This is a genomic window from Streptomyces sp. Tue6028 (assembly GCF_002300165.1).
Classification (GTDB): domain Bacteria; phylum Actinomycetota; class Actinomycetes; order Streptomycetales; family Streptomycetaceae; genus Streptomyces; species Streptomyces siamensis.
The window spans coordinates 229,522-285,469 of record NZ_MLCE01000006.1; the positions used below are offsets into that span (position 1 = coordinate 229,522).

At 72.0% G+C, this 55,948-nt stretch carries 53 protein-coding genes (2 of these 53 running past the window's edge); 18 read left to right on the top strand and 35 right to left on the bottom strand.

What is annotated here, in order from left to right; translation table 11 throughout:
• The 3 genes from BKI49_RS05710 to BKI49_RS05720 form a co-directional block, all read right to left on the bottom strand.
• Positions 1-651: the 5' portion of a phosphotransferase enzyme family protein gene (locus BKI49_RS05710; RefSeq protein WP_373557520.1), read on the bottom strand. 291 nt of this gene lie to the left of the window's left edge; 651 of the gene's 942 nt are visible here — the first part of the coding sequence; its start codon is at positions 649-651; its stop codon lies off the left edge, out of view.
• A 420-nt stretch (positions 652-1,071) separates the two neighbouring features.
• Positions 1,072-1,281 carry a hypothetical protein gene (locus BKI49_RS05715; RefSeq protein WP_095933084.1) on the bottom strand — a complete coding sequence of 70 codons (210 nt, stop codon included), beginning with the start codon at positions 1,279-1,281 and terminating at the stop codon, positions 1,072-1,074.
• 199 nt (positions 1,282-1,480) lie between these two features.
• Positions 1,481-1,756 (bottom strand): hypothetical protein, encoded by a 276-nt coding sequence (locus BKI49_RS05720; protein WP_028801520.1) that lies wholly within the window; start codon positions 1,754-1,756, stop codon positions 1,481-1,483.
• Positions 1,757-1,952: 196 nt separating this feature from the next.
• Here BKI49_RS05720 and BKI49_RS05725 point away from each other — a divergent pair, with 196 nt between their 5' ends.
• Positions 1,953-3,257: a serine/threonine-protein kinase gene (locus tag BKI49_RS05725; RefSeq protein ID WP_179332343.1), complete on the top strand. Its 1,305-nt coding sequence runs from the start codon at positions 1,953-1,955 to the stop codon at positions 3,255-3,257.
• Positions 3,258-3,334: 77 nt separating this feature from the next.
• Here the strand turns inward: BKI49_RS05725 and BKI49_RS05730 are convergent, their stop codons facing one another.
• The 9 genes from BKI49_RS05730 to BKI49_RS05770 all read right to left on the bottom strand — a co-directional run bounded on the left by BKI49_RS05730 (position 3,335) and on the right by BKI49_RS05770 (position 15,730).
• Entirely contained in the window at positions 3,335-4,153 is an 819-nt protein-coding gene (locus BKI49_RS05730; protein WP_095933086.1) for a TrmH family RNA methyltransferase, read from the bottom strand.
• A gap of 64 nt (positions 4,154-4,217) precedes the next feature.
• Positions 4,218-5,462, bottom strand: a complete 1,245-nt coding sequence (gene cobA, locus BKI49_RS05735; RefSeq protein WP_095933087.1) for a uroporphyrinogen-III C-methyltransferase — start codon at positions 5,460-5,462, stop codon at positions 4,218-4,220.
• 241 nt (positions 5,463-5,703) lie between these two features.
• Positions 5,704-9,456, bottom strand: a complete 3,753-nt coding sequence (cobT, locus tag BKI49_RS05740) for a nicotinate-nucleotide--dimethylbenzimidazole phosphoribosyltransferase (RefSeq protein WP_095933088.1) — start codon at positions 9,454-9,456, stop codon at positions 5,704-5,706.
• 345 nt (positions 9,457-9,801) lie between these two features.
• Entirely contained in the window at positions 9,802-11,013 is a 1,212-nt protein-coding gene (cbiE, locus tag BKI49_RS05745; RefSeq protein ID WP_095933089.1) for a precorrin-6y C5,15-methyltransferase (decarboxylating) subunit CbiE, read from the bottom strand.
• A 136-nt stretch (positions 11,014-11,149) separates the two neighbouring features.
• Positions 11,150-11,785: a GNAT family N-acetyltransferase gene (locus BKI49_RS05750; RefSeq protein WP_095933090.1), complete on the bottom strand. Its 636-nt coding sequence runs from the start codon at positions 11,783-11,785 to the stop codon at positions 11,150-11,152.
• Positions 11,786-11,986: 201 nt separating this feature from the next.
• Entirely contained in the window at positions 11,987-12,817 is an 831-nt protein-coding gene (locus BKI49_RS05755) for a MetQ/NlpA family ABC transporter substrate-binding protein (protein WP_095933091.1), read from the bottom strand.
• 119 nt (positions 12,818-12,936) lie between these two features.
• Complete coding sequence (locus BKI49_RS05760) at positions 12,937-13,683, bottom strand: methionine ABC transporter permease (RefSeq protein ID WP_095933092.1); 747 nt, start codon at positions 13,681-13,683, stop codon at positions 12,937-12,939.
• Complete coding sequence (locus tag BKI49_RS05765; protein ID WP_179332344.1) at positions 13,680-14,714, bottom strand: methionine ABC transporter ATP-binding protein; 1,035 nt, start codon at positions 14,712-14,714, stop codon at positions 13,680-13,682. The genes BKI49_RS05760 and BKI49_RS05765 overlap by 4 nt, the downstream gene beginning before the upstream one ends.
• Positions 14,715-15,088: 374 nt before the next feature.
• Entirely contained in the window at positions 15,089-15,730 is a 642-nt protein-coding gene (locus BKI49_RS05770; protein ID WP_095933094.1) for an HAD family hydrolase, read from the bottom strand.
• 69 nt (positions 15,731-15,799) lie between these two features.
• Between BKI49_RS05770 and BKI49_RS05775 the strand changes: the two genes are divergently transcribed.
• Together BKI49_RS05775 and BKI49_RS05780 are read left to right on the top strand one after the other, a co-directional pair.
• Positions 15,800-16,159 (top strand): hypothetical protein, encoded by a 360-nt coding sequence (locus BKI49_RS05775; RefSeq protein WP_095933095.1) that lies wholly within the window; start codon positions 15,800-15,802, stop codon positions 16,157-16,159.
• 97 nt (positions 16,160-16,256) lie between these two features.
• Positions 16,257-16,631 carry a hypothetical protein gene (locus BKI49_RS05780; RefSeq protein ID WP_095933153.1) on the top strand — a complete coding sequence of 125 codons (375 nt, stop codon included), beginning with the start codon at positions 16,257-16,259 and terminating at the stop codon, positions 16,629-16,631.
• Between the two features lie 191 nt (positions 16,632-16,822).
• On the opposite strand, the gene BKI49_RS05785 is transcribed toward BKI49_RS05780, so the two are convergent.
• The 3 genes from BKI49_RS05785 to BKI49_RS05795 all read right to left on the bottom strand — a co-directional run bounded on the left by BKI49_RS05785 (position 16,823) and on the right by BKI49_RS05795 (position 19,117).
• Positions 16,823-17,326, bottom strand: coding sequence for a GNAT family N-acetyltransferase (locus BKI49_RS05785; protein ID WP_095933096.1), 504 nt, complete (start codon positions 17,324-17,326; stop codon positions 16,823-16,825).
• A 58-nt stretch (positions 17,327-17,384) separates the two neighbouring features.
• Entirely contained in the window at positions 17,385-17,879 is a 495-nt protein-coding gene (locus BKI49_RS05790) for an RNA polymerase sigma factor (protein ID WP_095933097.1), read from the bottom strand.
• Positions 17,880-17,953: 74 nt separating this feature from the next.
• Positions 17,954-19,117 carry a glycerophosphodiester phosphodiesterase gene (locus tag BKI49_RS05795; protein WP_095933098.1) on the bottom strand — a complete coding sequence of 388 codons (1,164 nt, stop codon included), beginning with the start codon at positions 19,115-19,117 and terminating at the stop codon, positions 17,954-17,956.
• A gap of 409 nt (positions 19,118-19,526) precedes the next feature.
• Here BKI49_RS05795 and BKI49_RS05800 point away from each other — a divergent pair, with 409 nt between their 5' ends.
• Positions 19,527-20,198, top strand: a complete 672-nt coding sequence (locus BKI49_RS05800; RefSeq protein ID WP_095933099.1) for a lysophospholipid acyltransferase family protein — start codon at positions 19,527-19,529, stop codon at positions 20,196-20,198.
• A gap of 80 nt (positions 20,199-20,278) precedes the next feature.
• Here BKI49_RS05800 and BKI49_RS05805 read toward each other — a convergent pair whose 3' ends face one another.
• The 5 genes from BKI49_RS05805 to BKI49_RS05825 all read right to left on the bottom strand — a co-directional run bounded on the left by BKI49_RS05805 (position 20,279) and on the right by BKI49_RS05825 (position 26,534).
• Positions 20,279-21,796: an MFS transporter gene (locus tag BKI49_RS05805; protein ID WP_095933100.1), complete on the bottom strand. Its 1,518-nt coding sequence runs from the start codon at positions 21,794-21,796 to the stop codon at positions 20,279-20,281.
• Positions 21,793-22,344, bottom strand: coding sequence for a TetR/AcrR family transcriptional regulator (locus tag BKI49_RS05810; protein WP_028801537.1), 552 nt, complete (start codon positions 22,342-22,344; stop codon positions 21,793-21,795). The genes BKI49_RS05805 and BKI49_RS05810 overlap by 4 nt, the downstream gene beginning before the upstream one ends.
• 86 nt (positions 22,345-22,430) lie before the next feature.
• A complete protein-coding gene (locus BKI49_RS05815) occupies positions 22,431-23,402 on the bottom strand; it encodes an aldo/keto reductase (protein ID WP_095933102.1) in 972 nt (323 codons plus the stop codon).
• A gap of 389 nt (positions 23,403-23,791) precedes the next feature.
• The gene (argH, locus tag BKI49_RS05820) at positions 23,792-25,231 is read right to left on the bottom strand and encodes an argininosuccinate lyase (RefSeq protein ID WP_095933103.1); all 1,440 of its coding nucleotides are present in this window, start codon (positions 25,229-25,231) and stop codon (positions 23,792-23,794) included.
• 109 nt (positions 25,232-25,340) lie between these two features.
• Positions 25,341-26,534 carry an argininosuccinate synthase gene (locus BKI49_RS05825; protein WP_095933104.1) on the bottom strand — a complete coding sequence of 398 codons (1,194 nt, stop codon included), beginning with the start codon at positions 26,532-26,534 and terminating at the stop codon, positions 25,341-25,343.
• 442 nt (positions 26,535-26,976) lie between these two features.
• Between BKI49_RS05825 and BKI49_RS05830 the strand changes: the two genes are divergently transcribed.
• The 6 genes from BKI49_RS05830 (at position 26,977) to BKI49_RS05855 (ending at position 32,347) form a co-directional block, all read left to right on the top strand.
• A complete protein-coding gene (locus tag BKI49_RS05830) occupies positions 26,977-27,822 on the top strand; it encodes a hypothetical protein (protein ID WP_095933105.1) in 846 nt (281 codons plus the stop codon).
• Between the two features lie 111 nt (positions 27,823-27,933).
• Complete coding sequence (locus BKI49_RS05835) at positions 27,934-28,521, top strand: pyridoxamine 5'-phosphate oxidase family protein (protein WP_095933106.1); 588 nt, start codon at positions 27,934-27,936, stop codon at positions 28,519-28,521.
• A 3-nt stretch (positions 28,522-28,524) separates the two neighbouring features.
• Positions 28,525-29,214, top strand: a complete 690-nt coding sequence (locus BKI49_RS05840; RefSeq protein ID WP_095933107.1) for a L,D-transpeptidase family protein — start codon at positions 28,525-28,527, stop codon at positions 29,212-29,214.
• A gap of 206 nt (positions 29,215-29,420) precedes the next feature.
• On the top strand, positions 29,421-30,758 hold the full coding sequence (locus BKI49_RS05845; RefSeq protein ID WP_095933154.1) for a ferredoxin reductase family protein: 1,338 nt from the start codon (positions 29,421-29,423) through the stop codon (positions 30,756-30,758).
• 19 nt (positions 30,759-30,777) lie between these two features.
• On the top strand, positions 30,778-31,566 hold the full coding sequence (locus BKI49_RS05850) for an FMN-binding protein (RefSeq protein WP_179332346.1): 789 nt from the start codon (positions 30,778-30,780) through the stop codon (positions 31,564-31,566).
• Entirely contained in the window at positions 31,559-32,347 is a 789-nt protein-coding gene (locus BKI49_RS05855) for an FAD:protein FMN transferase (protein ID WP_095933108.1), read from the top strand. The genes BKI49_RS05850 and BKI49_RS05855 overlap by 8 nt, the downstream gene beginning before the upstream one ends.
• Positions 32,348-32,472: 125 nt before the next feature.
• Here BKI49_RS05855 and BKI49_RS05860 read toward each other — a convergent pair whose 3' ends face one another.
• The 6 genes from BKI49_RS05860 to BKI49_RS05885 form a co-directional block, all read right to left on the bottom strand.
• Positions 32,473-33,015 (bottom strand): arginine repressor, encoded by a 543-nt coding sequence (locus tag BKI49_RS05860; protein ID WP_095933109.1) that lies wholly within the window; start codon positions 33,013-33,015, stop codon positions 32,473-32,475.
• 17 nt (positions 33,016-33,032) lie between these two features.
• The gene (locus BKI49_RS05865) at positions 33,033-34,232 is read right to left on the bottom strand and encodes an acetylornithine transaminase (RefSeq protein ID WP_095933110.1); all 1,200 of its coding nucleotides are present in this window, start codon (positions 34,230-34,232) and stop codon (positions 33,033-33,035) included.
• Positions 34,229-35,137: an acetylglutamate kinase gene (gene argB / locus BKI49_RS05870; protein WP_095933111.1), complete on the bottom strand. Its 909-nt coding sequence runs from the start codon at positions 35,135-35,137 to the stop codon at positions 34,229-34,231. Before argB ends, BKI49_RS05865 begins: the two co-directional genes overlap by 4 nt.
• Positions 35,134-36,303, bottom strand: coding sequence for a bifunctional glutamate N-acetyltransferase/amino-acid acetyltransferase ArgJ (argJ, locus tag BKI49_RS05875; protein ID WP_095933112.1), 1,170 nt, complete (start codon positions 36,301-36,303; stop codon positions 35,134-35,136). Before argJ ends, argB begins: the two co-directional genes overlap by 4 nt.
• Positions 36,300-37,328, bottom strand: a complete 1,029-nt coding sequence (gene argC, locus BKI49_RS05880; protein WP_095933113.1) for an N-acetyl-gamma-glutamyl-phosphate reductase — start codon at positions 37,326-37,328, stop codon at positions 36,300-36,302. Before argC ends, argJ begins: the two co-directional genes overlap by 4 nt.
• A gap of 199 nt (positions 37,329-37,527) precedes the next feature.
• Positions 37,528-37,941, bottom strand: coding sequence for a DUF5997 family protein (locus BKI49_RS05885; protein ID WP_095933114.1), 414 nt, complete (start codon positions 37,939-37,941; stop codon positions 37,528-37,530).
• 85 nt (positions 37,942-38,026) lie between these two features.
• Here BKI49_RS05885 and BKI49_RS05890 point away from each other — a divergent pair, with 85 nt between their 5' ends.
• The 3 genes from BKI49_RS05890 (at position 38,027) to BKI49_RS05900 (ending at position 39,853) form a co-directional block, all read left to right on the top strand.
• The gene (locus tag BKI49_RS05890) at positions 38,027-38,833 is read left to right on the top strand and encodes a LysR family transcriptional regulator substrate-binding protein (protein ID WP_095933115.1); all 807 of its coding nucleotides are present in this window, start codon (positions 38,027-38,029) and stop codon (positions 38,831-38,833) included.
• A gap of 166 nt (positions 38,834-38,999) precedes the next feature.
• Positions 39,000-39,419 (top strand): MerR family transcriptional regulator, encoded by a 420-nt coding sequence (locus BKI49_RS05895; protein WP_095933116.1) that lies wholly within the window; start codon positions 39,000-39,002, stop codon positions 39,417-39,419.
• On the top strand, positions 39,416-39,853 hold the full coding sequence (locus tag BKI49_RS05900) for a carboxymuconolactone decarboxylase family protein (protein ID WP_095933117.1): 438 nt from the start codon (positions 39,416-39,418) through the stop codon (positions 39,851-39,853). Before BKI49_RS05895 ends, BKI49_RS05900 begins: the two co-directional genes overlap by 4 nt.
• Here the strand turns inward: BKI49_RS05900 and BKI49_RS05905 are convergent.
• The gene (locus tag BKI49_RS05905; protein ID WP_095933118.1) at positions 39,840-42,320 is read right to left on the bottom strand and encodes an alpha-L-arabinofuranosidase C-terminal domain-containing protein; all 2,481 of its coding nucleotides are present in this window, start codon (positions 42,318-42,320) and stop codon (positions 39,840-39,842) included. The two genes, BKI49_RS05900 and BKI49_RS05905, sit on opposite strands and share 14 nt — an antisense overlap.
• Positions 42,321-42,457: 137 nt before the next feature.
• On the opposite strand from BKI49_RS05905, the gene BKI49_RS05910 reads away from it, so the two are divergent.
• On the top strand, positions 42,458-42,910 hold the full coding sequence (locus BKI49_RS05910) for a DUF6314 family protein (protein WP_095933119.1): 453 nt from the start codon (positions 42,458-42,460) through the stop codon (positions 42,908-42,910).
• Positions 42,911-43,016: 106 nt separating this feature from the next.
• Here BKI49_RS05910 and BKI49_RS05915 read toward each other — a convergent pair whose 3' ends face one another.
• The 3 genes from BKI49_RS05915 to BKI49_RS05925 all read right to left on the bottom strand — a co-directional run bounded on the left by BKI49_RS05915 (position 43,017) and on the right by BKI49_RS05925 (position 45,644).
• Positions 43,017-43,589 carry a histidine phosphatase family protein gene (locus BKI49_RS05915; protein ID WP_095933120.1) on the bottom strand — a complete coding sequence of 191 codons (573 nt, stop codon included), beginning with the start codon at positions 43,587-43,589 and terminating at the stop codon, positions 43,017-43,019.
• 62 nt (positions 43,590-43,651) lie between these two features.
• Positions 43,652-44,089 (bottom strand): GNAT family N-acetyltransferase, encoded by a 438-nt coding sequence (locus tag BKI49_RS05920; protein WP_095933121.1) that lies wholly within the window; start codon positions 44,087-44,089, stop codon positions 43,652-43,654.
• 118 nt (positions 44,090-44,207) lie between these two features.
• The gene (locus BKI49_RS05925) at positions 44,208-45,644 is read right to left on the bottom strand and encodes an aminotransferase-like domain-containing protein (protein WP_095933122.1); all 1,437 of its coding nucleotides are present in this window, start codon (positions 45,642-45,644) and stop codon (positions 44,208-44,210) included.
• Between BKI49_RS05925 and BKI49_RS05930 the strand changes: the two genes are divergently transcribed.
• Entirely contained in the window at positions 45,643-46,809 is a 1,167-nt protein-coding gene (locus BKI49_RS05930; RefSeq protein WP_373557521.1) for a DMT family transporter, read from the top strand. The two genes, BKI49_RS05925 and BKI49_RS05930, sit on opposite strands and share 2 nt — an antisense overlap.
• A gap of 93 nt (positions 46,810-46,902) precedes the next feature.
• Positions 46,903-47,106 (top strand): DUF1918 domain-containing protein, encoded by a 204-nt coding sequence (locus BKI49_RS05935; RefSeq protein ID WP_095933123.1) that lies wholly within the window; start codon positions 46,903-46,905, stop codon positions 47,104-47,106.
• Positions 47,107-47,127: 21 nt separating this feature from the next.
• Here the strand turns inward: BKI49_RS05935 and BKI49_RS05940 are convergent, their stop codons facing one another.
• Positions 47,128-48,408 carry a glycoside hydrolase family 10-like protein gene (locus tag BKI49_RS05940; RefSeq protein WP_095933124.1) on the bottom strand — a complete coding sequence of 427 codons (1,281 nt, stop codon included), beginning with the start codon at positions 48,406-48,408 and terminating at the stop codon, positions 47,128-47,130.
• Between the two features lie 169 nt (positions 48,409-48,577).
• Here BKI49_RS05940 and BKI49_RS05945 point away from each other — a divergent pair, with 169 nt between their 5' ends.
• Positions 48,578-49,438, top strand: a complete 861-nt coding sequence (locus BKI49_RS05945; protein WP_179332347.1) for a 3-hydroxybutyryl-CoA dehydrogenase — start codon at positions 48,578-48,580, stop codon at positions 49,436-49,438.
• Between the two features lie 239 nt (positions 49,439-49,677).
• Positions 49,678-49,935 (top strand): hypothetical protein, encoded by a 258-nt coding sequence (locus BKI49_RS05950; RefSeq protein ID WP_095933126.1) that lies wholly within the window; start codon positions 49,678-49,680, stop codon positions 49,933-49,935.
• A 28-nt stretch (positions 49,936-49,963) separates the two neighbouring features.
• Here BKI49_RS05950 and BKI49_RS05955 read toward each other — a convergent pair whose 3' ends face one another.
• The 4 genes from BKI49_RS05955 to pheT form a co-directional block, all read right to left on the bottom strand.
• Positions 49,964-50,509, bottom strand: a complete 546-nt coding sequence (locus BKI49_RS05955) for an NUDIX hydrolase (RefSeq protein WP_095933127.1) — start codon at positions 50,507-50,509, stop codon at positions 49,964-49,966.
• 117 nt (positions 50,510-50,626) lie between these two features.
• The gene (locus tag BKI49_RS05960; protein WP_095933128.1) at positions 50,627-51,967 is read right to left on the bottom strand and encodes an NsdA family TPR-like regulatory protein; all 1,341 of its coding nucleotides are present in this window, start codon (positions 51,965-51,967) and stop codon (positions 50,627-50,629) included.
• Between the two features lie 252 nt (positions 51,968-52,219).
• Positions 52,220-53,215 carry a PP2C family protein-serine/threonine phosphatase gene (locus BKI49_RS05965; RefSeq protein ID WP_257004630.1) on the bottom strand — a complete coding sequence of 332 codons (996 nt, stop codon included), beginning with the start codon at positions 53,213-53,215 and terminating at the stop codon, positions 52,220-52,222.
• A 434-nt stretch (positions 53,216-53,649) separates the two neighbouring features.
• Positions 53,650-55,948: the 3' portion of a phenylalanine--tRNA ligase subunit beta gene (gene pheT / locus BKI49_RS05970; RefSeq protein ID WP_095933130.1), read on the bottom strand. The gene runs 206 nt beyond the window's last position; 2,299 of the gene's 2,505 nt are visible here — the last part of the coding sequence; its start codon lies off the right edge, out of view — the gene reads right to left on this strand; its stop codon occupies positions 53,650-53,652.

Below are 55,948 nucleotides of genomic sequence, written 5' to 3' on the forward strand. Positions count from 1 at the left end.
GTCCCAGGCCGGGACGCCGACGCCCAGGTCGTCGACGTCGATGAGCAGCCAGGGTCCGGCGGGCTCGGGCCGGCGCACGAGCTGGCCCAGGTGCAGGTCTCCGTGGCACAGGGTCGTCGTGTCGGGCATGGGTGCCTCGGCGCGGGCCCAGCCGGGCAGCGCGGCCCAGGCGCGCAGGACCGGTGCGGCGGCCGGGTGCGGGCCGGCCGCTCCGAGCCGCGCGACCGCGCGGGCCGCCTTCGCGGGTCCCCGCATCGGCGGCAGCCCCGCGGGGGCCGCGGCCCGGTGCAGGCGTGCCAGGAGGGCACCCACCGCCTCCCAGGGGGCGGCTTCGGGTGTCTCGGGGTCCACCGGCGTGCCGTACGGCCAGAGGGTCACCGTGCGGTCGTGCACGCGGGCCGACGCCGACGACAGCGGGGGGAGGAGGACGTCCGGGAGTGCGGCGGCCACGGAGACGCGGACGGCGAGCTCTTCGGGGTCGGTACCCGGGGCGTGGGCCTTGGCCACGGTGTCGCCGTGCCGGACGACGGTGCCGTCGTCCCGGTCCGCGAGAACAGTGTCCGTGACCCCGCAGGAGCAGTCCTGGGCACCTGGATGCGCCGCACGGCGCACGAGTGCGGCGAGCCCGGTGGGCAGAGCGTCTGTGGTCACGGATCCCCCTGGCTGGTGCGACTCCGTCGCCGAGCGTACGCAGCCGTCGTGCGGGCGGTCGCACCGCACCGCACCGCACCGGTCGCACGCCCTGTCCGGTGGGCCGTCGCGAGCACCACACGGTACGCGCAGGCCGGGCTCCCCCCGACGGAGGAGAGTCCGTCGGTGAGCGGGGCGGCGGACCGGGCGAGGGTCAGGGAGCGCCGTTCGGATCAGGCCGCGGCGTCCGGTGCGGGAGGGGCTCGTCGCGCGCCGCCCGGGCGCGGGGCAAGAACGCGCCACCCGGGCACAGGGAAAGAAAATGCCCGCGCAGCTCCCCAGCTGCGCGGGCATTTGTGCCGTCCGCCGCACCCCCGTCCCCACGGGGTTTCATGGCCGGATGTCCCCGCCCGGACCGCTCTTCCGGGCCTGGGGCGCCGCTCAGCGCCCCAGCATCACGCCCACGGACGACGCTTGTGTGACCACTGCATCCCAGCCGCCGAAGACGACCACGAGCAGGGCCGCCAGAGGAAGGACCATCGCTGTCGCCACCAGCGGGTGGCGGCGGCCCTGGCGGCTGTCGCCGAACGCCGCGGCGTACGCCTTGCGTCCCTGCGTGCGGATCGCTGTCCGCGGTGCCGTCTGGGCCATGGTCCCTCTCCTGACCGAATTTCAGTTGTGGTTGGCAGCGGCGGGCGTCTGACCTCGGGGGACGAGTGCTGCACCCGCCGCTTGACCTCAAATCTAGGGGCACGGCACCCGGGGGTCGTCATGCCTTCGTACCGATTGCCGGGCCTCCCGGAGGATGAGCGATGACCTGCGGTGTACTCCCCAGGGTGGAGATGAGGACCTAGGACTCAGGGTCTTCCCCGAGGGGACGTCCGGTCTGCCCCGACTGTTCCGAGCTGTCCTCCCTGGGGACCGGCTGCTCCACCAGAGCCAGCACCCGGGTCGCCATGAAGCGGGCGGTACGCACCACCGATCCGCTTCGGGTGACTTCGCTCACTTCCACCACACCTCGGCGTACCGCCGTCTCCACCCGGCGGCCTGCCCTGCTCGCCACCACCTCGTACGTACGCGTCGTGTCTCCGGCGTCCACGACTATCTCCACACGGTCACCCTTCACGGGCCCAATCCCCCTTCTGCGACGGACGGTTGGGATCACAGGCAGCCCAAAGCGGTGCTGCCCGCAAGCTCCCTGACCACCCTTCAAGTTTCCCACCCGGCACTGACAATCGATCGGGCCGAGAGGGCGCGGCCTCTGCGCGCACCCGGCCGCGAAAACGTAAGCTGTGGCTCGTCAAACGGACAGGGCAGCGGGGATGGACATGGCGATGATGCGCCTGAGGCGCGAGGACCCGCGTGTCGTCGGCTCGTTCAGGCTTCACAGGCGGCTCGGCGCGGGCGGGATGGGCGTTGTCTACCTGGGCTCCGACCGGCGTGGCCAGCGGGTCGCACTGAAGGTGATCCGGCCGGATCTGGCGGAGGACCAGGAGTTCCGGTCGCGTTTCGCCCGCGAGGTCTCGGCGGCCCGGCGCATCAGGGGCGGCTGTACGGCACGGCTCGTCGCCGCCGACCTGGAGGCGGACCGCCCCTGGTTCGCCACCCAGTACGTGCCCGGCCCCTCGCTGCACGACAAGGTCGCCGAGGAAGGACCGATGGCGGCCGCGGACGTCGCCGCCGTGGGCGCCGCGCTGTCCGAGGGTCTCGTCGCCGTGCACGAGGCCGGCGTCGTGCACCGCGACCTCAAGCCCTCCAACATCCTGCTGTCCCCGAAGGGACCGCGGATCATCGACTTCGGCATCGCCTGGGCGACGGGCGCCAGCACGCTCACGCACGTCGGCACGGCGGTCGGGTCCCCCGGCTTCCTCGCCCCCGAACAGGTGCGCGGCGCCGCGGTCACCCCGGCCACCGACGTCTTCGCGCTGGGCGCCACCCTGGCCTACGCCGCGACCTCCGACTCACCCTTCGGTCACGGCAGTTCCGAAGTGATGCTGTACCGGGTGGTGCACGAGGAGCCCCATCTCCAGGGTGTCCCGGACGCCTTGGCCCCGCTGGTCAGGGCCTGTCTGGCGAAGGACCCCGAGGAGCGGCCCAGCACGCTCCAACTGTCCCTGCGGCTCAAGGAGATCGCGGCCCGCGAGGCCCAGGGGATGCCGGACGCACGGCCGCCCGCGCCCCGCACGGACCCCGACCGGCCGACCGGCCGTCTGGCGGAGCAGTACGCCGAGCAGCGCACCCAGCGCCGTACGCAGGGCACTCCCCCGCCGCGCACGGGCGGCACGAACGGCGGCTCCCGGTCGGGCTCGCGGCCGACGCCGGTGCGGAACACCGGCCGCTCCGGGGCCAGGCCCGCCCCGCGCAGCGGTGCCGGGCGCCCCGCGCCCCGGACCACCGGCACCGGCAGGCGGCCCGCCAACCCGCGGCTGCTGCGCCAGCGGCTGTTCGTGTTCGTCGTCGTGACCCTGCTCGTGGCGCTGGGCATCGCGGCGGCGCAGGGCTGCCAGGGGCCCGCCCGGGGCCTGGACGGCGACGGCGGGCGCCAGGACGTACGGCAGGAGCAGGCGTCACCCCCGGCGTTGTCCGCCGGAGGGACGACGGCCGAGCGGTACCACGAGGACGCCTGACCGGCGCGGCGCGCTGTCGTGGAGTGACAGCCGGCCGCACCACGGTCGGGGGCGAACGTCCGGTGGGTCCGAGGGCGTCAGGCCTGGGGGCGGCCCGTGGCCACCGCGTAGAAGGCGACGGCCGCCGCGGCGCCCACGTTGAGGGAGTCGACGCCGTGGGCCATCGGGATGCGGACCCACTCGTCGGCGGCCATCAGGGCCTTGGTGGACAGGCCGTCGCCCTCCGCGCCGAGCATCAGGGCGACCCGGTCCATGCGGTGGGGGGCGGCCTCGTCGAGGGACCTGGCCTTCTCGTCCGGGGTGAGGGCGAGCAGCGTGAAGCCCGCGTCGCGCACCGTCTCCAGACCCTTGGGCCAGGAGTCGAGGCGGGCGTACGGGACGGAGAAGACGGCACCCATCGAGACCTTCACGGACCGCCGGTACAGCGGGTCCGCGCAGTCCGGCGAGAGCAGGACCGCGTCCATGCCGAGGGCGGCGGCGGAGCGGAAGATCGCGCCGATGTTGGTGTGGTCGTTGACCGACTCCATGACGACGACGCGGCGCGCCGACCGCAGCAGTTCCTCGGCCGTCGGCAGCGGCTTGCGCTGCATGGAGGCGAGCGCGCCGCGGTGCACGTGGTAGCCGGTGACCTGCTCGGCGAGCTCCGGGCTGACCGCGTACACGGGTGCCGGGAGCTCGTCGATGACGTCGCGCATGACGTCGACCCACTTCGCGGACAGGAGCATCGAGCGCATCTCGTACCCGGCGTCCTTGGCCCGTCTGATGACCTTCTCGCCCTCGGCGATGAACAGGCCTTCGGCGGGTTCGCGCTTGCGGCGCAGCTCCACGTCCGTGAGGCCCGTGTAGTCGCTCAGACGCGGGTCGTCGGGGTTCTCGACGGTGATGAGATCGGCCACAGGGTGATACTGCCTTGTCCTGGGTTCGGTGCCAACGGCTGGGAACGGGTTGGGTTACCCGTGGTTACTCGGATGTCTTCGGGGAGCTCTGCACGCCCACGTTCACGACCTGCCCGACGACGATCACCGCCGGGGGCTTCACGTCCTGCTCGCGGACGGTCTCGGCGACGGTGGCCAGGGTCGCGTCGACGCGGCGCTGCGCGGCGGTCGTGCCCTCCTGGACCAGGGCGACGGGGGTGTCGGCCGGCTTGCCGTGCGCGACGAGGGTCTCGGCGATCCGGCCGATCTTGTCGACGCCCATGAGGATCACGAGGGTGCCGGTCAGCTTGGCCAGGGACGGCCAGTCGACCAGGGAGCGCTCGTCGTCGGGGGCCACGTGCCCGCTGACCACGGTGAACTCATGAGCGACACCGCGATGCGTGACGGGGATGCCGGCCGCACCCGGCACCGAGATCGAGCTGGAGATGCCGGGGACGACCGTGCAGGCGATGCCCTCCTCGGCCAGCGCCTGCGCCTCCTCCATGCCGCGGCCGAAGACGAACGGGTCGCCGCCCTTGAGCCGGACCACGGACTTGCCCTGCTTGGCGTGCTCGATCAGCGCGTTGTTGATGGCCTCCTGGGCCATGTAGCGGCCGTAGGGGATCTTCGCCGCGTCGATCACCTCGACGTGCGGCGGGAGTTCGGCGAGCAGGTCGCGGGGACCGAGCCGGTCCGCGATGACCACATCGGCCTCGGCCAGCAGCCGACGGCCGCGGACGGTGATCAGGTCCGGGTCGCCGGGGCCGCCGCCGACCAGGGCCACGCCCGGTGTGCGGGTCCGGTGGTGCGGCGCGACCAGGGTTCCGTCGCGCAGGCCCTCGACCACGGCGTCCCGGATCGCGGCGGTGTGGCGGGGGTCGCGGCCCCGGGCGTCCGTCGTGAGGACGGCGACCGTGACGCCTTCGCTGTGGCCCGTCGCCGGGGTCCAGGCGGTCGCCGCGTCCGCGTCGTCCGAGCGGACGCACCACACACGGTGCCGCTCGGCCTCGGCCGAGGCGGCCGTGTTCGCCCCGTGGTCGCTCGTGGCGATCAACGCGTACCAGGCGTCGGCGAGGTCGCCGTCCTCGTACGGTCGCCGCGTCCACGCGATCTCGCCCGCGTCGGCCATCGCCTCGACGGACGGGGTCGCCTGCGGGGACACGAGGTGGATGTCCGCGCCTGCCGCGATGAGCGCCGGGAGACGGCGTTGGGCCACCTGACCGCCGCCGAGGACGACTACGCGGCGGCCGGCGAGGCGGAGGCCTACGGGGTAGGCGGGGTGTTCGGCCATGGGAGGTGCGGCTCCTCGTGCAGGGCGGTGCGGGGTGAGGCCGCTGCGGCGTTGGAGTGGCCCCTGACGTGCGGATTTTATGGTGCGAGCCGGTGAGCGGCGGGGGCGGGTGGGATTTTTCACCCGCCGGACCGTCCCTTCCCGGACCGCGGGATCGCGCCCGGGGCTCCGCAGGTACGGACGGGCGCGTGGTGCTGTCCGGGTGCTTCGCGTGAAGCGCCCGGACAGCACCGCCGATCGCCTACTTCTCAGTTACTCCCGCGGAGTCGAACGTCGCCACTTCGTGCATCGCGCGCGCCGCGCTCTGCACGACCGGCAGGGCGAGCAGGGCGCCGGTGCCCTCGCCGAGGCGCAGGTCCAGGTCGACCAGCGGGCGCAGGCCCAGCTTGTTCAGGGCGGCCACGTGGCCCGGTTCGGCGCTGCGGTGACCCGCGATGCAGGCGGCGAGGACCTCGGGGGCGATGGCGCGGGCCACCAGGGCGGCGGCGCCGGCGCTGACGCCGTCCAGGATGACCGGCGTACGCAGGGACGCGCCGCCGAGGAGCAGCCCGACCATCGCGGCGTGTTCGAGGCCGCCGAGGGCCGCGAGCACACCGATGGGGTCGGCCGGGTCCGGCTGGTGGAGCTCGATGGCGCGGCGCACGACCTCGGTCTTGCGGGCCAGGGTCTCGTCGTTGATGCCGGTGCCGCGGCCGGTCACCTCGGAGGGGTCGGTGTCCGTGAACACCGAGATGAGGGCGGCGGACGCGGTGGTGTTGGCGATGCCCATCTCGCCGGTGAGCAGTGCCTTGTTGCCTGCCGCCACCAGGTCGCGGGCCGTCTCGATACCCACCTCGATGGCGGCGACGACCTCCTCGCGGGTCATCGCGGGGCCCGTCGTCATGTCGGCGGTGCCCGCGCGGACCTTGCGGGGCAGCAGGCCCGGCGTGGCCGGCAGGTCGGAGGCGACGCCCACGTCGATGACGCAGACCTCGGCGCCCACCTGGTTGGCGAACGCGTTGCAGACGGCTCCGCCGCCCAGGAAGTTGGCCACCATCTGCCCCGTGACCTCCTGCGGCCAGGGGGTGACGCCCTGGGCGTGCACGCCGTGGTCACCCGCGAAGATGGCGACGGCGGCCGGCTCCGGGATGGGCGGCGGGCACATCCGGGACAGGCCCGACAGCTGCGCGGAGATGATCTCCAGCATGCCGAGGGCGCCCGCGGGCTTGGTCATCCGCTTCTGGCGCTCCCATGCCTCACCGAGCGCCTTGGCGTCCAGGGGGCGGATGTTGGAGACGGTCTCGGCGAGCAGGTCGTGCGGCTCCTCGCCGGGCAGCGCGCGACGGCCGTAGGTCTCCTCGTGCACGACCCAGGACAGCGGGCGGCGCTTGGACCAGCCGGCCTGCATCAGCTCGGGCTCGTCCGGGAACTCGTCGACGTAGCCGACGCACAGGTAGGCGACGACTTCGAGGTGCTCGGGCAGGCCGAGGGCGCGGACCATCTCGCGCTCGTCGAAGAAGCTGACCCAGCCGACGCCGAGGCCCTCGGCGCGGGCGGCGAGCCAGAGGTTCTCGACCGCGAGCGCGGAGGAGTACGGGGCCATCTGCGGCTGCGTGTGGCGGCCCAGCGTGTGGCGGCCGCCGCGGGTCGGGTCGGCGGTGACGACGATGTTCACCGGGGTGTCGAGGATGGCCTCGATCTTCAGTTCCTTGAACTGCTTGGCGCGCCCCTTGGGCAGCGACTTCGCGTACGCCTCGCGCTGACGGGCCGCGAGTTCGTGCATCGCGCGCCGGGTGTCGGCGGAGCGGATGACGACGAAGTCCCACGGCTGGGAGTGGCCGACGGAGGGTGCGGTGTGCGCGGCCTCCAGGACGCGCAGCAGCACGTCGTGCGGGATGGGGTCGTTGCGGAAGCCGTTGCGGATGTCGCGGCGTTCGCGCATCACGCGGAGTACCGCCTCGCGCTCGGCGTCGTCGTAGCCGGGGGCCGCCGGGCCGGTGGACTCTCGTACGTCTTCCACTGCGGCCGTGCTCTCTTCCTGGTCGGCGACCTGGGTGTCCAGGTCGTCCGCTTGCTGTGCGACTACGGGCTCCGGGTCCGCGGTGAGCGGCTCGGGTTCGGCGGTGGGTGCCTCGGCCGGGGCGTCGGCCCCGGTCTCGGGCTCGCCCTCGCGGGGCGCCGGCACGACGACCGGAGCGATGGTCTCCGGCTCGGCGGCGGGGGCCTCGGCGAGGTCTCCGGCGGCTTCCTCCACCGGCACGGGCGCGGGTGCGACCACGATCATCTCGTCGGCCGGCTCCTCGGCCGTCGGCTGCTCCTCCTCGGGGAGCGGCGGCACGGTCATGGCGTGCGGCGGGGTCGGGGCCAGGTGCGGGGTCGTCGGCACGGTGCCCTCCACGGGCACGAACTGGCCGAGCGTGTGGTCCTCCTGGACCTCCGGCGGGGTGGCGAGCGGGAGACCGGCGCCACCGGAGCTCTCGCCGGAGACGTACGGCTCCCCGTGCGGCCGGCCGGCCGACGCCTGGTGGGTCTGTCCGTGGGCGGCCACACCCACCGGAACGCCGTGCAGCGACTCGGCGGGCTCGCCCTGCGCGAACACGGCGGGGTCCTCGAACTGCTGGGCCGCGACGGCTTCGAGGCCGGGGACCGGCTGCCCGTGCGAGGGGTCGGTGGAGAGCGCGTGCTGCACGGCCTCGGGGGCGTGCGCGACAGCCGCCGGGAACGTCTGTGCGGCCTCGGCGTGGGCGGCGACGTCCGGGTACTGGACGGCCTGTTCCGGGTCGTGGACGGCAGGAGCCCCGAGCTGATCGGCCTGGGCCACCGGCTCGGCCACCGGTGCCTGGTCCTGCGGCGGGGCCTGGTGCACCGCGTCGGCGGGTGCGAAGTCCTGGACGGGGGCGCCCTGGGCGGGCGTGAAGTGCTCGCCCTCGGGCGGAAGCAGACCGGGCACGGCGATGTGGACGCCGTCGGTGTGCCCCGTCTCCTGCGGTACCGGCGGGAGGAGCGGAGCGTCCGTGGCCGGGAAGGCCATCGGCTCGAAAGTCTGCGCGACACGCGGGTCCTGGACGAGGCGCGGGTCCTGCGGGGCCGAGGTGTCCGCGGCGTGGTACGTCTCCGCGGCCGGCGGCGCCGTGTGCGGGTCCTGCGGCCCGTCGGCGACGGGTGCCTGCGCGTCCGGCACGTCCTGGGCGACCGGCGCACCGTCCGCGGCCTGGACGGAGTCGGGGGCCTGGATCCGGACGGGAACCTCGACGGCGCCCGGCACGGGAGCCTCGGCGGCCTCCGGGACCTGGCCCTGAACCGGGATCTGGACCTCGGGGGTCTGCTCGAACCCGGGCGCCGGGGTGCCTTCGGCGGCCTGCGGGGCCTGCGGGGCCTGCGGCGTCTCGGTGCCCGGCACGGACTCCGGGACCGGCATCCGTTCCGGCATCTGGGCCGCCTCCGGGACGACCGTTTCCGCGGCACCCGCCTGCGGGGCCACCGGCGGAGCGCCCCACGGAACCGCGCCCTGCGGCGGGGTCTCGCCCAGCTGCGGAACGTCGAGGTACTCGGGCCCGACCGTCGGCGGACCGGCGTGCCGGACGGGCGGCGCGGGAGTGGCGGGAGCCATGGCGTTCACCGAACCCGCGGGCCCGCGGTCGGCTAGCGAGCGCACCGGGCTCGCGGAGACGTCCGGGGTGGGCGGTCCGAGGTGCAGCGGGCGGCGCGGGGTCACCGGCTGCGGGGCGGGCCCCGGCTCCTGCGCGCGGACGGCCCCGAGGTCGACCGCGCCGCTGTCCCGGCCGGAGGCCTCGTGCGGGCCGGGTTCGTGGACGGGGGGCATCGGCGCCGGGGGCGCCACTTCGTTGCCCCACGCGCCCTGCGCTCCGGGCATCAGGAGCAGGTCGTCGTCCTCGGCGGGGGTCTCGGAGGGGTCGAGGTAGGTGTACGCGCCCGGCGCGGAGACGCCCGGCTGCTCCACCATGCCTGCGCTCTCCGGCAGCCCGTCGCCCGGGACCTGGCCGGTGTCGGTCATGCGTACCCCTCGCCCATCGGTTAGTGCTTCCAAGTCCAGCTCGCCCGGAACGGCGCACCGACCGCCCCACAGTGAAGAACGAGCGTGCGTGCCCAGCGGCACGAACGACCGGCCAACAAAGACGACAAAGCCATTAACTGGCATTGTCCCGGTCGTTCCGCCCTCGCGACAGCGTGATCCGCGAGTGCCCGCTGTGGACTGCGCCACGTTGCGCGCCCTCCGGCTCTGCCGTACCACACACACCTCAAAACGGGCGCGTTTTCCGGACATTGGCCTACGAAAGGCTGATCACCCGGGAGCGGTACAACGATCGGCCAGCCTACCGCGCGCAGTAGGACAACAGGATCACGGGGCGCGATCCGGCAGACGGCCGCTGAGCAGGAACGCGACGCTCCGTTCCTTCTCCGTCCAGGCCCTCGTGTCGAGTTCGACGGACTGGATGAGCGCGCACTCGACCTCGTAACCGTGTTCGGTCAGGTTCCGGCCGACGAGTTCGGCGTCGTCGCGGGTCGCGGCGTGCGTCACGATGCGCTGGGGACGCCGGTCGGCGACGGCCGAGACGACCGCCGCTCCCCCGCCACCGACGCGTACTACGTCGGGTTCGGGAAGGTTCTCCAGGACGTGCGGGGCGGTCCCGTGCACGATCTGCATCTGGACGCCGAAGCGGCGGGCGGAACCCTCGGTGCGCGCGCAGGCGCCCGGACTGCGGTCGACCGCGATGACGGCGGCGCCGGTGCGTGCGGCCTCGGTGGCGAAGGCTCCGCTGCCGGAACCGATGTCCCAGACGAGGTCGCCGACGCGCGGTCCCAGACGGGCGAGTTGGGCGGCACGGAGCAGATCCGTTTCGCCTTCGCCGAGCGCGCCGCCGTACGCCGCGGCGGGCAGTCCCCAGCCGCGCAGTCCCTGGGCGGGATCGCGTCCGGCGATCCAGCCGCCGTCCTCCGCCGCGGCCACGAAGCCGCCGATGACGATGACGACGTTGGGGTCGCGCCAGGTGTGGTCGGCGGCCTTGTCCGAGGTCAGGATCGTGACCTGTTCGCGGGCGGTGCCGAGTTCCTCGCAGATGACGAAGGTGCGGTGCACCCCTTCGAGGAGCAGGCCGAGTTCGGCGGGCCCGGCGCCCGGCGAGGTGAGTACGGCGACCTTGGTGTGGGCTCGGCACACATTCACCGCGCGTCGCAGGGTGCGGGGGTGTGCGACGACCACCTGAGCGTCGTCCCAGGGCATGCCGGCCCGCGCGAATGCGGCGGCCACCGAGGAGACGGCGGGCACCACTTCGACCTCCAGGCCGAACTCGGGGGCCCGCAGGGTCCGTACGACGCCGAAGAAGCCCGGGTCGCCGTCGGCGAGGACCACGGCGGTGCCCCGGTGGTTCGCGATCCGGCGGGCGGCCAGGGCGACGCTGCCGAGGCGGATGCGCTCGGCGGCCCCGGGGACTTCGGGCAGCGCCAGATGGTGGGCCGCGCCGGCCACCAGCGTCGCGGCACCGAGGGCGGAGCGCGCCGCGGCGGTCAGCGGCGAGCCGTCCCAGCCGATCACCGTGACCCGGTCGGCCATCGTCGTCAGTCTCCAGAGGGTCTTCGCAGGTAGTCGGGCAGCCCGAGGGCGGGCTCCGTGAGGGTACCTGGTGCGCCTGGGCGGGCGCCGCGAGGGTCCGGGCCGGTGGGAGCGGTCCCGTGGTCCGGGACCGGTGTCAGTTCCAGTCGGAGAACGACGTGAATCCGCCGGCGTCGGTGAGCTGATCGGCCACGCCTTCGAGGTCCTCCGGGAGCAGGCTCCACACGATGAAGTCGGTACGGACGTCGGCCCAGCCGTCGTCCGTCCGCACGTGCACTATGCAGGCGTTGCGCAGGACGCCCTCGCTGATGCAGCCGATCTTCTGAGCGACCTGCTGGGACGCGGTGTTGTCGGCCGCGGTGCGGACCTCGATCCGCTCGAACTTCTGGTCGCCGAACAGCCATTGGGCGGTGGCGAGCGCCGCCTCGGAGGCGTAGCCCTCGCCGCGGGCCCAGGGGGCGATGATGTACGACAGCTCGGTGGAGCGGATGTGCCAGTTCGTCTTGCCGAGCTGGACGATGCCCACGAGGCGCTGGGTGAGGAACTCGGTGACGGCGAGGTCGAGGCCACGGCCCGCGGCGCGTTCGGCGGGCGCGTACTCGGTGACCCAGTTGCGGGCCCCGTCCTCGCTGAAGGGCTGCGGCACGTCGGTCCAGGCCGCGACCTGCTCGTCGTTCATCATCTCGGCCAGTGCGGGGACGTCGTCCTCGTCGAGGGGACGCAGCACCAACCGCTCCGTGCTGATGGAGATGTTGGGGAAGGTGCTCGTCATGCGCCGCTCCGTAACCGTCGGGAACTTCGGGCCTTCAAAACCGTCGGGCCTGCTGAACTGCCCAGCATGCAGCATGAAAGCACTGAACCGCACCACGGGGTCCACCCCGGGCAGGGAGTGGACCCCGTGCGGTGACGGAGGGGCCGGACGACGGGGACGGCTCAGGGGCCGTCCCCGTGGCGCGGCGGCCGTGCGGGACGACTAGAACGACGGCAGGACGGAACCGGCGTACTTGTCCTCGATGAACTTCTTGACCTCGGGCGAGGTGAGGAGCTTGGCGAGCTTCTCGACGCGCGGGTCCTTCTCGTTGCCCTGCTTCACGGCGAGGACGTTGTTGTACGCGTTGTTCTTCGTGGACTCCAGCGCGAGGGCGTCCTTGGCGGGCGAGAGACCGGCACCGATGGCGTAGTTGCCGTTGATCACCGCGGCGTCGACGTCCTTCAGGGAGCGCGGGGTCTGGGCCGCCTCGATCTCCTTGAACTGAAGGTCCTTCGGGTTCTTCGCGATGTCCTGCGGGGTCGCGGTGCCCTCCGAGCCGCTCTTGAGCGTGATGATGCCGCTGGCCGCGAGGAAGCGGAGGGCTCGCGCCTCGTTGTCGGCGTCGTTCGGGAGGGCGACGGTGCCGCCCTTCTTCAGGTCGTCGGCCTTCTTGACCTTCTCGGAGTAGAGGCCGAGGGGCTCCAGGTGAACCGTCGCGACCGAGGCGAGGTGCGAGCCGTTCTTCTTGTTGAAGTCTTCCAGGTACGGCTGGGTCTGGAAGTAGTTGGCGTCCACGGACCCGTCCTCGGTCGCCGTGTTCGGCGTGACGTAGTCGGTGAACTCCTTGACCTCCAGCTTGAGGCCGGCCTTCTTCGCCAGGTGGTCCTTGACGAACTCGAGGATCTCGGCGTGCGGCACGGGGGTGGCCGCGACGACGAGGGGGTCGGACGCCTTGGCCTTGGTGTCGGCCTTGTCGGAGCCGCAGGCGGTCAGGCCCAGGGTGAGGGCGCCGGTGGCGAGGACAGCTGCGGTGATCTTGGTGGTGTTACGCACGAAAAGTGCCTTTCTCCATGGGTGGTGCAACCCGCCGGGTGGGACGGGGAGTCGGGGTTGCGGCGGCTCCTGGCCGGCGTGCGCCGGCCGGGCCACCGGGTGGGGCGGGACGTCGGGGGTCAGCGGGTCTTGGTGGGCGTGGCGCCGACCGGGCCGCCGGGCAGGAATCCGGCGAGGACACGGAAGCGGAGCGGCTCGCCGCCCTTGCCCGCGCGGCGGTGCAGGACGCGGGCACCGGAGTCGCCCGCGAACTGGATGACGGCGATGACGACGGCGAGGACGGCCACGATGAGCCACATCAGTTCGGACTCGAAGCGCTGGTAGCCGTAGCGGATCGCGAGGTCGCCGAGGCCGCCCGCGCCGACGGTGCCGGCCATCGCGGAGTAGCCGATGATGGCGACGACCGTGGTCGTGGTGGCCGAGATCAGCGACGGCAGGGACTCGGGCACGAGCACCTTGCGGACGACGGTCCAGGTGTTGCCGCCCATCGACTGCACGGCTTCGACCAGACCGCCGTCGACCTCACGCACGGACGTCTCGACGAGCCGCGCGAAGAACGGGATGGCGCCGACGGCGAGCGGCACGATGGCGGCCTCGCGGCCGATGGTCGTACCGACGATCCAGCGGGTGAAGGACATCAGAGCGACCATCAGGATGATGAAGGGCATCGAGCGGACGATGTTCACGACCTGCCCGATGACCTTGTTCACCACGGTGTTCTGCACCAGGCCGCCGCGGTCCGTGAGAACCAGCAGGACACCCAGCGGAAGGCCGGCGAGGACGGCGATGAGCGTGGACCAGCCGACCATGTAGAGCGTGTCCCAACACGCCTGGGACAGCAGCGGCTGCATCTCGGACCAGGTCACTTGGCACCTTCCCCGACCAGTACGGGCTCCTGGCCCAGGACGTCGATCTGCAGGCCCTGCTCGCGGAGGAAGCCGATCGGTACGACGTTGTCCTCGTAGCGGCCGGGCAGTTCGATGCGCATGCGGCCGACCTGCTTGCCGCCGACGGTGTCCATCGCGGCGCCGAGGATCGAGATGTCGATGTTGTACGTGCGGGCGAGCTGCGAGACGACGGGCTGGGTGGCCGCCTCGCCGTGGAAGGTGACGTCGATGACGGTGCGGTCCTCGCCGGAGGCGTCGCCGCTGACCGGGAAGAGCGCGGAGGCCAGCTCGGAGCCGGGCGTGGCGAGCAGTTCGCTGACGGTCCCGGACTCGACGATCCTGCCCTTCTCCATGAGCGCGGCCGAGTCGCAGATGCTCTTGACGACGTCCATCTCGTGGGTGATGAGCAGGACGGTCAGGCCCAGCTGCCGGTTCAGGTCGCGCAGCAGCTGGAGGATGGAGCGGGTGGTCTCCGGGTCGAGGGCGCTGGTCGCCTCGTCGGACAGGAGCACCTTGGGGTCGCCGGCGAGGGCGCGGGCGATGCCGACGCGCTGCTTCTGGCCGCCGGAGAGCTGCGCCGGGTAGGCCTTGGCCTTGTCGGAGAGGCCGACCAGGTCGAGGAGTTCGAGGGCCTTGCGGCTGCGTTCCCTGCCGGAGACGCCGAGGATCTCGAGCGGCAGCTCGATGTTGTCCTGGACGGTGCGCGAGGACAGCAGGTTGAAGTGCTGGAAGACCATGCCGATGCCACTGCGCGCCTGGCGCAGTTCCTTGCCGGCGCGGGGGCCGCGGCCGGCGAGTGCGGTGAGGTCCTGTCCCGCGACGGTGACCGTGCCGGAGGTGGGGCGCTCCAGGAGGTTGACGCAGCGGATGAGCGAGGACTTGCCGGCGCCGGACTGGCCGATGACGCCGTACACCTCGCCTTCGCGGACGTGCAGATCGACGCCGTCGAGGGCGATGACCTCCCGGCCGCGCGAACGGTAGACCTTGGTGAGGCCCGTTGTCGTGATCACTGGGGTTTCCGTCACTGTCGAGTGCAGGGCGTGGGTGTGCGCCGGGCACGGGTGCATGCGGTCGGGAACGCGGCACGGTTCTCGCGATGGCGAAGGAACCGGAAGGAGAAACGTGTGCGCGGGGCAGCCGGAGTCACGTACGCGGTACGGGACAGGGCGCGGCGGTCTCGCTTCGGGGCGCGAGATCAGGCGGTGGTGCGGGGGCCCTCTAGAAGGCGCACATTCGACACATACAACGAGCACCGGGCGTCATGGTCGCCTCGGTCGCAAGGATGCGGCTGCTCGTCGTGGTCATGGGTGCAAGTAAAGCAGACCCACAGGCGGGGCCTGCCACCGCTGTCCGAATAGCGGACAGCGGTGGACACACCGTCCCGTCAGGCGGAGATCTCCACGCCGTGGTCGGTGACCAGGACGGACAAGGCGGAGAGGTCCTCGACCACCAGGTCGGCGTCCAGCTCGTGGGCGCGGTGCGTTGTGGTCAATGCCACTGTCGTCATTCCGGCCGCGCGGCCCGCCTGGAGACCGGCCGGGGCGTCCTCGAAGACGACGCAGCGCGCCGGGTCGACGCCCAGCTCACGGGCCGCGAGGAGGTAGGGCTCGGGGTCGGGTTTGCCGCGGGTGATGTCGTCCGCGGCGATCATCGTCTTGGGGCGGATGCCGACCTCTTCGAGCCGGGCCTCGGCCAGCCGGCGGGTGGCCGAGGTGACCACGGCCCAGCGCTCGGCGGGCAGCGCGTCGAGCAGCGCGAGGGTGCCGGGCAGCGCCACGACCCCGCCGGGCACGTCCTCGACCTCCAGCTGTTCGATGCGCGCGAGGGCCTCGGGCACGACGTCGGCGGGCAGCAGGTCGGCGGCTATCTCGACGGCGGGGCGGCCGTGCAGCTCGATCCGGGCGAAGTCGTCAGCCGTGATGCCGTACTCCGTCGCCCATCGCCTCCAGCAGCGGTTCACCGACTCGAGGGATGAGACGAGCGTTCCGTCGTTGTCGAACAGGAGGGCATCTGCATGGATCTTCATGCCGCCGACCCTACGGGGCACCCCGGGGGCGAGCGCATCGGGCCTTTTGGCCCGTAATAGGGTCACGGCATGCTTGATGCCCTGACGGTCGCCACCGCCGTCGCCGCGCTCGCGCTCGCCGCCTGGTGCGGCTGGGCCGCCTACCGTGATCAGCCCACGAAGGACTGGCACTTCATCGGCATGGCCGTGGTGTCGCTGCTCGCCCTGGTCCAGCTGGTGATCGGCATCGTCCAGCTGGCACGCGGCGAGAAGCCGGAGCAGGGCACGACGATCTTCGTGGCGTACCTGCTCGGCGCCTTCGCGTGCATTCCCGCCGCGGGCTTCATGTCGCTCGCGGAGCGCACCCGCTGGGGTTCGGTCACGGTGGCGGCCGGCGGTGTGGTCCTCGCCGTCCTCGAGGTGCGGCTCTATGACATCTGGGGAGGCTGAGATGACGGCCACGGACGAGAACGGCGTCGTGCCCGGCGGGACGGGCGTGCCGGACGGGACGCCGAAGCAGCGGACACGGCTCATCAGCGGCCCCGGGATGCTGCTGCTGTGGCTGTACGGCGTGATGGTCGTGGGCGCCGTCTCGCGGTCCGCCGTGCAGATCTCCACGGAGTTCGACAAGGCACCGCTGGCCTACTCGCTGTCCGCGGTGGCGGGTGTCGTCTACGGCTTCATCACGTACTCGCTGGTGCGCGGCGGCGAGACGGCCCGCAGGGCGGCGCTGGTGTGCTGTGCCGCCGAACTCGCGGGCGTGCTGATCGTGGGCACCTGGACGCTGGTGGAGCCCTCCGCCTTCCCCGACGCCACGGTGTGGTCGGACTACGGGATGGGCTATCTGTTCATTCCGGTGCTGCTGCCGCTGTCGGCGATGTACTGGCTGCGCAAGGCCCGCACGACGGCCCGGCCGGCCTGAAGCTGAACAGGCCTGACCCTGAACCGGCCTGACCGCTGAACCCGGCAGGCCACCGAGTCCGACAGGCCGCCCGGCGGCGGGAGTCGGGCGCACCGGAGAGCCGCCCCTCGCCGGCCCGAGTCGCGCTGCCACCCGGCCGTTCGCGGGTGGTGCCGCGGTGGCCCCGGTCGGTGACCGGGGCCCGGGGCCGGTCAGGCGCTGGTCGCGTACGCGCTCGCGTCGGCGCCCTTCGCCAGCGTCACCAGCGTGAGCCGCTCGTCGACGCGCTCGGTGGAGACGGGCGCGTAACCGTGCTTGCGGTACAGGCGCAGATTGCGGTCGCTGCGGTGCCCGGTGAAGAGCTGGAAGGACTTGGCCGTGCCGTCCGCGCCGAGCTGTGCCTCGATCGCGGCGAGCAGCCGTCCGCCGAGCCCGTGCCGCTGCATGCGCGGGTGGACGATGAGCTTGTTGATGCGGGCCGTGCCGTCGTCGTCCACCGCGCCGCGGACCGAGGCCACCACCTCCGCCCCGAGCCGCGCCACGAGGACGGTGCCGCTGGCGAGTTCCGCCCTGAGGGAGTCGAGCGGCTGGGTGAGCGGCTCGATTCCGTAGTCGCCGTAGAGCTCGGCCTCGCTCTGGTAGCAGAGGTACTGCAGCTTGAGGATCTGTTCGGCGTCCTCTTCGGTCGCCGCCGAGATGGTCACGCTCATGCCCATGTGTGCATGCCTCCCGCTCACCTGTTCCGCCGGTAGTCCCTCACTCCTATCCCCGCCGTCAGCGAGCCGCAACCTCCACCGTCAGCAATCGCCGCAGACATCCCAGGCATCTGGAACGTTCCGGGCCCAGACTGCCCTGTGAGATACCCAACTCCCCCGCGATCTCCCGGTATGTGAGGTCTTTCGGCGAGAGCAGCGCCGCCATGAGGCTCGGGCAGCGGCCCGGCAGTCGGCGCACGGCGTCGTGCAGCACGCGCCGCCGTTCGGACGTCATCGCCTGCTGTTCGGGCCCGGGCCCGCCGAGGTCCGCGGGCTCGGCGGCGAAGGGCTGCTCGACACGGGCGGTGCGACGGCTGCGACGGGCCTCGGAGCGCACGGCGCGGCGCAGCCAGCCCTGCGGGTCCTCGGGCGGACCGCCCGCGTCGAGGCGCTCCAGCAGGCGGAGCCAGACGGCCTGTTCGAGGTCTCCCTGCTCGGCGCCGGAGGCGTACGCCTCGGCCGAGGCCTCGGCGACGAGGAGCGGGCGCAGGGTGGAAACCATCTCGTGGGTCATGTGCGGCACGACGCGGCCGCCCCGGCGTCAGGTTGCCGGGGCGGCCGTCTGTCACCCCATCCGGGGTCGCCGGGTCATCCGTTGACGAAGTCGGCGCGGGCCAGCAGCGCGGTGTCCGCGTTGTCGGAGAAGACGCCGTCGATGCCCGTCGCGAAGTACGTCTTGAAGGCACCGAACGCGTCGCCGTAGGCGGTCGGGTCGGTGCCCTTCCGGAAGTTCGCGGGGAGGAAGGGGTTCTCGTTGCGCATGGTGTAGGGGTGCAGGATCAGGCCCGCCTTGTGCGCGTCGGCGACGAGCGTGGTCGGCGTGGTGAGGTTGCCGCTCGCGTCCTTGGGGATGACCAGGTCGAGCGTGGGGCCGATGCCCTGCGCGTACGAGGCGATCCACGTCAGGCCCTCGGGCTTGACCAGGTCGGCGACCGTGCGCGGGTCGCCCGCCTCGACGAAGTCCCAGGGGCGGCTGCTCGCGCCGGACAGCAGCACGACGAGCGGGTTGTCGACCAGCTTGTTCAGCCGCTGCATGCTGCTCGGCTCGAAGGACTGGAGGATGACCGGCGCGTTCTTCCCGTCCTTGCCGTACTTGCGCAGCAGCTTGGCGACCCGCTCCTCCAGCCCGAGGCCGAGCTTGCGGAAGTAGGTGGGGTGCTTGGTCTCGGGGTAGATCCAGACCTGCTTGCCGCGCTTACGGGTCTGCTCGTCCTGCCAGCGGAGCACCTCCTCGAAGGTCGGTATCTCCCAGCGGCCGTCGTAGAGCGTGTTGTGCGGACGGTTGGCGGGGATGCGCTCGACGGCCCGCAGCGTCTTCAGCTCGGCGAGGGTGAAGTCCTCGGTGAACCAGCCGGTGGTGGCGACGCCGTCGAGCGTCTTCGTGGTCTTGCGGTCGGCGAACTCGGGGTGTGCCGCGACGTCCGTGGTCCCGCCGATCTCCGGTTCGTGCCGGCACACGAGGTGGCCGTCCTTGGTGGGCACCAGGTCGCCCGCCTCGACGACGTCGGCGCCCATGTCGAGGGCCAGCTGGTACGAGCCGAAGGTGTGCTCCGGTCGATAACCACTCGCCCCGCGATGTCCGATGACGGTCGGTTTGGGCAGGCTCCGGTAGCCGCCCGAGCCCTGCCGCCCGTCCGCTCTCGCCGTACCCGTCGCGCCGAGGACGGCTCCGCCCGCCCCGAGCACCGCCGCACCGAGCAGCGCGCGCCGCGCCGTACCCCGTCCCTGTCCGTCCGACTCCTGCGCCACCATGAGCGCTCCTCCCGCTGTAGGGCCCCGCCTGTCGAAAACGGGACGATCGTAGGTGCCACGGTGTGACCGGAGGGAGGCCTGCGGTCGAACACGTGGGTGACCCTGGATGTCGTACGGGATGCGGAAGATGACGGTCCGTCGGCTTCACGGCGGCAGCGGTGGGTAGGCGGGAAGGGAGTGGCGGACGACGGCCGACCGCGACACGTTCACTCGTTCGCCGCCGCGACGCGCGATGTCCGTCACATCGTGTCGACGGCGTGACAGCCGCCCGCTGAGGCGGCACCGCAGGTAAACAGGCGTCAACAGTGCGTATCCACTCGGTGAACCCGATGTGCAATCACCGGGGGGCCGCGAGTATCGTCCTCACCTGCACAGACTTCATACCGATCCCTTGACACCGGAGGGCCCGTTGTCCCGCTTCGCGCTCATCAAGGCAGTGCTCGGACCGATCATGCGCCTGATGTTCCGCCCACGGGTGGAAGGCGTGGAGAACATCCCGGGCGACGGCCCGGTGATCCTGGCCGGCAACCACCTCACGTTCATCGACTCGATGATCATGCCGCTGTTCTGCGACCGTCAGGTCTTCTTCATCGGCAAGGACGAGTACGTCACCGGCAAGGGCGTCAAGGGCAAGGTGATGGCCTGGTTCTTCACCGGCGTCGGCATGATCCCGGTCGACCGGGACGGCGGCCGCGGCGGTGTCGCGGCGCTGATGACCGGCCGCCGGGTGCTGGAGGAGGGCAAGGTCTTCAGCATCTACCCGGAGGGCACCCGCTCCCCCGACGGCCGCCTCTACCGGGGGCGCACGGGCATCGCCCGTCTGACCCTGATGACCGGTGCCCCCGTCGTTCCCTTCGCCATCATCGGCACCGACAAGATCCAGCCGGGCGGCGCCGGCATCCCGCGCCCGGGACGGGTCACGGTCCGCTTCGGCGAGGCCATGGAGTTCTCCCGGTACGAGGGCATGGACCGCGACCGCTACGTCCTGCGGGCGGTGACCGACTCCGTGATGGCCGAGGTCATGCGACTGTCCGGCCAGGAGTACGTGGACATGTACGCCACGAAGGCGAAGGCCGCCTGACGCCTCGCACGAGGCACCGCGATTCTCACGGGTGAGCCCCGGCCGGCAGTCGCCGGCCGGGGCTCACCCGTTCCGTACCGTCACGCCTCCAGCTTCTGCCCGCGCAGCAGGAACCACGCGGCCACCGCCGTGGCGAGCAGCACCAGCGCTCCGGCGCCCGCCGCGATCGCGAGGCCGTCGACGAACGCGGTACGGGCCGAGTCCATCAGTGCCGCCGCGGTGTCGGCGGGCAGCTCCGCGGCCGACTCGACGGCGCCGCCGAGCGATTCGTGAGCCGCGGCCGGTGTGCCCGCGGGGCCCGCGAAGCCGGCGTAGACGCCCGTCACGATGGAGCCGAGCAGGGCGATGCCCAGTGCGGCGCCGAGCTCGTACGCCGTCTCGGAGACCGCGGAGGCGGCACCCGCCTCCTCCTTCGGGACGCTGGAGAGGATCACGTCGGCGGTGACGGTGAAGGAGAAGCCCGCACCGACGCCGACCACCAGCAGGGCGGCGCCCAGCAGCGGATAGCCGGTCGACTGGCTCAGCAGGGTCAGCGAGCCCAGCGCCAGGCCCACCGCGGCGAGACCGCCGGAGACCACCGCGCGCACCGAGAAGCGCCGGGCGACGCTGCCCGCGACCAGACCGGCCGCGACCGCGCCCACGGCGGCCGGGATCTCGGCGAGCCCGGCCTCGAACGGCCCCCTGCCCTGCACGAGTTGCAGGTACTGGGAGAGGAAGAAGACGAGCCCGGACATGCCGAGGACGGTCAGCAGGTCGGCGAGCACGGCTCCCGAGAAGCCGCGGTTGCGGAACAGCCTGACGTCCAGCAGCGGTGCGGGCAGCGTGAGCTGGCGGCGCACGAACCAGTAGAGGGCGGCGGCGCCCAGCAGGCCCGCGCCGGCCGACTCCGGGGAGAGCCCGTGCGCGGCGGCCTCCTTGACGGCGTAGACGACGCCGATCACGCCGACCAGCGAGAGGACGACGCTGGACAGGTCCCAGGGCCCGTGGTCCGCGTTCCTCGACTCGGGCAGCAGCTTGCTGCCGACCAGGACGAGGACGACCATCACCGGCAGGTTGATGAGGAAGACGGAGCCCCACCAGAAGTGTTCGAGCAGGAACCCGCCGACGACGGGGCCGACCGCCGTACCGGCGGAGGCCGTCGCGCCCCAGATGCCGACGGCGAGGCTGCGCTCGCGCGGGTCGTGGAACAGGTTGCGGATCAGGGCCAGCGTGGCGGGCATCAGAGTCGCGCCCGCGACACCGAGGAGCGCCCGCGCCAGGATCATCATCTCCGGTGTCGTGGCGTAGGCGTTGAGCACCGATATCAGGCCGAACACCGTGGCACCGACGAGCAGCAGCCTCTTGCGGCCGATGCGGTCGCCGAGGCTGCCCATGGAGACGAGCAGTCCGGCGATGACGAAGGAGTAGACGTCGCCGATCCACAGGAGCTGGGTGCCCGAGGGCCTCAGGTCCTCGCTGATGTACGGGGTGGCCAGGCCGAGGACGGTCGCGTCGACGGCCACCAGCAGCACGGCCAGGACGAGGACGCAGAGCGCGAGCCAGCGGCCCGGACGCTTCTCCGCCTCCGCCGTGAACGCCGGCTGCAGGGTGCTGGTCATGGTTCCTCTCTCCGTAGTGCGCCGCCGAGCAGCAGCTCGGCGATCATGTGGTGGAAGTCCTTGGCGGCGACTCGGCCCTCGGCCACGGCCCAGGCCGCCGAGGCCATGAGTCCGTAGAGCGCCTCGGTGAGCCAGGCCGGGGTGAGGTCGATGCGGAACTCGCCGCTGTCCTGGCCGCGCCGGAACAGCGCGGCGATACGGGCGTCGAGCCGGGCCCAGCCCTCGTTCTGTCCGTCGCCCTCGAAGAGCTGGTTCTCGGTGTAGAGGAAGGCGAGCAGGCCTGCCGCCGTCTCGAGCTCCTTGACCAGGCGGCTCACGGCCTCCTGAGCGGTGCCCTCGTCGAGGCGCGCGGCGTCCAGGGCCGCCTCGCACTCGGCGATGCCGAGCGACTCCAGCGCGCGCACGAGCGCGTCCCGGCCCGCGAACTGGCGGTGCAGGGTGGCCCGGCTGATCCCGGCCGCCTTGGCGACCTCGTCCATGGTGGCGGTGGATTTGCGGGTGAGCAGGGCGGCTGCGCTGCGCAGCACGTGTTCACGGTCGACGGCCATGAGACAAAGATAGCGCACATGAGACATGAATGTCTCATTGAATATACGAGCGTCTCACCGATACGTGCGGGTGGGACGCCTGTCGCTCAGTGCCAGGGCAGCCGGCCGCGCCGCTCCCAGTAGGCCTGCGGGCCCTCGACGAGGCCGTCGAGGCGGGCGAGCTGGTCGTCGTCGAGGTCGACGACCGCGGCGTGCAGGTTCGACGCGAGCTGGTTCGCGGTGACCGCGCCGGAGAGGACGACCCCGGCCCAGGGCTGCCGCAGGACCCAGGCGAGGGCGACGGCGTCCGTGCCCAGGGAGGCCTCGGCGGCGACGGCCTTCAGCTCCTCCGGCGCGTTCGGGTCGGCCAGCCGGCCGTTCCCCAGGCCCTCCTTGACGATCACCGTCAGCCCCGCGTCGTGGGCCTCGGCGAGCGCGGGGGCGGCGGAGGTCTCCAGCATGTTGTACGTCGACTGGACGGTACGGAAGAGGGGCTCGCCTTCGACCGTCACGGCGAGCGCGGCGCGGACGGCGTCCGCCTGGGCGGGCCCGCTGGTGGAGAAACCGACGGTGATGCCCGCCGCGGCGGCCTCGGCCAGCCTGGCGTGCAGTTCCTTGTCGGTGAGGGCCGGACTGTCCGGGGTCACCGAATGGATCTGGTAGAGGTCGAGCCGGTCGCCGAGCAGCTCGGCGGTCTCCGCGCGCTGGCGCTCGTACGTCGCCGCGCTGTGGTCCTTCACCTCGTGGTGCTCGGCCTCGATGGTCCAGCCCGCCGTGTAGGTGTAGCCCCATTTGCTGCCGACCACCACGTCGTCGATGTCCGGCCGTTCGTTCAGCCACTCGGCGAGGAACTCCTCCGAACGGCCGTAGGAGCGGGCGACGTCGAAATAGCGCACGCCCTGCGCGTAGGCGGCGTCGAGGAGCTCGTGGGTGCGGGCGCGCAGGACGTTGACGCTGCGCACGGAGGGCAGGTCGGCCTCGCGGCCGAGGTTGATGTAGCCGGGGCGGCCCACGGCGGCGAGCCCCAGACCGATATGGCAGGTGGGAGTCGTCGCAATGGCGAGACGGGCGAAGGGCATCGCTGGCTCCGTTTCGGTCGGCTCCGGTACGGCTCATGACCAACGTAACCGCGATGACGGTGCTTCACGCGTGGGTCGGGCCCGCGAATGCCGTGCGGCCGCCCCGCGACGGCGCGCGGTGGGCGCCCGCTCCGCGGTGGGCACGCGCGCGGTCCGCGGTGGGCACGCGCGCGGTCCGCGGTGGGTACGCGCGCGGTCCGCGACCGGCGCACGCGCACGGGGTCACCAAACGGGGGTCGCCGAAGGGAACATCTCGTGCGGCCCGCGAACACCCGTACGGGGTCCGGCGAACGGCATCCGCGCGTGGTGTCCACGAACACCCGTACGAGGCAATGCGAACGGCACGCGCGCGTGGGCCCCGTGAACCCCACGCGCGCGTGCCGACCGTCTCAGCCCTGCTTCGCGTCCTTCGCCGTGGCCCACGCGTGCTGGGCCGCCACGTCCGCCTTGACCTCGGCGAGCTGGACGGCGACCGCCTCGGGTGCCGTACCGCCGCGGCCGTTGCGGGAGGCGAGGGCGCCCGGCACGTTCAGGACGGAGCGCACCTCGGGGGTGAGGTGGGCGGAGATCTTCGCGAACTGCTCGTCGGTCAGGCCGTCCAGCTCCTTGCCCTCGGCCTCGGCGACCTTCACGCACTCGCCGGCGACCTCGTGCGCGACCCGGAAGGGCACGCCCTGCTTGACCAGCCACTCGGCGATGTCGGTGGCGAGCGAGAAGCCGGCCGGGGCCAGCTCCTCCATGCGCTCGCGGTGGACGGTGAGCGTGGCCATCATGCCGGTGAAGGCGGGGAGCAGGACCTCCAGCTGGTCGCAGGAGTCGAAGACCGGCTCCTTGTCCTCCTGGAGGTCGCGGTTGTACGCGAGCGGAAGGGCCTTGAGGGTCGCCATCAGGCCGGTCAGATTGCCGATCAGACGGCCCGACTTGCCGCGCGCCAGCTCGGCGATGTCCGGGTTCTTCTTCTGCGGCATGATCGACGAGCCGGTCGAGAACGCGTCGTGGAGGGTGACGAAGGAGAACTCCTTCGTGTTCCAGATGATGACCTCCTCGGCGATCCGGGAGAGGTTCACGCCGATCATCGCGGTGATGAACGCGAACTCCGCCACGAAGTCGCGGGAGGCCGTGCCGTCGATGGAGTTGGCGGCGCTGCCGTGCTCGAAGCCGAGATCCTTCGCCACCGCCTCCGGGTCCAGGCCGAGGGAGGAACCGGCCAGGGCGCCCGAGCCGTAGGGCGACACGGCCGTCCGCTCGTCCCACTGGCGCAGCCGCTCCGCGTCCCGGGAGAGGGACTGGACGTGGGCGAGGACGTGGTGCGCGAAGAGGACCGGCTGGGCGTGCTGGAGGTGGGTGCGGCCGGGCATGGCCACGTCCGGGTGGGCCTCCGCCAGGCCGACCAGCGCGTCCTGGAGCTCGGCGACGAGTCCGCCGATGATCCGGGCGTGGTCGCGCAGATACATGCGGAAGAGGGTCGCGACCTGGTCGTTGCGGGAGCGGCCGGCGCGCAGCTTGCCGCCGAGGTCGGGGCCGAGGCGCTCCAGCAGACCGCGCTCCAGGGCGGTGTGCACGTCCTCGTCGGCGACGGTGCCGACGAAGGAGCCGTCGGCGACGTCGGCCTCCAGCCGGTCGAGCCCCGCGATCATGCGTGTGAGCTCGTCCTCGGTGAGCAGGCCGGCCTGGTTCAGCACGCGCGCGTGGGCACGCGAACCGGCGATGTCGTACGGCGCGAGACGCCAGTCGAAGTGGACCGACGCGGACAGCTTGGCCAGGGCCTCGGCGGGACCGTCGGCGAAACGGCCGCCCCAGAGCCGTACGTCACCGCTGTTGCTGCTCACTTGCGTTGCTCCTAGGAAGGTCTGGATGTGCCGCCGCCTCCCCACCCAGGAGTGAGGAGGCGGTTGTCAGGCTAGTGCGTGTGAGGTGTCTCGCAGGCCGTGCCGGGCCCTAGCCGAGGTCCCGCTTCGCAGCGATCTTCGACGACAGGCTGTAGATGTCGATGAAGCCCTTGGCCGCGGCCTGGTCGAAGGTGTCGCCCGTGTCGTACGTCGCGAGGTTGAAGTCGTAGAGCGACGACTCGGAACGCCGGCCGGTGACGACGGCGCGACCGCCGTGCAGGGTCATCCGGACGTCGCCGTTGACGTGCTGGTTGGCCTCGTCGATGAAGCCGTCCAGGGCGCGCTTGAGCGGGGAGAACCACTGGCCGTCGTAGACCAGTTCGCCCCAGCGCTGCTCGACCTGCCGCTTGTAGCGGGCCAGTTCGCGCTCGACGGTGACGTTCTCCAGCTCCTGGTGGGCGGTGATCAGGGCGATCGCGCCCGGAGCCTCGTACACCTCACGGGACTTGATGCCCACGAGCCGGTCCTCGACCATGTCGATCCGGCCGATGCCCTGGGCGCCGGCGCGCTCGTTGAGCTGCTGGATGGCCTGCAGGACGCTGACGGCCTTGCCATCGATGGCGACCGGGACGCCGTGCTTGAAGGTGATGATCACCTCGTCGGCCTCGCGGACCTCGGCCGGGTTCGAGGTGTACTCGTAGATGTCCTCGATCGGCGCGTTCCAGATGTCCTCCAGGAAGCCCGTCTCGACGGCACGCCCGAAGACGTTCTGGTCGATGGAGTACGGGGACTTCTTGGTGGTGGCGATCGGGAGCTGCTTCTCCTCGCAGAAGGCGATCGCCTTGTCCCGGGTCATCGCGTAGTCACGGACCGGGGCGATGCACTTGAGGTCGGGGGCGAGGGCGACGATGCCGGCCTCGAAGCGGACCTGGTCGTTGCCCTTGCCGGTGCAGCCGTGGGCGACCGTGCTGGCGCCGTGCTTCTGGGCGGCGGCGACCAGGTGCTTGACGATGGTCGGCCGCGACAGGGCGGAGACCAGCGGGTAGCGGTCCATGTAGAGGGCGTTGGCCTTGATCGCCGGGAGGCAGTACTCGTCGGCGAACTCGTCCTTGGCGTCGGCGACCTCGGCCTCGACGGCACCGCAGGCGAGCGCGCGCTTGCGGATGACGTCCAGGTCCTCGCCGCCCTGGCCGACGTCCACGGCAACGGCGATGACCTCGGCGCCCGTCTCCTCGGCGATCCAGCCGATGGCGACGGAGGTGTCCAGGCCGCCCGAGTAGGCGAGTACGACGCGCTCGGTCACGGGTTTCTCCTCACAGTGCATTCGCTGACATGCATGAGTATGCAGGAGTCTGCATGGTTCGTCAATTCGGGTGGGCCGGGTCCGCCGGACCGGACGACAGGAGCGACCCGCCAGGGATGACGGAAGGCCAGGTCAGGCGGTCATGTGCGGGCCGACGGCCCCACGGCGAGGGCACGGCGGGATGCGCCGCACGAGTGACGGCTCGGACGCGTCGGACCCGCCGCCCGGGCACCGGCTCGACGGCCGGGCGGGTGTCCGCGGACCCATCGGATCGAGATTTCGACCGGCGTCTGAACGGTGGAACGCGCTTTCCCGTACCTCCCCCCGGACGCAGGCGCCGCGTCCGTGCACCCCGGAACGACCAGGACCGACCGAGGACCGAACAGACCGACCGGACGACCGCCGGACGGTCCCCCACCCCCGACCAGAGTGAGGCTTCCGCATGTCCAGGGCTCTTCCGAAGTACCACAGGCGCCGCGTGGCGCTGATCGGCGGCGCGTCCGCCGTGGTGTTGTCCGGAGCGGTGATCGCCGGCTCCGCGCTCGCCGGGGAGACACCCGGCAGCGGCGCGCGGAACGCCACGACGAAGGCGGCGGCCGCGGGCACGGTGAACTGCCCGGCGGTCGCGCCGAGCCTGCCCGCCGTTCCCGCCTCCGCGAAGACAGAGGTCGATCGCAACCTGACCCTGCTCGACACCCAGATCTCCGAAGCGAACAAACGACTCGTCGACACCGCGGGCCAAGGCGGACCCAACTTCGTCCAGAACGCGATCCTCGGCCCCCTCAAGGACAAACGCGTCGCCACCATCAACCGCATCGCCACAGCCATCGGACGCACCACCGCCAAGCCGCAAGGTCTGGACTCCCTCGCGCCCTGCACGCTCGACGCGAGCGGCGGCGCGGCCGGCACGGCGCCGGCCGGGGGTGCGACCGCCACGGCGCCCGCACAGTCGGCCGGCGCCACCGGCAACGCGGGCGACGCGGGTGGCTCCGCCGCCGGGACCATCGACTGCCCGGCGGTCGCGCCGAGCCTGCCCGCCGTTCCCGCCTCCGCGAAGGCCGAGGTCGACCGCAACCTGACCCTGCTCGACACCCAGATCTCCGAAGCGAACAAACGACTCGTCGACACCGCGGGCCAAGGCGGACCCAACTTCGTCCAGAACGCGATCCTCGGCCCCCTCAAGGACAAACGCGTCGCCACCATCAACCGCATCGCCACAGCCATCGGACGCACCACCGCCAAGCCGCAAGGTCTGGACTCCCTCGCGCCCTGCACGCTCACGAAGTGACGTGACAGGCACCGTGGCCGCCCCGCGGAGCGCCGGCCGAGGCGGCCACGGACCATCGGAACGCACAATTCCCTTAGACAGACGAAAGACTTTCCCCGATAATCGTTAGACATGGGAAAGACCTATGAGCGCATAGACGGCCGCCTGCGCAGCTTCATCGAGGCGCAGCCCCTCTTCTTCACCGCGACCGCGCCCCTGTCCGGGGACGGCACGATCAATCTCTCCCCCAAGGGACTCAGCGGGTCGTTCACCGTCCTCGACGAGCTCACCGTGGCCTATCTGGACTTCGCGGGCAGCAACGCCGAGACCATCGCGCACCTGCGCGAGAACGGCCGTATCACCCTCATGTGGTGTGCCTTCCAGGGGCCGCCGAACATCGTCCGGGTGCACGGCCACGGCGAACCGGTCTTCCGCGACGACCCGCGCTTCGGCGAACTGCTCGGGCACTTCCCGGACATCGACCCGGCCTCGCACGGCCTGCGCGCGATCATCGTGGTGAGCGCCGAGCTCGTCCGGGACACCTGCGGCTACGCGGTGCCCTTCATGGCGTACGAGTCGGACCGCGATCTGCACGGGAAGCGCTTCGCCCGCGAGGACGACGCCTCGCTGAGCGCGTACTTCACCAAGAAGGAGCACATCGCGAACAGCATGGACGGCCTTCCCGGACTGCCGTTGCCGCTGCCGCCCAGTACGTTCTGAATCATGCGCCTCGGAGCCGTCGCCCTCGCGTCCGTGTCCCTCCTCGCCATGGCTCCGGGCGGTCCGCCGCTCCTGCCCGAGCGGATGGCGGACACGGGCGGCGGCACCCAGCTGATCACCGCCGAGGCGTCCCGCGCCGACGCCACGTCGGGCACGCTCACCTGGTGGGACCTGCGCGACGGGCACTGGGTGAAGTCCGGTTCGGCGGCGGCCCGCTTCGGCGCGAAGGGGCTGGCCGAGGGCGGATCACGCCACCAGGGCACGAACACCACCCCCACGGGGCTGTACGACCTCCCCTACGCCTTCGGCATCGGGCCCGCGCCCGGCGGGACGCGGGCCTCGTACCGCCGGGTGCACCAGGACTCCTGGTGGTGCCAGGACAACGACTCCCGCTCGTACAACCGCTGGACCGAGCCCCGTCCCGCCGACTGCCGCGCCGCCGAGTCCGAGCACCTGATCGCGTACACGACGCAGTACGAGCACGCCTTCGTGATCGGCTTCAACTACGCGCGGCCCGTGCGCGGGCGCGGCGCCGGAATCTTTCTGCACGTCAACGGGCGCGGCGCGACGGCCGGTTGCGTGTCCGTGTCCCGGGAGGCGATGCGACGCGTGCTCGCGTGGGCCGATCCGGCGCGCGACCCGCACATCGCGATCGGAACGGCGGACGGCCCCACGGCGATCAGCAAGTACTAGCCCCGCCCGGCACGGGCACGGGTACCGGCACCGGCACCGGCGGCACGGAGCTCCGGTCGGCACGTCCTCGGCGGTCCGCTGAACACACAGCGGTCGTGGGCCGTATCTCTGGGCCAGGGAGCCACTCCCCTCGCCCCGTCCCCACGGACGCACACGGAGGAACCGTGTCCACGATCGCCGGTGGTCGCGCCGCGCGGCGCCAGACCATGCGCCGAATCCGCCCACGCCGCTCGCCCGCCGTCCCCTTGCTCGTCGCCGTCTGGGCGGGTGCGGCAGGAGTCGTCTGGCTGTGGTGGAACAACACCCCGTCCATCGCGGACGACAACAGCAGGATCCTCAACGCGGGCCGGATCACCGGGCTGCTCGCCGGCTATCTGATGGCACTGGTGGTGCTCCAGATGGCGCGGGTGCCCGCCCTGGAGCGGCGGGTGGGCTCGGACCGGGTCGCCCGCTGGCACGCCATGAGCGGCAGGTACACGATCTGCCTGGTCCTCGCCCACCTCTTCCTGACGATGTGGGGCTACGCCCTGCAGTCCGGCAAGGGGCTCGGCGGGATCGTGCAGCAGACGGTCGACTCCGTCAACCAGCTGCCCGACATGGGCAAGGCGGCGATCGGCACGGGCCTGCTGGTGCTCATCGCGTTCATCTCGATCGGCGGTGTCCGCCGCCTGATCCCGTACGACACCTGGTACCACGTCCACCTGCTGACGTACGCGGCCGTGTTCCTGACGTTCTGGCACCAGCTGTCCACCGGGAACGACTTCGCCGTCGAGCCGACCGCGAAGACCGTCTGGTACGGGCTGTACGGATCGGTGACCGCGCTCGTGCTCTGGTACCGGATCCTCGCGCCGATCCGCCTCAACCTGAAGCACCGGCTGCGGGTCGAGGCGGTGATCGAGGAGACGCCCGGGATCGTGTCGGTGCTGATCAGCGGCCGCAAGCTGCACCGGATGGGCGCGGAGGCGGGACAGTTCTTCCGCTGGCGCTTCCTGGCGCCCGGGATGCGGCTGAGTTCCCACCCGTACTCGCTGTCCGCGGCGCCCCGACCCACCATGCTGCGGATCACCGTGAAGGCGATCGGCGACCACAGCGAGGCGCTGCGCGACCTGGAGCCCGGCACCCGGGTGTGGGCCGAGGGCCCGTACGGGGCGCTGACGGCGTCCAGGCGCAGCCGCGGCAAGGTGCTCCTGGTGGCGGGCGGTGTCGGCATCACGCCGATGCGGGCGCTGTTCGAGACGCTGCCCGGCGCGTCCGGCGACCTGACGCTCCTGTACCGGGCCAACAGCACGCAGGACCTGGCCCTTTGGGACGAGCTGGCCGCCATCGCCAAGGAGCGCGGGGCCCGCCTGATGTACGCGGTGAACAGTCCCGAGGGTGAGCGTCCGGACATCTCGCCGGACAGCCTGCGCCGGAAACTGCCGGACATCGAGCGCCACGACGTGTTCCTGTGCGGGCCGCCCGGCTTCGCACAGCAGGTCTACGAAGCACTGCGCGGGGCGGGCGTTCCCGCCCGCCGCATCCATCACGAGTCGTTCGAGATGTGAGCGACGGGAGTCAGGAGCGATGAAGAAGAGCCACCCCATTCGGCGCGTCGTGCTCGCCACCGCCGCCACCGTGTCCGGGATCGTCCTGCTGCTGTCGCTGAAGCCCGCGTCCGACCCGGCGTCCGCGTCCGCGGCGGGCGGAGCGGCACCGCAGCAGAGCGCCGCGGCCCAGGAATCGCCCCAGGGAGGTGCCTCGGACGCACAGTCCGGCAGCGTCACCGGAGACGTGGTGAAGACGCAGTACGGGCCCGTCCAGGTCCGCATCACCATGAGCGGCGGGAAGATCACCAAGGCCGAGGCCGTGCAGGCGCCGAGCGGCGGGACCAGCGACCAGAAGACCGAGCTGGCCGTGCCCAGGCTGAACCGGGCGACGGTGGCGGCACAGAGCGCGGACATCGACGCGGTCTCCGGAGCCACCTACACCAGCGGCGGCTACAAGCAGTCCCTCCAGTCCGCCCTGGACAAGGCGAAGACCGCGGGCGGCGGAGCGGCGTCCGCGCCGTCCTCCCCCGCGGGCGGCGGTGCGGCGGCGCAGGCCAAGACGGTCACCGGAGACGTGGCGAAGACCCAGTACGGGCCCGTCCAGGTCCGTATCACCGTGAGCGGCGGGAAGATCACCAAGTCGGAGGCCGTGCAGGCCCCGAGCGGCGGACGCAGCAGCGAGGTGACGAACGATGCCGTACCGAAGCTCGACCAGGAGGCCGTCGCCGCCGGCAGCGCGGACATCGACGCGGTCTCCGGAGCCACCTACACCAGCGGCGGCTACAAGGAGTCCCTCCAGTCCGCCCTGGACAAGGCCGGTGGCTGAGCCGGCCGGGGCGCCGCCCGCGCTGCGCCACGCCGAGGAGGTCATGGGCACGGTCTTCTCCTTCGACGTTCGGGGAGGCGAGCCGCAGGCCGTGCGGACGGCACTGGAGGAGGCGGTCGCCGGACTCCACCGGGTGGACGAGGTGTTCAGCACCTACCGCGACGACAGCCAGATCACCCGGCTCGTGCGCGGTGAGCTGAGCGTCGAGGAGTGCGACCCGGAGGTCGCCGAGGTGCTCGGCCTCGGCGCGGAGGCGGAGCGGCTGAGCGACGGCTGGTTCAGCACGACGTACGAGGGGCGGTTGGATCCGACGGGGATCGTCAAGGGCTGGGCCACCGAGCGTGCGGCGGAGCGTCTCGTCGCGGCCGGGGCGAGCGGGGTGAGTGTCAACGGCGGCGGGGACGTCCAGCTGTTCGGCGTTCCCGGGCCGCACCGCCCGTGGCGGGTCGGGGTGTCCGATCCGTTGCGTCCCGGGTCGCTCGCCGCGGTGGTCTCCGCGGCCGGCGCGGCCGAGCTGGCCGTGGCCACGTCCGGGACCGCCGAGCGCGGCGCCCACATCGTCGACCCGCGCACCGGCAAGTCCGCCGTCACCGATCTCGTCGCGGTGACCGTGGTGGGCCCCCGGCTCACCTGGGTGGACACCTGGGCCACGGCAGCCTTCGCGATGGGCTCGCGGCAGGCTCTGGACTGGCTGGAATCGCTCCCCGACGTCGAGGCGCTGCTCATCACGGCGGGCGACGAGGTCAGGTGCACGGGCGGTCTCGCCCACCGCCTGGGGTGAGCGGAAGAGCCCGCAGGCCGCGCGGACCGGCGCCGCGTGGGCGCCGACGGCCCCCGGCCGGGATCACGAACGCGGGAAGCGGAGGGACGCGCCCTGTCCGGGAGCGCCCCTCCGCTTCTCACGGATCAGTGCCCGTTGCCGTTCTGGGCCAGCCGCAGCAGGTGGTCGGCCAGTGCCTGACCGCCCGTGGGGTTGCGGCTGATCAGGAGCAGCGTGTCGTCACCGGCGATGGTGCCGAGGATGTCGTGCAGTTCGGCCTGGTCGATCGCCGAGGCCAGGAACTGTGCGGCCCCCGGCGGCGTGCGCAGGACCACGAGGTTCGCGGACGCCTCCGCGGAGATCAACAGCTCCGCGGACAGGCGCCGCATCCGCTCCTCCTTCGCCGACTCGCCCAGCGGGGCGCGCGGGGTGCGGAAACCGCCCTCGCTCGGCACCGCGTAGATGAGGTCGCCGTCGTTGTTGCGGATCTTCACCGCGTTCAGCTCGTCCAGGTCCCGGGAGAGCGTCGCCTGGGTGACACTCAGTCCGTCGTCGGCGAGAAGTTTCGCCAACTGGCTCTGGGATCGCACCGGTTGCCGGTTGAGGATGTCCACGATCCGGCGGTGGCGTGCGGTGCGGGTCTGCGGCACGGCAGGCCCGACGGGCTCGTGGTCGTGCGCCTGACTCATCGTCGTCGTCCCATTTCTCAGGATCCGTCCCCGTTGGCTGCGTCGAGGACGCCGGGAAGGGCCTGGAGAAACGCCTCCACCTCGTCGTCGCCGAGGTTCAGCGGTGGCATCAGCCGTACGACATCGGGGGCGGGCGCGTTCACCAGGAAACCGGCGTCCTGAGCCGCCTGCTGCACCTGGGGCGCGAGCGGCTCGGTGAGCACGATACCCAGGAGCAGCCCCGCACCCCGGACATGGTCGACCAACGGGTGGCCGAGGGACTCGATCGAGCCGCGCAGCTTCTCGCCCTGCCGCTTCACGTTGTCGAGCAGGCCCTCGCCCGCGATCGTGTCGAGCACGGCGAGCCCGGCGGCGCAGACGACCGGGTTGCCACCGAAGGTCGTGCCGTGGTGGCCGGGCTTGAGCAGGGCGGCGGCCCGGCCGAAGGCGACGGTGGCGCCCAGGGGCAGCCCGCCGCCGAGGCCCTTGGCGAGCGTGACGACGTCGGGCAGGACACCCTCGTGGGCCTGGTACTCGAACCAGTGGCCGGTCCGTCCGATGCCTGTCTGCACCTCGTCGAGGACGAGGAGGGCTCCGGTGGCGGCGGTGATGGCGCGGGCGGCCTTGAGGTAGCCGGCGGGCGGCACGACGACGCCGTTCTCGCCCTGGACGGGCTCGATGATCACCAGCGCGGTGTCCTCGGTGACCGCTTCGGCGAGTGCCTGAGCGTCGCCGTACGGGACGTGCGTGACGTCGCCGGGCAGCGGCAGGAACGGCTCCTGCTTGGCCGACTGCCCGGTGAGCGCGAGGGCGCCCATGGTCCGGCCGTGGAAGCCGCCCGTGGTGGCGACCATATGGGTGCGGCCGGTGAGCCGGCCGATCTTGAAGGCGCCCTCGTTGGCCTCGGCGCCCGAGTTGCAGAAGTAGACCTTTCCGTCGCGGCCGAAGAGCTGGAGGAGCCGTTCGGCGAGGGCGACGGGCGGTTCGGCGATGAACAGGTTGGAGACGTGTCCGAGGGAGGCGATCTGCCTGCCGACGGCCTCGACGACCGCGGGGTGGGCGTGGCCGAGCGCGTTGACCGCGATGCCGCCGACGAAGTCGACGTACTGCTTGCCGTCGGCGTCCCAGAGCTTCGCGCCCGCGCCGCGCACCAGGGGCAGCCGGGGGGTGCCGTAGTTGTCCATCAGCGCGCCCTGCCACCGCTGGGTGAGTTCGGCGTTCGTCGCGTTGCCGGTCATACGGCGTCCCCCTCTGCGTCGGGCACGACCATCGTGCCGATGCCCTCGTCGGTGAAGATCTCCAGCAGGATCGAGTGCTGGACCCGGCCGTCGATGACGCGGGCCGTGGTGACGCCGTTGCGGACGGCGTGCAGACAGCCCTGCATCTTCGGCACCATGCCGCTGGCCAGCTCGGGCAGCAGTTTCTCCAGCTGGGAGGCGGTGAGGCGGCTGATCACCTCGTCGCTGTCGGGCCAGTCCTCGTAGAGACCCTCGACGTCCGTGAGGACCATGAGGGTTTCGGCGCCAAGTGCCGCAGCGAGAGCCGCAGCCGCCGTATCAGCATTGACGTTGTAGACATGTCCGTCGTCCAGGGAGCGGGCGATCGAGGAGACGACCGGGATCCGGCCGTCGGCGAGCAGCGCCTCGATGGCACCGGTGTCGATGTCGGTGATCTCGCCGACCCGTCCGATGTCGACGCGTTCGCCGTCGATCTCGGGCCGGTGCTTGGTGGCGGTGATGGTGTGGGCGTCCTCGCCGGTCAGTCCGACCGCGAGCGGTCCGTGCTGGTTGAGCAGCCCGACGAGTTCGCGCTGCACCTGTCCGGCGAGCACCATCCGTACGACGTCCATGGCGTCCTCGGTGGTGACGCGCAGGCCGGCCTTGAACTCGCTGACGATGCCGTGCCGGTCGAGGGCGGCGCTGATCTGCGGGCCGCCGCCGTGCACCACGACGGGCTTGAGCCCCGCGTGCCGCAGGAAGACGACGTCCTGGGCGAAGGCGGCCTTCAGTTCGTCGTCGACCATGGCGTTGCCGCCGAACTTGATGACGACGGTCTTGCCGTGGTGCCGGGTCAGCCAGGGCAGCGCCTCGATGAGGGTCTGCGCCTTGGGCAGGGCGGTGTGCTTCCGGGTCACGTTCGTCATGAGGAGTACGCGCTGTTCTCGTGGACGTAGTCGGCGGTGAGGTCGTTGGTCCAGATCGTGGCGGTCTCGGCGCCCGCGGCCAGGTCGGCGACGATGTGGACCTCGCGGTAGCGCATGTCGACGAGCTCGCGGTCCTCGCCCACGCCGCCGTTCTTGCAGACCCAGACGCCGTTGATGGCGACGTTCAGCTGCTCGGGTTCGAATGCGGCGCCGGTGGTGCCGATCGCGGACAGCACCCGGCCCCAGTTGGGGTCCTCGCCGTGGATCGCGCACTTGAGGAGGTTGTTGCGGGCGATCGAGCGGCCCACCTCGACGGCGTCGGCTTCGCTCGCCGCGTTCACCACCTCGACCTTGATGTCCTTGCTGGCGCCTTCCGCGTCACGGATGAGCTGCTGGCCGAGGTCGTCGCAGACGGTGCGGACGGCCTCGGCGAACTCCGCGTGGTCGGGGATGACGCCGGAGGCGCCGGAGGCGAGCAGCAGCACCGTGTCGTTGGTGGACATGCAGCCGTCGGAGTCGACCCGGTCGAAGGTGACCCGGGTCGCGTCGCGCAGCGCCTGGTCCAGGGTCGGGCTGTCGACGTCCGCGTCCGTGGTGAGGACGACGAGCATGGTGGCGAGTCCGGGGGCGAGCATGCCCGCGCCCTTGGCCATGCCGCCCACGGTCCAGCCGTCCTTCGTCACCACGGACGTCTTGTGGACGGTGTCGGTGGTCTTGATGGCGATGGCGGCCTTCTCGCCGCCGTGCGCGCTGAGGTGGGCCACCGCCTGGTCGACACCCGGGAGCAGCTTGTCCATCGGCAGCAGGACGCCGATCAGGCCGGTCGAGCACACGGCGACGCTGCCCGCGCCCACCTCGCCGGCGCCCGCGGCGGTGAGGGACTCGGCGACCTTCTCGGCGGTGGCGTGCGTGTCCTGGAAGCCCTTCGGTCCGGTGCACGCGTTGGCGCCCCCGGAGTTGAGGACGACGGCGGTCAGCTCGCCGCTCCTGAGGACCTGCTGCGACCAGAGCACCGGAGCGGCCTTCACGCGGTTCGAGGTGAAGACGCCCGCGGCGGCGCGGCGCGGACCGTCGTTGACCACGAGGGCCAGGTCCGGGTTGCCGTTCTCCTTGATCCCGGCGGCGATGCCCGCCGCCTGGAATCCCTTGGCTGCCGTGACGCTCACGGTGCGACTCCGATCGTGGAAAGCCCTGTGGTCTCGTCGAGACCGAGGGCGATGTTCATGCTCTGGACGGCACCGCCCGCGGTGCCCTTGGTCAGGTTGTCGATGGCGCTGATCGCGATGATGCGGTGCGCGGCGGCGTCGTACGCGACCTGGACCTGAACGGCGTTGGAACCGTAGACGGACGCCGTGGCGGGCCACTGTCCCTCGGGCAGCAGGTGCACGAACGGCTCGTCGGCGAACGCCTTCTCGTACGCGGTCCGCACGGACTCGGCCGAGACGCCGTCCCGCGCCTTGGCGCTGCACGTGGCGAGGATGCCGCGGGGCATCGGCGCCAGGGTGGGCGTGAAGGACACGGTGACCGGCTCGCCTGCCGCCCCGCCGAGGTTCTGGATCATCTCGGGGGTGTGCCGGTGGACGCCGCCGACGCCGTACGGCGACATGGAGCCCATGACCTCGCTGCCGAGGAGGTGCGCCTTGGGCGCCTTGCCGGCACCGGACGTGCCGGACGCGGCGACGATCACGGCCTCGGGCTCGGCGAGCCCGGCCGCGTACGCCGGGAAGAGAGCGAGCGTGGCGGCCGTGGGGTAGCAACCGGGCACCGCGATGCGCTTGGACCCCTCCAGCGCAGCGCGGGCACCCGGCAGTTCGGGGAGGCCGTAGGGCCAGGTCCCGGCGTGCGCGGAGCCGTAGAACCGTTCCCAGTCGGCCGGATCCTTCAGCCGGAAGTCGGCACCCATGTCGACCACGAGGACGTCCGGGCCGAGCTGCTCGGCGACGGCGGCGGACTGTCCGTGCGGGAGGGCGAGGAACACGACGTCGTGACCGCCGAGCACCTCGGTCGTGGTCTCCTGCAGCACGCGGTCCGCGAGCGGCAGCAGATGCGGCTGGAGCGCGCCCAGGCGCTGACCCGCGTTGGAGTTGCCGGTCAGGGCGCCGATCTCGATGCCGGGGTGCACGAGGAGCAGGCGCAGCAGCTCTCCGCCCGCGTACCCGCTCGCTCCCGCCACTGCCGCTCGTACCGTCATGGAACCCTCCTCTTGGATGGCATGACTATACGTTTCGATGCACGTTTATGCAATCCACTGCATGAATACGCGGGAGCGTCATGCATGCCCATGACAATCATCGGCCCAGAAGTCCGCGCCGCACTCGGGCACGGCGCGGGATGCGCTCGGACGACGGGACGGGGCGCGCGGGCGCCGCCGCCCCGTCGACGGCGACGGATCAGGTACGCGAGTCGCCGGCTCCCGCGGCGCGGGCCGCCTGCTCCGCCTTCTTCTCCTTGATCCGGGCGGCCTCCTTGCGGACGTCCGCCTGCGTGGCGCGCTCGCGCCGCAGCCACTCCGGGTCCTCCGCCTTCAGCGCCTCGATCTGCTCGGTGGTGAGCGCCTCGGTGACCCCGCCCCGGGCGAGACCGGCGATGGAGACGCCCAGCCGGGACGCGACCACGGGCCGCGGGTGCGGGCCGTCACGGCGCAGGTCCCGCAGCCACTGCGGAGGGTCGGCCTGCAGCGCGCTCAGCTCGGCACGCGAGACGACACCCTCCCGGAACTCGGCGGGGGTGGCCTCGAGGTACACACCCAGCTTCTTGGCCGCGGTGGCGGGCTTCATCGTCTGGGTGGTCTGGTGCGACGTCATGCGTCAAGGGTAACGAGCGTGCGAGGCGCCGCCGACCAGGACCGCTGCCCGCCGCCTCGGCCCTCACGACCGGTAACCTGACGAGGTGACTGGCTCCGAAGCACCCCCCTCGTTCCGGCTCGCCTACGTTCCGGGGGTCACACCCGCCAAGTGGGTGCGGATCTGGAACGAGCGGCTTCCCGACATCCCCCTGACCCTGGTCGCGGTGACCGCCGCCGAGGCGTTCGGGCTGCTGCGCGGCGGGGGCGCCGACGCGGGCCTCGTCCGTCTGCCGGTCGACCGGACCGACCTCAGTGCGATCCCCCTCTACACCGAGACCACGGTGGTCGTGGTCCCCAAGGACCACGTCGTGGCGGCCGTCGACGAGGTCACCACGGAGGATCTCGCCGACGACATCGTGCTGCACCCCCTTGACGACACCCTCGAATGGGAGCGTCTGCCGGGGAAGCCCGCCTTCGAGCGGCCGGCCACCACGGCGGACGCCGTCGAGCTGGTGGCGGCGGGCATCGGCGTCCTCGTCGTGCCGCAGTCGCTCGCCCGTCTCCACCACCGCAAGGACCTCACCTACCGGCCGGTCGCGGACGCGCCGGAGTCGCGCGTCGCCCTGTCCTGGCCCGCGGACGAGACCACCGACATGGTGGAGGACTTCATCGGGATCGTCCGCGGCCGCACCGTGAACAGCTCGCGCGGCCGCACTCCGGCCGCCGCCCGGCCGAAGGCCGAGCCCGCCGCCAAGACGTCGCCCAAGCGGTCCGGCAGCGGTGGCGGCACGCGGCAGAAGTCCGCGGGCGGCACGTCGGGCGGGCAGGGCCGGCGCGGCGGCGGCGCCAAGGGCGGGGCCGGCGGCGCGAAGGGCGGGGCACGGCGGGGCAAGCCGCGCCGCCGCTCCTGACCCGGGCGGTCGCGGAGAGGGGCCGCCGCTCCTGACCCGGGCGGTCGCGGAGAGGGGTGGTGCCGAGCACCCGCCCGCCCGACCCAAAAGCCTCGCGACCGGCCCGCCGGAAGTGATCGCCGACGGCGCTTGACCTGGAGCGCGCTCCAGGTTCTACGGTCTTGTCATGACCAGCGGACAGCCCCTCCCGGGCGGCCAGGAGCCGACGCTCACGATCTCCGAGGTCGTGGAGCGCACCGGCCTCTCGCACGACACGCTGCGGTACTACGAGAAGGCCGGCCTCATCGAACGGGTCGGCCGGACCACGGGGAACCAGCGGCGCTACGCGGCGGCCGACCTGGCCTGGCTGGAGTTCCTGATCCGGCTGCGCGGGACGGGCATGTCGATCGCGGACATGCAGCGGTTCGCCGAGCTGCGCTCGCGGGGCGGGGCCACCGTCCCCGAGCGGCTGGCGATGCTCCGCGCGCACCGCGCCGACCTCGCGGACCGGATGCGCGCGCTGCGCCGCAACGCCGCCGCCCTCGACGACAAGATCGACCACTACGAACGGCTGCTCGACCAGCCGGGAACGGACGACGAGACATGAGCGACGCCACCACCCGCGAAGAGCGTTTCGAGCACGGCATGGACGTCCTGAAGCGGGTCGACGGCGAGGTCGGGGAACGGGTCGTCGACTCGCTCTCCGACATCAGCCCCGAACTCGGCCACCAGATCGTCGCGTGGGCCTTCGGCGACATCTACGACCGGCCCGGACTCGTCGCGCGCGACCGCCAGTTGGTGACGCTCGGCATGCTCACCGCCCTCGGCGGCTGCGAGCCCCAGCTCGAAGTGCACGTCAACGCGTCGCTGAACGTGGGGCTTTCGCCCGAGCAGATCGTCGAGGCGATGCTGCACTCGGTGGTGTACTGCGGGATACCGAAGGCGATGAACGCGACGCTGGTCGCGAAGAAGGTGTTCGCCGAGCGTGGGCTGCTGCCCGTCGGACAGCAGCCCACGCCGGCCGCCGCTACCTCTGCCTGATCCGCAGGAAGGTGACGGAGTTCGCCGGGAAGGTGTACGTGAACCTGTCGGCGACCCCTTCGAGGGTGGACGTCACCGGAGCGACCGGTGTGGCCGTCTCGGTGTTCACCGCCTCGGGCGCGGCCGCGAGGGTGGTCACCCGGGCCTTGGGGGCGACCTTCGCGCCACCGAGGTCGATCGCCGTACGGGCCGCCGACGCCTGGGCGTTGACCACCTTGACGACGAGGTCGCCGCTCTTCGCGTCGCGCGTGACGACCTGGCGGAACGGCTCGGCGGGCTTGTCGTCGGTGAAGCTCCCCCACTCCTCGCCGTCCAGGTAGAGGGTCACCTGGCGTCCACGGATCTTGATGTCGACGTCGTAGGCGCGGCCCGTCTCGATCGAGCCGGGCTTGGAGATCAGCGACGACTTGCCGCCGTCGACGGCCTGTTCGACCGCGGAGGTGGTGTTGTTCCAGCCGCCCAGGTTCCACCAGTAGTAGTTGCCGGTGTCCTTGACGCCGAAGGCGACGAGGAAGCCCTCCTTGCCGGACTTCTTGGTGGCCTTCACGTGCAGGTCGTAGTCGTGCCAGGCCGGGTCGCCCGCCGTGACCATGGTGTTCTCGGCGGCCACGTCGGTCTGCACGTACTGCCCGTCCTGCACGCTCCAGCTGCCGCCGCCCGTGTGGGTCCACTGTGAGGCGTCGCCGCCGAAGTCGTCGCCGAACAGCGTGCCGCCGTCCGCTCCGGTGACCTTCACGTCGTCGTACGCCGCCGTGGTCGCCCAGGTCGACAGGCCGACGGCACCCGAGAGGGGTCCGTTCAGCGCGGGTGTGCCGGTGGCGGTCGACGGTACGACACGGTCGCCGACGTTGCTCATGAAGAGCTTCTGCACCTCATAGTCGGCCGAACCCCAGGAGGCGTGGTTGTTGAACCAGATCATGTCCGGACGCCACTGCACGTAGTCCTCGTTGGCGAGCAGCGGGGCGTACGAGGCGAGCTTCACGACGTCCGCGTTGCGCTCCAGGCCGGTCATGTATGCGGCTTCGGAGAGGGCGTTCTTGAAGGTGTTGCCGCCGGAGGCGTACTCGCCGAGGAAGACCTTGGGGCCGTTCCTGTCGTAGGAGTCGTAGCGGTCGTTGTTCTGCAGGAACCACTGCGGGCTGTTGTAGTAGTGCTCGTCGACCATGTCGACGTTCGCGTCCCTGTTGAGCTGCCAGGCCGTGTCGAAGGTGCTTCCGGAGTCGTCGGGGCCCGCGTTCGAGATCACCGTGACGTCGGGGTACGCGGCCTCGACGGCGGTGCGGAACCGCTCGAAGCGGGTGAAGAACTCACGGGGCAGGTTCTCCTCGTTGCCCACTTCCAGGTGGGTGAGGTGGAAGGGCTCGGGGTGACCCATGCGAGCGCGTCGCGCACCCCACTCGCTCGTCACCGGCCCGTTGGCGAACTCGATGAGATCCAGGGTGTCCTGGATGTGCCGCTGGAGCAGGGCGTCGTCGTCCACGGCCCTGTTCTGGCCGCAGCCGGTGACGAGTGCGGGCACCACGGGCAGCGGCATCGCGCCGACGTCCTCGGCGAACTGGAAGTACTCGTAGTAGCCGAGCCCGTAACTCTGGTTGTAGCCCCAGAAGTTGGCGTTGGTGGCGCGCTGCTCGACCGGGCCGACGGTGTCCTTCCACTGGTACGCGCGCTTGCGCTGGTAGCCCGAGGCCTCGTCGTACCCCTGCATGCTGCCGGTGTTGACGAGGCAGCCGCCCGGGAAGCGCACGAAGCCCGGGTGCAGCGCGGCGATCTTCTCGGCGAGGTCCTTGCGCAGGCCGTGCCCCTTGTAGGTGTCGCGGGGCAGCAGCGAGATCATGTCCAGCGCGACGGAACCCTCGGCGGCGACGGTGAGGCGGCCGGTGCTGGTGGTGCGGTCGGGTGTGAACCGCGCCCGGTACTGGGCCCAGCCGCCGCGCACCGTGAGCCGGCGGGCCTCGGCGAGCGTGCCCTCGGCGTCCCGCAATGTCACGGTGAGGGGCGTTCTCGCGTCGGCGCGGGCCCAGACGGAGAAGTCGTAGGCCTTGCCGCTCTCGACCCTGATGCCGGTGTTGTAGCCCGTGTTGGTGACGGACGAGCCGCCGTCCAGGGCGAGGTAGGTGCGGTTGCGGGCGTCGAGGCGTCCGTCGTCGCCGACGGCGCGGGCGGTGCCGGAGACGGTCCACGAGGTGAGCGGCGTGTAGGAGGAGTTGTCTGCGGTGCTGTACTCGAACGACCGGTTCTGCACGAGCTCGGGGTAGAGGCCGCCGTCCGCGGCGCGGTTGATGTCCTCGAAGAAGACGCCGTACATGGTGTCGTCGATCTTCGCGCCGGACCGCTCGGGGTGGACGGTGATCGCGTAGTCGGTGACGTCGTCCGCGGCGGCTCGCGCCGGTCCCGGGACGACGGTGGAGGCCACCAGGAGGGCGGTGGCGGTGAGTCCGAGTCTCCAGCGGGTGCGGGTGGATGACATGAATACTCCGCGGCTCAGTGGTGTGGAGTTGTTCGAAATATCGGACATCGATCAATACTTCGAACGGCAAGATAGGGAGGGGGCAGGAGCGCGTCAATGGGTCGCGCGGCATCGCACGGGACGGAGAGCGGTACACCATGGGCGAGTTCTGGCCAGTGCCGGATGTGCTCTCGTACCTGGCCGGGAGCTGGCGGGTGAGGCGCACCGTGCGCGACCTCGCTAGCGGCGCGGAGGGGCACTTCATCGGCACGACGGTTTTCGGACCGCCGGAGGGCGCGGAACACGCGGGGCTGCTGCACCACGAGTCGGGCACGTTCACCTGGCAGGGCGTCGCCCGGCCCGCCGAGCGGACGCTGCGGTTCCTGCCGGGGGCGGTCCCGGCCGCCGCCTTCGTACAGTTCTCAGACGGCCGGCCCTTCCACGACCTGGATCTGACGACCGGCCGGCACATCGCCGACCATCCCTGCTCGGCCGACCTCTACCGGGGCGAGTTCTCGGTGTACGCGCAGGACCGCTGGCGCACGGTGTGGCGGGTCGGGGGGCCGGCCAAGGACCTGGTCCTGACCACGGACTACGCGCGCGGGGACTGACCGGCCGGGGGCGGGGTGCCGGGGTGCGACGGACGGACAGGGCCGGCGGACACACATGAACGCCGGGATCCCCCGTCCAGGGGTGGTGCGAGCGCTGCGCGCGTGGCTACGCCGCCTCCAGGCGCATGTTCCAGCGGTGGTTGTTGCCGGTGAGGGTGACGGTCGACAGAGGGCGCACGTCGATGTTCCAGTACGTCGACGGCTGGGCCTTGAGCGCGTAGACGAGGGCGGCGCGCACCACCGACGGCTCCGCCACCGCGACGATCCGGCTCCCGTCGTCGACGGGCCGGGTGTCGAGCCATCCGCCGACGCGCTGGATGAAGCCCAGCAGGGACTCGCCGCCGTGCGGGGCCGAGCGCGGGTCTGCGAGCCAGGCGTCCACGGCGTCGGGCTCGCGGGCCATCGCCTCGCCGAGCGTGAAGCCGCGCCACCGGCCCATGTCGCAGTCGCGCAGCGCGAGCTGCACGAGGGGCGCGTAGCCGAGGGCGTCGCCGGTGGCCCTGCTGCGGGGGGTCGGTGAGCAGTAGCGCAGCTCGGACGTCGCCAGCGGCACCAGCCCGGCGGCCGAACGCTGCACCTCGTCCCAGCCCGCCTGGTCCAACGGCCTGTCGTCCTCGAAGCGCTCCGCGAGCAGCGAGGAGCTGCGCGCGGCGGCGACGAACGTGACCCGAAGATGCATGGGCAGATCGTGGAACGCGGGACTCCGCAGGTCAAGGGCCGTTACGCAAGGTATACGCGCACTTACCGAAGCATCAGCGCCATCCACTGGTCCGGCCGGTCGAGCGGCGTGAAACCCAGCTTCTCGTAGACGCCGTGCGCGTCGTGCGTGGCGAGCAGGACGCGGCGCAGCCCGAGCGGGCCGAGGTGGTCGCGGACCGCTGCGACCAGCGCGGTGCCCAGTCCCCTGCCGCGTGCCGAAGGGGCGACGTAGACGTCGCAGAGCCACGCGAAGGTGGCCTCGTCGGTCACCACCCGGGCGTAGGCGACCTGCTCGCCGGACGCCTCCTCGTACACACCGAAGTTGAGCGACCCCGCGATCGCGATGTCCTGCTTCTCACGGGGCCGGCCGAGCGCCCAGTACGCGTCCGCGGACAGCCACCGGTGGACGCGGTCGACGTCGATCCGGGCGGTGTCGGCGGATATCTCGTAGCCCTCGGGGAGGGGGTGCACATCGCTCATGGCGGGGAGGGTCGCAGTCACGGGCCCGGGGCGTCGAGCCGTTTTCGTCCCCTGCCCGCTTGCCCGGAGACCGCCGAGGCTCCGTTCCCGCCCGGCCGGCGCGGGCCCGCGCCGGCCGTCAGCCGAGCACCTCGTCGCAGGCGGCCCGGAGCCTGCGCACGCCCTCGGCGATCTCCTCCGCGTTCGCGACCGCCGCGAAGCTCAACCGGAGGTGCGCGGCCGGGGGTTCGGCGCTGAAGTAGGGACGGCCGGGCGTGACGGCCACGCCGCTGCGCAGGGCCGCGGCGACCAGCGTGGCCTCGTCCATGCCGTCGGGCAGCCGCAGCCAGAGGTGGTAGCCGCCGGACGGGACGTGGGGCAGGGCGAGTTCGGGCAGTCGCAGCCGCAGCGCGGAGGTCATCGTGTCGCGGCGCGCCTTCAGCTCGGCCGACAGGGAGCGCAGATGACGCGGCCATGCGGGCGAGCCGACGAGTTCGAGCGCGGCCTCCTGGAACGGGCGTGGCACGAAGAAGCTGTCGACGATCTGGATGGCGCGCAACCGCTCCAGGACCGGACCGCGCGCCACGAGCGCGGCGACCCGGAAGCTCGGCGAGGTCGCCTTGGTCAGGGACCCGACGTGCACGACGACCCCATCGGGGTCCTCGGCGGCCATCGGGCGCGGCAGCGGACCGCTGTCCTCGTGCACGAGGCGCCGCACGAAGTCGTCCTCGACGACGAAGGCGCCGGCGTCGCGCGCGATGCGCACCACCTCGCCCCGGCGCTCGGGGGCGAGGACGGCTCCGGTCGGGTTCTGGAACAGCGGCTGGCAGACGAAGACCCGCGCGCCGGTCGCGGCGAAGGCGTCGGCGAGCAGGGCGGGCTTCACGCCGTCGGCGTCGACGGGCACCGGCACCGGCCGCAGCCCGGCCGCGCGGGCGATCGCCAGCATGCCCGGATACGTGGGTGACTCGACGAGCACGGGCGCGCCGGGCGGTGCGAGCGCGCGCAGGGCGGTGGTCAGCGCCGACTGGCCGCCCGCGGTGACGAGCACCTCGGCCGCGGTGATCGCGCCCCCGATGCCCCGCGCGAACCATTCACGCAGGTCCGCGAGTCCCTCCATGGGCGGCCGCGACCAGGCGCCGGGGCGGCGCCCCGCCCGGGACAGGGCCGCGCCCATCGCCCGCTCGGGCTGGAGCGAGGGGTGCAGATAGCCGCCGTTGAACTCGACGACGCCGGGCGCCGGGGCGTCCAGGGAGACCAGGACTCCGGACGCGTCCACCGTGCGCGGTACGAGTTCGGCGGCCGCGTCGGCGCTGAGCGCCACCTCCTGCCAGGAGGTGTCCCCGGTGGGCTCGGCGGCGGCGCGCGGCCGGGCGCGGAACGCCCCCGCGCCAGGGCGGGTGACGACGAGCCCTTCGGCGGCGAGCTGTGCCAGTGCCCGTGACACGGTCACCGGGCTGACGCGGAACCGCTCGACGAGTGCGCGACTCGACGGCAGCTTTCCACCTGGCGAGTAGCGGTCGAGTTCTCGCCGCAGCTGATTCGCCAGGTCGGCCACACTGCTACGCTCTTGCATGAGAGCACAGGATAGCGCTACTGCCGAAACCCCGATAGCGGTCACCACCGCAGGGACCGGCGCCGCAGGAGACGGCCTCCAGGCCCCGGACAGCGGTGCCTCGACCGCCCGGGACGACCGCCCCGCCGGTCCCGTCGCCGCGGCACGCACCACCGCTACCGCTACCGCCGGGAGCACGTCCGCTGTCACCGCCACCGCCGGAAGCACGTCCGCCGCGGGCCGGGACCAGGTGCCGGGCGGAGCCGACGCCCGCCGTGCGCCCACGGACAGCAGCGCACCCACCGCCGATGGCGGAGCCGGACGCGCGGCCCGCCGCGCCGGCACCCTCCAGGCCGCCCTCGGCGTCACCGCCTTCTCCCTCACCTTCCCGGCCACCGCCTGGGGCCTGGAGGGCTTCGGCCCCTGGTCCCTGGTGGCCGTCCGCAGCGTGCTGGCGGCAATGATCGCCGGTGGCTGCCTGATGGCGCTGCGAGTGCCGTTGCCGGGCCGCCGGCACTGGGCGGGGCTCGCCGTCGTGGCCGCGGGCGTCGTGCTCGGCTTCCCCCTGCTGACGACCCTCGCCCTGGAGACCTCGACCACCGCGCACGCCGCCGTGGTGGTGGGGCTGCTGCCGCTGACGACGGCGCTGTTCTCCACGCTGCGCACCGGCGCGCGGCCCTCGCGGATGTTCTGGTGCGCGGCCCTCGCGGGAGCGGCGGCGGTGATCGCGTTCACCGTGCAGCAGAGCGGCGGCGCCCTGACCGGTGCGGACGCCTATCTCTTCGGCGCGCTGCTGGTCTGCGCGGCGGGCTACACGGAGGGCGGCCGGCTCGCCCGGGTCATGCCGGGCTGGCAGGTCATCGGCTGGGCGCTGGTCCTGTGCCTGCCGCTCACCGTGCCGGGCATGCTGGTCGCACTGTCCCACGAGCCGGTCCGGCTGACCGCGCACAGCGTGACGGGTCTGCTGTGGGTGGCGGCCGGTTCGCAGTTCCTCGGCCTGGTCGTCTGGTACCGGGGCATGGCGTCCATCGGGATTCCGAAGGCCAGCCAGTTGCAGCTGGCGCAGCCGCTGCTCACACTGGTGTGGTCGGTACTGCTCCTGGGCGAGCAGCTCACACCGGCCGCACCCCTGACGGCCGCCGCCGTTCTGGTCTGCATCGCGCTCACCCAGCGGGCGCGGAGCTGACCGGCACGCACGGGCCGGTCCAACCGGCGCCACCAGCCGTAGACTTGCGGCCACGGACCGCACACTCCCGTACACGACGAGGAGACCGTTCAGATGCGTGCAAACAAGGGCGACCAGCTTGTGCAGCACGGCAGGGTTGTCGGTCAGCACGACAAGGTCGCGGAGATCACCGAGGTGATGGGGGCGCAGGGCGCTCCCCCGTACCGCGTGCGATTCGAGGACGGGCACGAGGCCGTGTGCTCACCGGGCCCCGACTCCGAGATCCGCCACAAGGACATGAGGCAGCAAAGGACCTGAGGCAGCAGTGACCATCGGCTCTCACGCCCGGCGCGCCCGGCGCGGAGGTGTCGCCGACCGCTGGTAGTGGTCGGCGACGACCCGCGCCATCGCACCGATGCGGTCGGAGCCGGCCTCCGTCGCCGAGAAGAAGGCGTGCCCGCGCACCTCGGCGCAGTCACCGGCGAGGGTGAGGTGCCGGGAGAGTTCGGCCGGGTCCCGCCACGCTTCGGGCTGCCCCGGTGCACCGGCCTTGTACAGCGCCTCCCCGACGTAGAGCCGTACGCGCGTGCCCCGGGTGACGTCCGCCCACCAGGGCAGCAGCTCGGCGTAGTCCGCGTCGGCGAAGCCGATGTTCCAGTAGAGCTGGGGACAGATGTAGTCGATCCACTGCTCCCTGACCCACTTCCTGGTGTCGGCGTGCAGGTCGTCGTACGTCTGGATGTGGGCCGCCGTCGCCGATCCGAGCGGGTCGCTCGCCGTGTTGCGCCACACCCCGAAGGGGCTGATCCCGAAGCACGCGGCGGGCCGGGTGCGCGCGAGGGCCTCCGACATCTCCCGCACCAGCAGGTCGATGTTGTGACGCCGCCAGGAGGCCCGGTCCGGGAAGCCGGCCCCGTGTCCCACGTACGCCGCGTCGTCGTCGAAGGCCTCGCCGTCGACGGGATACGGATAGAAGTAGTCGTCCCAGTGGACGGCGTCGACCGGATACCTGCGCACCGCGTCGAGCATCGCGTCCTGCACGAAGGCCCGGACCTGCGGCAGTCCGGGGTTGTAGTAGAGCCGCCCGCCGTACGGCACGATCCAGTCGGGGTGCCTGCGGGCGGGGTGCGCGGGGGCCAGCCGGGCGGGGTCGGTGTGATTCGCGACGCGGTACGGGTTGAACCAGGCGTGCAGCTCAAGACCGCGCGCGTGCGCCTCGCGGACCACGGTGTCCAGCGGGTCCCAGCCGGGGTCCTGGCCCTGGACGCCGGTGAGGACCTCGGACCACGGCTCGTACGGCGAGGGCCACAGCGCGTCGGCCGCGGGCCGCACCTGGAACATCACCGTGTTCAGCCTCAGCCGAACCGCCGTGTCGAGATGGTCGAGGAGCTCGGCGCGCTGCTGGTCGCGGCTCAGTCCGCCGCGCGAGGGCCAGTCTCGGTTGGAGACCGTGGCCAGCCACATGCCGCGGAACTCGCTCTCCGTCCGGTGAGGTCGCGTCGGAGCCGGCGCCGGGGCCGGGGCGGGGTTCGCGCCCGCCCCGGCGTCCCCCTGGGCCGCCAGTCCCGACAGTGCCGCCACCGCGGTCGCCGCGAACGTCCGGCGTGACAGCAGCCCCATCTCCGCATCCCTTCACGCACCCGGTCCGCGCCGTCACGGACCGCCATTTCGCCCCAGGATGCCGGACCCCGACGATCGATCATCGATACTTGGCGGTAACGTGCACGTTCGGAGCAGGCACCGAAACACGGAGGTCCTGCCGGCCGTGCAGATCAGCGAAGGGGACGATGTGACCGACATCGAACGCGTCGGAGTGGTGGGCTGCGGGCAGATGGGTGCGGGCATTGCCGAGGTGTGCGCCCGCGCCGGTCTGGACGTCAAGGTCGCCGAGACCACCGGCGAGGCCCTGGAGATCGGCCGTACCCGGCTCTTCAACTCCCTCTCCAAGGCCGCCGAGCGCGGGAAGATCTCCGAGGAGGAGCTCAAGTCCACCCAGGACCGGCTCAGCTTCACCACGGACCTCGGCGAGTTCGCCGACCGCGACCTGGTGATCGAGGCCGTCGTCGAGAACGAGCAGGTCAAGACCGAGATCTTCCAGGTCCTCGACCAGGTGGTGACGCGGCCCGACGCGATCCTGGCCTCCAACACCTCCTCGATTCCGCTGGTGAAGCTCGCGGTCGCCACCTCGCGGCCCGACCAGGTCATCGGCATCCACTTCTTCAACCCGGCGCCGGTCCAGAAGCTCGTCGAGCTGATCCCGGCGCTGACCACTTCCGAGGGCACCCTCAGCCGGGCCCAGCTGTTCGCCGAGAAGGCGGTCGGCAAGCACGCCATCCGCGCCCAGGACCGCTCGGGCTTCGTGGTCAACGCGCTGCTCATCCCGTACCTCCTGTCGGCGATCCGGATGTTCGAGTCGGGCATCGCGAGCCGCGAGGACATCGACAACGGCATGGAGCTCGGCTGCGCCCACCCGATGGGCCCGCTCAAGCTGTCCGACCTGATCGGCCTCGACACGGTCGCCTCGGTCGCCCACTCGATGTACGAGGAGTACAAGGAGCCGCTGTACGCCGCTCCCCCGCTGCTCCAGCGCATGGTGGACGCGGGCCGCCTGGGCCGGAAGTCGGGATCGGGCTTCTACACCTACGGCTGACACCCGGACTGCACGGTCCACGGCCGACACCCCTGGCCGACTACGGATCGTGAGCTGATCACGAGCATCGGCTCGCGCGGGCCCGGCACCCTTTTCGGTGCCGGGCCCGCGCCATTCACACACCGTGTGCGCGCCGGGCCCGCATATGCCCGTCGCACACGCTCCCCACGCGTCCACCAGGCGAGTTGACTTTCCGTGCGCATGTAAGGGATGGCACGACTACGGAAAGGAGCGGACTCGTGACCGCCGACCCCGAGCATCCCGTGGTCCCAGGGGAACTCGCAGAGTTACGCCGGTCCCTCGAAGTGGGGCTCACTCGCATAGAGGGAGGACTGGCACTGCTCACTCAGCGCGACGACCAGACCGCCAAGGATCTCGACGACCTGAGCACACGGGTCGTCGCCCTCGAACACACCCGCTGGCCACTGCCCACCCTCGCCGTCCTCGCGGCCGTTGGCGCGCTGGCCGTGGCGGTCTGGCAGGCTCTGGGCCACTAGGTCCCCGGACGCCGTGGGGGGGGACGGATCAGGGCAAGGCGTCCTGCCCGAGCCTGAGATGGTGCAGTAGGAGCAGTGCGGCAGCCATGTTGGCGGCCGGGACCTCGCCGCGGGCGACCATGTCGGGGACGAGCTTCAGGGGAACCCATTCCCGACGGTCGGACTCGAAGTCGTCCACGGGGTGTCCGATGTACGCACCCTCGTCGGCCCAGAAGATGTGGTGCCGGGCGTCGGTGAGCCCGTTGGAGGGCTCGACGCTCATCAGATGCCTCAGGGGTCCCGGCCGCCAGCCGGTCTCCTCCTCCAGTTCGCGGGCCGCCGCGACGGCGATGTCCTCGCCGTCCTCGACGACACCCGCCGCAAGCTCCCATCCCCAGCTGTCGGTGATGAAGCGGTGCCGCCACAGGAGCAGCACTTCGTTGGCCTCATTCACCACAGTGGCCACGGCCACGGGCCGCAGCCGTATCAAAAAGTGATCGAGGTGCCGACCGTCCGGCAGCTCCACATCTGCGAGATTGACGCTGAACCAGCGGTTTGCGTACACAGTTTGTTCGTTCTGTTTCGTCCACTGCACGGTTCTGCCACCTTCCGCCGAGTAGATGGCAATATCGCAGCAGGAGCGTCCTGACAGCAGGCTCACAGCGGTCGGGGCACGGTGCAGCGGCGGTCGAACCTTTTCGTGGCGCCTTCCCTACAGCGGTACGCGCAATGCCCCGTCGATGAGCTCGGCGGCCTCGGCCGTGCCCGCGCAGCCGCTGCGCACCAGGTGCTCGCGCACCGCGCGCAGTCTGTCGCGCAGCCGCTGGGACTCCATCCCCCGCGCCTGTTCGGCCATTTGAACGGCGGTGGCCACCGCCTTGTCGGCGTTGCCCTGACGCAGCTCGATCTGGCTGAGCATCGCCAACCGGTGCACCCGCCCCCGGTCGTGCGCCGGGTTGTCCACGGCGGCCGCGGCGTGCTCCCCCGCCGCCACCAGGTCGCCGAGGCTGAGCAGGGCCTCCGCCACCTGCACGTTGACCAGGCCCGGCTGGACATAGCCGGTCTCGTCGGGCTCGTACCCGCGCCGGATGCGCTCGGCGGCCTGCTCGGCACGCCGTATGCAGGACAGCGCACTGCTGCCGTCGCCGAGGTGTGCGTACGCCTTGGCCTGCATCGCGTAGAGGTCGGAGGCGAGCGCCGGCGTGATGTGCCGCCCGGCGGCGCGCAGCGCGGCCTCGGCGAAGGCCACGGCCTGCCGGTACTCGCGCATGAACAGCGACTGGTTGACCAGCAGGGCTATGACGTAGGCCCCGAGTCCCCTGTCCCCGCTGGCCTTCGCCAGGCGCAGCGCCTGATGGAAGTAGCGCTGGGCCAGTCCGTGCGCGTCGGAGTCGTAGGCGCAGATGCCCGCGATGGCGACCAGGCCGCCCGTGGCGCGGTGCAGCTGGCGGCCGGTGGCATCGGTGTAGCTGCCGCGCAGCAGCGGCGCCGTCTCGGAGTTGAGGAACCCGACGATCCGGGTGCGGGTCGCGATACCGCCCGCCTTGCGGTACATCTGCTCGTAGTGGGCGCGGGCCGCCCGCAGCATGTCGATGTCCGCCATGCTGACGCGGTGCCGTCCGCCGCGCGAGACGTCCACGTCCTCGGGCGGGTTCTCCCATTCCCACACCGGCATCACGGCGGGCGTACCGGTGACGGCGGGCGCGCCGAGTATGTGCGGGCGCTGCTGCTCGTCGGAGCGCCACAGGGCGGTGGCCCGCTCCACGAAGCCGGACAGCGAGGTGCCGTGCGGGGTGGCCGGTTCACCGGGCACGCCCAGTCCGATGTCGTCGAGCGTGACGGGCCGGTGCAGCCGGCCCGCGAGCACCTCACAGATCAGGTCGGGTACCTGGCCACGGGGGCGCTGCCCCTTCAACCAGCGCGCCACGGCCGTGTGTTCGTACCGCAGCGCGAGTCCACGTGCTCTGCCCGCCTGATTGACATGGGCGGCGAGTCCCGCGTGCGAGATGCCGGCCTCGTCGAGTATCGCGTCGAGCAGTGTGTTGGGCTGCATGGAGGCCCCCCGGGTGGCTCGGTGCCGTCAGAGTAGTGCGTCCGCTTTCACACGGGGTGTGAAAGGAATGCCCGTATCCGGGCAGTGCGCGCGCTGTCGCAGAGCGTTTCTGGCCGGTTGACTGAAATGCCTCGCAAGAGGCCGGCCGGGCCGCCGGCTCCCCCTCGTACAGTGCGGCGGCCCGCTTCCGCGCCGTCCGCCCAGCTGCCTGCCCGACACTCCGTGGCGGGGCGGACGGCGCACGCCGCGGCGTCAGTTCACCTGCTGGGCGACGGAGGCGCCCTGTTGCACAGGGACGCATCGGCGGTCGTTGCGCAGCACGAGCAACGCGACGTCGTCGGCGGGCGATCCGCCGGCATGGCGCAGGACCCGGGCGAGCACACCACGCAGGACGGATCGGGGTGAGGCGGGCTGGACACGGACCACGTCGGCGAGCACGGCCTGCAACGGGAAGAAGCGGCCGTGCCCGTCGCGCGCGTCCTCCACCCCGTCGGTGTACAGGAAGAGCCCTTCCCCGGGCTGCAGGCGACCGCAGTGCTCGGCGGGCAGCTCGGCAGGCAGCGGGAACGGCCCGAGCGGCGGCAGGGGTTCGCCCGTGGACAGCCGCTCGACGTGACCGCGCGCACCCGCCCGTTCCGTGTGGCTGCGCAGCAGATAGGGCCAGGGATGGCCGCAGTTGAGGGCGTACACCTCGCCGTCGCGGCGGATCTCCAGCAGCAGCACGGTGACGAACTCCTCGGCGACCCAACTGTCCGGATCGGTCCCGGCCGAGGGGTGCTCGGCCCGGGCCCGCTCACGCAGGTACCGGGCCAGCGCGCGTTCCAGCCGCTTGAGGACGGAGCCGAGTTCGGGCTCGTCGTGCACGGCCTCGCGGAAGCTGCCGAGGACGGCGGCGACGGTCCCGATGGCACCGATACCGTGGCCCCGGACGTCACCCATGACGATCCGTACCCCGTGCTCGGTGGCGATCACCTCGTACAGGTCGCCGCCCACGTTCGCGCCGCGGTCGGCGGACAGTTGTGCCGCCGCGACGTTCAGCCCGTCGATACGCGAGGGCAGGGGGCGCAACAGCACGTTCTGGGCGGCGCCCGCGACCTTGCGGATCTGCCGCAGCTCTCGCAGCAGTGCGCCCCTGACGTGCAGTATCAGGCCCGTGCCCACCGCGAAGAAGACCGCGCTGGTGACGATCCGCGCGCCCAGCCCGTCCTCCTGCGCGAGCGGGCAGGCCATCTTGTACGTGATCGCCATCGCGCCCCAGACGGTGGGCAGCCCCAGGCTCAGCACCCGGCGCAGCGGGCGCCGCCCGTCGCGGCGGACCGTCGTCCCGGGGCCCGGATACGCGACACGCCCCCGGCCGATCCGGGGCCCTCTTCGCCGCACGGCCCGGGTGAGTCCGGCTCGCAGTCCGTCGCCCCTGCCCCGCGGCCTCAGGCCCGCCCGGGCCAGCACCCGCGAATGCGTCCGGGGCTTCGCCCTACGGGGAGCCCCAGCCTTGATACGGATCATGCCGATTGGCCCCCCAATAGGCCCTGACAGCGCAGAAGGCCTCCGAGAGACCGGTCCGATTCTTTCGACCGCATGCCCCGATCGGGCCAGATCGCCCGGAGTTGTCACCCCAAAGAGTGAGGGGTACATCCGGACTCCCGGATGTACCCCTCATCACGCCCTCGACTGTGCCGGGCTCACGCCCCGCGCAGCACCGCCCCGGTGCGCTCGGCCGCCAGGGCGACGGCCGCGTCACGGGCCGCGGAGGCCTCGTCGACGGTCAGGGTGCGGTCGGTGGCACGGAACCGCAGCGCGTAGGCGAGGGACTTCTTGTCCTCGCCGAGCTGCTCGCTCTCGTAGACGTCGAAGAGCCGGATGGACTCCAGGAGCTCACCCGCGCCCTCGCGCAGCGCGGCCTCGACGTCGGCGTGCGGGATCTCGCGGGAGACCACCAGCGCGACGTCCTGCGTGGCGACCGGGAAGGTGGAGATCTTCGGGCCCTTGGGCAGGCCCGCGCTCGCCTCCTCCAGCGCGTCCAGGTCCAGCTCCATCGCGCAGGTGCGCGGGGCCAGGCCCAGGGTCTTCAGAACGCCGGGGTGCAGCTCACCGGCGTATCCGATGACCTTCTCGGTGCCGTCGACGAGCACGGCGAGCTCGGCGCAGCGGCCCGGGTGCCACGGCCCGTACTGACCGGAGCGGACGAGGAGTTCGGTCCCCGCCTCGCGGGCCAGGATGCGCGCGGCCTCGACGGCGTCCGCCCAGTCGGCCGGGCGGCCCTTGCCCCACCAGCCGGCCTGCTCGCGGGCGCCCGCGAGGACGACGGCGGCGTGCCGGGGCTGGAAGGGCAGCGCGGCGGTGAGCGACGCGATCTCCTCGTCCGTGGGACGGCGGTCGACCGGCAGCCGTCCCGCGACGCGCAGCTCCCGCTGCGGGTGGAAGACCAGACCGGTCTCGAAGAGCGCCAGGTCGTGGCTGCCGCGGCCGTCGTTGCGGCGCAGCGCGCCGAGCAGACCCGGCAGCAGCGTCGTACGGAGCGCGGGCTCCTCGTCGGAGAGCGGGTTGACCAGCTTGACGACCTTGCGCTTCGGGTCGTCGGCGGCGAGGCCGAACTGGTCGAAGACGTGCTCGCCGATGAACGGGTAGTTCAGCGCCTCGACGTATCCGGCACCCGCCAGGGCACGGCCGATACGGCGGTGCAGGCGCTGCCGGCCGGTGAGGCCGAGGCCCGCCGGGGGCTTGGGCAGCGTGGAGGGCAGGTTCTCGTAGCCCTCCAGCCGGATGACCTCTTCGGCCAGGTCGTTCGGGTCGGTCAGGTCGGGCCGCCAGGACGGCACGGTGACGATCAGCTCGTCCTGCCCGTAGACGTCGCAGCCGACCTGCTGGAGACGGCGGACGACGGTCTCACGGCCGTAGTCGACGCCCGCGACCTTGTCCGGGTGGTTCGCCGGGATGGTGATGGTGTGCGGCGCGGACGGCGCGATGACCTCGGTGACGCCGGCGTCGGCGGTACCGCCGGCCAGCAGCACGAGCAGGTCGACGGTCCGCTGGGCCGCGGCGGACGCGGCCTGCGGGTCGACACCGCGCTCGAAGCGCTTGGACGCCTCGGAGGCCAGCTTGTGACGGCGGGCCGTCCGCGCGATCGAGATCGCGTCGAAGTGCGCGGCCTCGACGACGACCTCGGTGGTGGTGCCCTCGGTGTCGTCGATCTCCGTGTTGGCGCCGCCCATCACGCCCGCGAGGCCGATGGGACCGCGGTCGTCGGTGATCACCAGGTCCTCGGCGTCGAGGGTGCGCTTGACGCCGTCGAGGGTGGTGAGCTTCTCGCCCTGCTCGGCGCGGCGCACACCGATCGCGCCCTGGACGCGGGAGCGGTCGTAGGCGTGCAGGGGCTGGCCGAGCTCCAGCATCACGTAGTTGGTGATGTCGACGGCGAGCGAGATCGGGCGCATGCCCGCCTTCTGCAGGCGGCGGCGGAGCCAGATCGGGGAGCGGGCCTCGGGGTCGAGACCGGTCACCGTGCGCGCCGTGAAGCGGTCGCAGCCGGCCGGGTCGCCGACCTGCACCGGGTAGCCGAACGCGTTCGGGGCCGGTACGTCGAGGAGCGCCGGGTCGCGCAGCGGCAGGCCGTACGCGATGGCGGCCTCGCGGGCGATGCCGCGCAGCGAGAGGCAGTAGCCGCGGTCGGGGGTGACCGCGATGTCGAGGACCTCGTCGACGAGCTGGAGCAGCTCGATCGCGTCGGTGCCGACCTCGACCTCGGGCGGCAGCACAATGATGCCGCCGCTGCCGTCGTCGCCCATGCCCAGCTCGTCGCCGGAGCAGATCATGCCGTGCGAGGTCTTGCCGTACGTCTTGCGCGCGGCGATGGCGAAGTTGCCGGGCAGGACGGCGCCCGGCAGCACCACGACGACCTTGTCGCCGACCGCGAAGTTGCGGGCGCCGCAGACGATCTCCTGGGGCTCACCGGTGCCGTTGGCCGTGCCGACGTCGACGGTG

Bases quoted from the DNA above. Each gene is read 5' to 3' on its own strand.
- BKI49_RS05715 (WP_095933084.1), bottom strand. From the start codon at position 1,281: ATGGCCCAGACGGCACCGCGGACAGCGATCCGCACGCAGGGACGCAAG.
- BKI49_RS05725 (WP_179332343.1), top strand. From the start codon at position 1,953: ATGGACATGGCGATGATGCGCCTGAGGCGCGAGGACCCGCGTGTCGTC.
- cobA (WP_095933087.1), bottom strand. From the start codon at position 5,462: ATGGCCGAACACCCCGCCTACCCCGTAGGCCTCCGCCTCGCCGGCCGC.
- cobT (WP_095933088.1), bottom strand. From the start codon at position 9,456: ATGACCGACACCGGCCAGGTCCCGGGCGACGGGCTGCCGGAGAGCGCA.
- cbiE (WP_095933089.1), bottom strand. From the start codon at position 11,013: ATGGCCGACCGGGTCACGGTGATCGGCTGGGACGGCTCGCCGCTGACC.
- BKI49_RS05750 (WP_095933090.1), bottom strand. From the start codon at position 11,785: ATGACGAGCACCTTCCCCAACATCTCCATCAGCACGGAGCGGTTGGTG.
- BKI49_RS05770 (WP_095933094.1), bottom strand. From the start codon at position 15,730: ATGAAGATCCATGCAGATGCCCTCCTGTTCGACAACGACGGAACGCTC.
- BKI49_RS05775 (WP_095933095.1), top strand. From the start codon at position 15,800: ATGCTTGATGCCCTGACGGTCGCCACCGCCGTCGCCGCGCTCGCGCTC.
- BKI49_RS05780 (WP_095933153.1), top strand. From the start codon at position 16,257: ATGCTGCTGCTGTGGCTGTACGGCGTGATGGTCGTGGGCGCCGTCTCG.
- BKI49_RS05785 (WP_095933096.1), bottom strand. From the start codon at position 17,326: ATGGGCATGAGCGTGACCATCTCGGCGGCGACCGAAGAGGACGCCGAA.
- BKI49_RS05790 (WP_095933097.1), bottom strand. From the start codon at position 17,879: ATGACCCACGAGATGGTTTCCACCCTGCGCCCGCTCCTCGTCGCCGAG.
- BKI49_RS05795 (WP_095933098.1), bottom strand. From the start codon at position 19,117: ATGGTGGCGCAGGAGTCGGACGGACAGGGACGGGGTACGGCGCGGCGC.
- BKI49_RS05805 (WP_095933100.1), bottom strand. From the start codon at position 21,796: ATGACCAGCACCCTGCAGCCGGCGTTCACGGCGGAGGCGGAGAAGCGT.
- BKI49_RS05810 (WP_028801537.1), bottom strand. From the start codon at position 22,344: ATGGCCGTCGACCGTGAACACGTGCTGCGCAGCGCAGCCGCCCTGCTC.
- BKI49_RS05815 (WP_095933102.1), bottom strand. From the start codon at position 23,402: ATGCCCTTCGCCCGTCTCGCCATTGCGACGACTCCCACCTGCCATATC.
- BKI49_RS05830 (WP_095933105.1), top strand. From the start codon at position 26,977: ATGTCCAGGGCTCTTCCGAAGTACCACAGGCGCCGCGTGGCGCTGATC.
- BKI49_RS05835 (WP_095933106.1), top strand. From the start codon at position 27,934: ATGGGAAAGACCTATGAGCGCATAGACGGCCGCCTGCGCAGCTTCATC.
- BKI49_RS05840 (WP_095933107.1), top strand. From the start codon at position 28,525: ATGCGCCTCGGAGCCGTCGCCCTCGCGTCCGTGTCCCTCCTCGCCATG.
- BKI49_RS05845 (WP_095933154.1), top strand. From the start codon at position 29,421: ATGCGCCGAATCCGCCCACGCCGCTCGCCCGCCGTCCCCTTGCTCGTC.
- BKI49_RS05850 (WP_179332346.1), top strand. From the start codon at position 30,778: ATGAAGAAGAGCCACCCCATTCGGCGCGTCGTGCTCGCCACCGCCGCC.
- BKI49_RS05860 (WP_095933109.1), bottom strand. From the start codon at position 33,015: ATGAGTCAGGCGCACGACCACGAGCCCGTCGGGCCTGCCGTGCCGCAG.
- BKI49_RS05865 (WP_095933110.1), bottom strand. From the start codon at position 34,232: ATGACCGGCAACGCGACGAACGCCGAACTCACCCAGCGGTGGCAGGGC.
- argB (WP_095933111.1), bottom strand. From the start codon at position 35,137: ATGACGAACGTGACCCGGAAGCACACCGCCCTGCCCAAGGCGCAGACC.
- argC (WP_095933113.1), bottom strand. From the start codon at position 37,328: ATGACGGTACGAGCGGCAGTGGCGGGAGCGAGCGGGTACGCGGGCGGA.
- BKI49_RS05885 (WP_095933114.1), bottom strand. From the start codon at position 37,941: ATGACGTCGCACCAGACCACCCAGACGATGAAGCCCGCCACCGCGGCC.
- BKI49_RS05895 (WP_095933116.1), top strand. From the start codon at position 39,000: ATGACCAGCGGACAGCCCCTCCCGGGCGGCCAGGAGCCGACGCTCACG.
- BKI49_RS05900 (WP_095933117.1), top strand. From the start codon at position 39,416: ATGAGCGACGCCACCACCCGCGAAGAGCGTTTCGAGCACGGCATGGAC.
- BKI49_RS05905 (WP_095933118.1), bottom strand. From the start codon at position 42,320: ATGTCATCCACCCGCACCCGCTGGAGACTCGGACTCACCGCCACCGCC.
- BKI49_RS05910 (WP_095933119.1), top strand. From the start codon at position 42,458: ATGGGCGAGTTCTGGCCAGTGCCGGATGTGCTCTCGTACCTGGCCGGG.
- BKI49_RS05915 (WP_095933120.1), bottom strand. From the start codon at position 43,589: ATGCATCTTCGGGTCACGTTCGTCGCCGCCGCGCGCAGCTCCTCGCTG.
- BKI49_RS05920 (WP_095933121.1), bottom strand. From the start codon at position 44,089: ATGAGCGATGTGCACCCCCTCCCCGAGGGCTACGAGATATCCGCCGAC.
- BKI49_RS05930 (WP_373557521.1), top strand. From the start codon at position 45,643: ATGAGAGCACAGGATAGCGCTACTGCCGAAACCCCGATAGCGGTCACC.
- BKI49_RS05925 (WP_095933122.1), bottom strand. From the start codon at position 45,644: ATGCAAGAGCGTAGCAGTGTGGCCGACCTGGCGAATCAGCTGCGGCGA.
- BKI49_RS05935 (WP_095933123.1), top strand. From the start codon at position 46,903: ATGCGTGCAAACAAGGGCGACCAGCTTGTGCAGCACGGCAGGGTTGTC.
- BKI49_RS05940 (WP_095933124.1), bottom strand. From the start codon at position 48,408: ATGGGGCTGCTGTCACGCCGGACGTTCGCGGCGACCGCGGTGGCGGCA.
- BKI49_RS05960 (WP_095933128.1), bottom strand. From the start codon at position 51,967: ATGCAGCCCAACACACTGCTCGACGCGATACTCGACGAGGCCGGCATC.
- BKI49_RS05965 (WP_257004630.1), bottom strand. From the start codon at position 53,215: ATGGCGATCACGTACAAGATGGCCTGCCCGCTCGCGCAGGAGGACGGG.